The sequence below is a fragment of the Pseudoalteromonas sp. S2755 genome (genome assembly GCF_005886535.1).
GTDB lineage: Bacteria > Pseudomonadota > Gammaproteobacteria > Enterobacterales > Alteromonadaceae > Pseudoalteromonas.
This window is the reverse complement of the sequence record NZ_PNDS01000082.1, coordinates 1-57,671: the sequence shown is the minus strand read 5'-3', so window position 1 is coordinate 57,671 and position 57,671 is coordinate 1. Positions and strand designations below refer to the sequence as shown.

45 protein-coding genes and 1 tRNA gene (1 of these 46 running past the window's edge) are annotated in these 57,671 nt (G+C 44.1%); 9 read left to right on the top strand and 37 right to left on the bottom strand.

What is annotated here, in order from left to right:
• The 14 genes from CWC03_RS14490 to CWC03_RS14425 all read right to left on the bottom strand — a co-directional run.
• Nucleotides 1–447, bottom strand: partial view of a GspMb/PilO family protein gene (locus CWC03_RS14490; RefSeq protein WP_171040266.1) — the 5' portion only. It extends 120 nt beyond the left edge of the window; only the first 447 of its 567 coding nucleotides appear in the window; it begins with the start codon at nucleotides 445–447; the stop codon falls past the left edge of the window.
• Nucleotides 440–1,573 (bottom strand): hypothetical protein, encoded by a 1,134-nt coding sequence (locus tag CWC03_RS14485; protein WP_138582487.1) that lies wholly within the window; start codon nucleotides 1,571–1,573, stop codon nucleotides 440–442. Before CWC03_RS14485 ends, CWC03_RS14490 begins: the two co-directional genes overlap by 8 nt.
• A gap of 7 nt (nucleotides 1,574–1,580) precedes the next feature.
• The gene (locus CWC03_RS14480; RefSeq protein ID WP_138582486.1) at nucleotides 1,581–2,432 is read right to left on the bottom strand and encodes a type II secretion system protein GspK; all 852 of its coding nucleotides are present in this window, start codon (nucleotides 2,430–2,432) and stop codon (nucleotides 1,581–1,583) included.
• Nucleotides 2,432–3,097: a prepilin-type N-terminal cleavage/methylation domain-containing protein gene (locus CWC03_RS14475; RefSeq protein WP_138582485.1), complete on the bottom strand. Its 666-nt coding sequence runs from the start codon at nucleotides 3,095–3,097 to the stop codon at nucleotides 2,432–2,434. The genes CWC03_RS14480 and CWC03_RS14475 overlap by 1 nt, the downstream gene beginning before the upstream one ends.
• Nucleotides 3,087–3,515, bottom strand: coding sequence for a PilW family protein (locus CWC03_RS14470; protein WP_045987918.1), 429 nt, complete (start codon nucleotides 3,513–3,515; stop codon nucleotides 3,087–3,089). Before CWC03_RS14470 ends, CWC03_RS14475 begins: the two co-directional genes overlap by 11 nt.
• Nucleotides 3,502–3,882, bottom strand: a complete 381-nt coding sequence (locus tag CWC03_RS14465; RefSeq protein ID WP_275041409.1) for a type II secretion system protein — start codon at nucleotides 3,880–3,882, stop codon at nucleotides 3,502–3,504. The genes CWC03_RS14470 and CWC03_RS14465 overlap by 14 nt, the downstream gene beginning before the upstream one ends.
• Before the next feature lie 11 nt (nucleotides 3,883–3,893).
• Nucleotides 3,894–5,096 carry a type II secretion system F family protein gene (locus tag CWC03_RS14460; RefSeq protein ID WP_138582484.1) on the bottom strand — a complete coding sequence of 401 codons (1,203 nt, stop codon included), beginning with the start codon at nucleotides 5,094–5,096 and terminating at the stop codon, nucleotides 3,894–3,896.
• The gene (locus tag CWC03_RS14455; RefSeq protein ID WP_138582483.1) at nucleotides 5,096–6,745 is read right to left on the bottom strand and encodes a GspE/PulE family protein; all 1,650 of its coding nucleotides are present in this window, start codon (nucleotides 6,743–6,745) and stop codon (nucleotides 5,096–5,098) included. The genes CWC03_RS14460 and CWC03_RS14455 overlap by 1 nt, the downstream gene beginning before the upstream one ends.
• A gap of 4 nt (nucleotides 6,746–6,749) precedes the next feature.
• A complete protein-coding gene (gene gspG / locus CWC03_RS14450) occupies nucleotides 6,750–7,166 on the bottom strand; it encodes a type II secretion system major pseudopilin GspG (protein WP_138582482.1) in 417 nt (138 codons plus the stop codon).
• 11 nt (nucleotides 7,167–7,177) lie between these two features.
• Entirely contained in the window at nucleotides 7,178–8,245 is a 1,068-nt protein-coding gene (gene wecA / locus CWC03_RS14445) for a UDP-N-acetylglucosamine--undecaprenyl-phosphate N-acetylglucosaminephosphotransferase (protein WP_045987922.1), read from the bottom strand.
• 100 nt (nucleotides 8,246–8,345) lie between these two features.
• Entirely contained in the window at nucleotides 8,346–9,290 is a 945-nt protein-coding gene (locus CWC03_RS14440; RefSeq protein ID WP_138582481.1) for a Wzz/FepE/Etk N-terminal domain-containing protein, read from the bottom strand.
• Nucleotides 9,290–11,959, bottom strand: a complete 2,670-nt coding sequence (locus tag CWC03_RS14435; protein ID WP_138582480.1) for an SLBB domain-containing protein — start codon at nucleotides 11,957–11,959, stop codon at nucleotides 9,290–9,292. Before CWC03_RS14435 ends, CWC03_RS14440 begins: the two co-directional genes overlap by 1 nt.
• An 85-nt stretch (nucleotides 11,960–12,044) precedes the next feature.
• On the bottom strand, nucleotides 12,045–12,836 hold the full coding sequence (locus CWC03_RS14430) for a DUF481 domain-containing protein (protein WP_010368621.1): 792 nt from the start codon (nucleotides 12,834–12,836) through the stop codon (nucleotides 12,045–12,047).
• Between the two features lie 14 nt (nucleotides 12,837–12,850).
• On the bottom strand, nucleotides 12,851–13,669 hold the full coding sequence (locus CWC03_RS14425) for a mechanosensitive ion channel family protein (RefSeq protein ID WP_138582479.1): 819 nt from the start codon (nucleotides 13,667–13,669) through the stop codon (nucleotides 12,851–12,853).
• Between the two features lie 201 nt (nucleotides 13,670–13,870).
• Here CWC03_RS14425 and CWC03_RS14420 point away from each other — a divergent pair.
• A tRNA-His gene (locus tag CWC03_RS14420) sits at nucleotides 13,871–13,946 on the top strand.
• Between the two features lie 513 nt (nucleotides 13,947–14,459).
• Here CWC03_RS14420 and nagP read toward each other — a convergent pair.
• The 5 genes from nagP to secA all read right to left on the bottom strand — a co-directional run bounded on the left by nagP (nucleotide 14,460) and on the right by secA (nucleotide 24,419).
• Entirely contained in the window at nucleotides 14,460–15,749 is a 1,290-nt protein-coding gene (gene nagP / locus CWC03_RS14415; protein ID WP_353477787.1) for an N-acetylglucosamine MFS transporter NagP, read from the bottom strand.
• A gap of 200 nt (nucleotides 15,750–15,949) precedes the next feature.
• Nucleotides 15,950–18,541, bottom strand: coding sequence for a family 20 glycosylhydrolase (locus CWC03_RS14405; protein WP_138582478.1), 2,592 nt, complete (start codon nucleotides 18,539–18,541; stop codon nucleotides 15,950–15,952).
• Between the two features lie 328 nt (nucleotides 18,542–18,869).
• On the bottom strand, nucleotides 18,870–20,942 hold the full coding sequence (locus CWC03_RS14400; protein ID WP_138582477.1) for a M13 family metallopeptidase: 2,073 nt from the start codon (nucleotides 20,940–20,942) through the stop codon (nucleotides 18,870–18,872).
• Nucleotides 20,943–21,254: 312 nt separating this feature from the next.
• The gene (mutT, locus tag CWC03_RS14395; protein ID WP_138582502.1) at nucleotides 21,255–21,653 is read right to left on the bottom strand and encodes an 8-oxo-dGTP diphosphatase MutT; all 399 of its coding nucleotides are present in this window, start codon (nucleotides 21,651–21,653) and stop codon (nucleotides 21,255–21,257) included.
• 57 nt (nucleotides 21,654–21,710) lie between these two features.
• Nucleotides 21,711–24,419 carry a preprotein translocase subunit SecA gene (secA, locus tag CWC03_RS14390; protein ID WP_138582476.1) on the bottom strand — a complete coding sequence of 903 codons (2,709 nt, stop codon included), beginning with the start codon at nucleotides 24,417–24,419 and terminating at the stop codon, nucleotides 21,711–21,713.
• Nucleotides 24,420–24,903: 484 nt separating this feature from the next.
• Between secA and CWC03_RS14385 the strand changes: the two genes are divergently transcribed.
• On the top strand, nucleotides 24,904–25,389 hold the full coding sequence (locus CWC03_RS14385; protein ID WP_245008220.1) for a DUF721 domain-containing protein: 486 nt from the start codon (nucleotides 24,904–24,906) through the stop codon (nucleotides 25,387–25,389).
• A gap of 44 nt (nucleotides 25,390–25,433) precedes the next feature.
• Here CWC03_RS14385 and lpxC read toward each other — a convergent pair whose 3' ends face one another.
• The 16 genes from lpxC to mraZ form a co-directional block, all read right to left on the bottom strand.
• Nucleotides 25,434–26,357 (bottom strand): UDP-3-O-acyl-N-acetylglucosamine deacetylase, encoded by a 924-nt coding sequence (gene lpxC, locus CWC03_RS14380; protein ID WP_010368639.1) that lies wholly within the window; start codon nucleotides 26,355–26,357, stop codon nucleotides 25,434–25,436.
• Between the two features lie 88 nt (nucleotides 26,358–26,445).
• Entirely contained in the window at nucleotides 26,446–27,690 is a 1,245-nt protein-coding gene (gene ftsZ, locus CWC03_RS14375; RefSeq protein ID WP_138582474.1) for a cell division protein FtsZ, read from the bottom strand.
• A gap of 21 nt (nucleotides 27,691–27,711) precedes the next feature.
• Nucleotides 27,712–28,944, bottom strand: a complete 1,233-nt coding sequence (gene ftsA, locus CWC03_RS14370; RefSeq protein WP_128728776.1) for a cell division protein FtsA — start codon at nucleotides 28,942–28,944, stop codon at nucleotides 27,712–27,714.
• Nucleotides 28,941–29,726 carry a cell division protein FtsQ/DivIB gene (locus CWC03_RS14365; protein ID WP_039494198.1) on the bottom strand — a complete coding sequence of 262 codons (786 nt, stop codon included), beginning with the start codon at nucleotides 29,724–29,726 and terminating at the stop codon, nucleotides 28,941–28,943. Before CWC03_RS14365 ends, ftsA begins: the two co-directional genes overlap by 4 nt.
• Nucleotide 29,727: 1 nt before the next feature.
• Nucleotides 29,728–30,639 carry a D-alanine--D-alanine ligase gene (locus tag CWC03_RS14360; protein ID WP_138582473.1) on the bottom strand — a complete coding sequence of 304 codons (912 nt, stop codon included), beginning with the start codon at nucleotides 30,637–30,639 and terminating at the stop codon, nucleotides 29,728–29,730.
• A complete protein-coding gene (murC, locus tag CWC03_RS14355; RefSeq protein WP_138582472.1) occupies nucleotides 30,636–32,069 on the bottom strand; it encodes a UDP-N-acetylmuramate--L-alanine ligase in 1,434 nt (477 codons plus the stop codon). Before murC ends, CWC03_RS14360 begins: the two co-directional genes overlap by 4 nt.
• Before the next feature lie 8 nt (nucleotides 32,070–32,077).
• A complete protein-coding gene (gene murG / locus CWC03_RS14350; protein WP_138582471.1) occupies nucleotides 32,078–33,145 on the bottom strand; it encodes an undecaprenyldiphospho-muramoylpentapeptide beta-N-acetylglucosaminyltransferase in 1,068 nt (355 codons plus the stop codon).
• Nucleotides 33,142–34,317, bottom strand: coding sequence for a cell division protein FtsW (ftsW, locus tag CWC03_RS14345; RefSeq protein ID WP_138582470.1), 1,176 nt, complete (start codon nucleotides 34,315–34,317; stop codon nucleotides 33,142–33,144). Before ftsW ends, murG begins: the two co-directional genes overlap by 4 nt.
• Entirely contained in the window at nucleotides 34,314–35,636 is a 1,323-nt protein-coding gene (gene murD, locus CWC03_RS14340) for a UDP-N-acetylmuramoyl-L-alanine--D-glutamate ligase (RefSeq protein ID WP_138582469.1), read from the bottom strand. Before murD ends, ftsW begins: the two co-directional genes overlap by 4 nt.
• Nucleotides 35,636–36,718, bottom strand: a complete 1,083-nt coding sequence (mraY, locus tag CWC03_RS14335; RefSeq protein WP_045987933.1) for a phospho-N-acetylmuramoyl-pentapeptide-transferase — start codon at nucleotides 36,716–36,718, stop codon at nucleotides 35,636–35,638. Before mraY ends, murD begins: the two co-directional genes overlap by 1 nt.
• The gene (locus CWC03_RS14330; RefSeq protein ID WP_138582468.1) at nucleotides 36,712–38,106 is read right to left on the bottom strand and encodes a UDP-N-acetylmuramoyl-tripeptide--D-alanyl-D-alanine ligase; all 1,395 of its coding nucleotides are present in this window, start codon (nucleotides 38,104–38,106) and stop codon (nucleotides 36,712–36,714) included. Before CWC03_RS14330 ends, mraY begins: the two co-directional genes overlap by 7 nt.
• The gene (locus CWC03_RS14325) at nucleotides 38,103–39,566 is read right to left on the bottom strand and encodes a UDP-N-acetylmuramoyl-L-alanyl-D-glutamate--2,6-diaminopimelate ligase (protein WP_138582467.1); all 1,464 of its coding nucleotides are present in this window, start codon (nucleotides 39,564–39,566) and stop codon (nucleotides 38,103–38,105) included. The genes CWC03_RS14330 and CWC03_RS14325 overlap by 4 nt, the downstream gene beginning before the upstream one ends.
• The gene (locus CWC03_RS14320) at nucleotides 39,559–41,373 is read right to left on the bottom strand and encodes a peptidoglycan D,D-transpeptidase FtsI family protein (RefSeq protein ID WP_138582466.1); all 1,815 of its coding nucleotides are present in this window, start codon (nucleotides 41,371–41,373) and stop codon (nucleotides 39,559–39,561) included. Before CWC03_RS14320 ends, CWC03_RS14325 begins: the two co-directional genes overlap by 8 nt.
• The gene (ftsL, locus tag CWC03_RS14315; protein ID WP_138582465.1) at nucleotides 41,370–41,693 is read right to left on the bottom strand and encodes a cell division protein FtsL; all 324 of its coding nucleotides are present in this window, start codon (nucleotides 41,691–41,693) and stop codon (nucleotides 41,370–41,372) included. The genes CWC03_RS14320 and ftsL overlap by 4 nt, the downstream gene beginning before the upstream one ends.
• Nucleotides 41,693–42,625: a 16S rRNA (cytosine(1402)-N(4))-methyltransferase RsmH gene (gene rsmH, locus CWC03_RS14310; RefSeq protein WP_138582464.1), complete on the bottom strand. Its 933-nt coding sequence runs from the start codon at nucleotides 42,623–42,625 to the stop codon at nucleotides 41,693–41,695. Before rsmH ends, ftsL begins: the two co-directional genes overlap by 1 nt.
• A 14-nt stretch (nucleotides 42,626–42,639) precedes the next feature.
• Nucleotides 42,640–43,098: a division/cell wall cluster transcriptional repressor MraZ gene (mraZ, locus tag CWC03_RS14305; protein ID WP_138582463.1), complete on the bottom strand. Its 459-nt coding sequence runs from the start codon at nucleotides 43,096–43,098 to the stop codon at nucleotides 42,640–42,642.
• 430 nt (nucleotides 43,099–43,528) lie between these two features.
• On the opposite strand from mraZ, the gene CWC03_RS14300 reads away from it, so the two are divergent.
• Nucleotides 43,529–46,522: a bifunctional diguanylate cyclase/phosphodiesterase gene (locus CWC03_RS14300; protein ID WP_138582462.1), complete on the top strand. Its 2,994-nt coding sequence runs from the start codon at nucleotides 43,529–43,531 to the stop codon at nucleotides 46,520–46,522.
• Between the two features lie 32 nt (nucleotides 46,523–46,554).
• Here the strand turns inward: CWC03_RS14300 and CWC03_RS14295 are convergent, their stop codons facing one another.
• Both CWC03_RS14295 and CWC03_RS14290 read right to left on the bottom strand, forming a co-directional pair.
• The gene (locus tag CWC03_RS14295; RefSeq protein ID WP_138582461.1) at nucleotides 46,555–48,219 is read right to left on the bottom strand and encodes an alkaline phosphatase; all 1,665 of its coding nucleotides are present in this window, start codon (nucleotides 48,217–48,219) and stop codon (nucleotides 46,555–46,557) included.
• Between the two features lie 175 nt (nucleotides 48,220–48,394).
• Complete coding sequence (locus CWC03_RS14290) at nucleotides 48,395–49,609, bottom strand: cation:proton antiporter (RefSeq protein WP_138582460.1); 1,215 nt, start codon at nucleotides 49,607–49,609, stop codon at nucleotides 48,395–48,397.
• Nucleotides 49,610–49,852: 243 nt separating this feature from the next.
• Here CWC03_RS14290 and CWC03_RS14285 point away from each other — a divergent pair, with 243 nt between their 5' ends.
• The 6 genes from CWC03_RS14285 to CWC03_RS14260 all read left to right on the top strand — a co-directional run bounded on the left by CWC03_RS14285 (nucleotide 49,853) and on the right by CWC03_RS14260 (nucleotide 57,643).
• Nucleotides 49,853–52,648: a TonB-dependent receptor gene (locus CWC03_RS14285; RefSeq protein WP_138582459.1), complete on the top strand. Its 2,796-nt coding sequence runs from the start codon at nucleotides 49,853–49,855 to the stop codon at nucleotides 52,646–52,648.
• Between the two features lie 85 nt (nucleotides 52,649–52,733).
• A complete protein-coding gene (locus CWC03_RS14280) occupies nucleotides 52,734–54,080 on the top strand; it encodes a DUF5690 family protein (protein ID WP_249314048.1) in 1,347 nt (448 codons plus the stop codon).
• Nucleotides 54,081–54,097: 17 nt separating this feature from the next.
• Nucleotides 54,098–54,907: a phosphonoacetaldehyde hydrolase gene (gene phnX / locus CWC03_RS14275; RefSeq protein ID WP_138582458.1), complete on the top strand. Its 810-nt coding sequence runs from the start codon at nucleotides 54,098–54,100 to the stop codon at nucleotides 54,905–54,907.
• On the top strand, nucleotides 54,907–56,325 hold the full coding sequence (locus tag CWC03_RS14270; RefSeq protein ID WP_138582457.1) for an FAD-dependent oxidoreductase: 1,419 nt from the start codon (nucleotides 54,907–54,909) through the stop codon (nucleotides 56,323–56,325). Before phnX ends, CWC03_RS14270 begins: the two co-directional genes overlap by 1 nt.
• Nucleotides 56,322–56,870 carry an HD domain-containing protein gene (locus CWC03_RS14265; RefSeq protein ID WP_138582456.1) on the top strand — a complete coding sequence of 183 codons (549 nt, stop codon included), beginning with the start codon at nucleotides 56,322–56,324 and terminating at the stop codon, nucleotides 56,868–56,870. The genes CWC03_RS14270 and CWC03_RS14265 overlap by 4 nt, the downstream gene beginning before the upstream one ends.
• A gap of 80 nt (nucleotides 56,871–56,950) precedes the next feature.
• Entirely contained in the window at nucleotides 56,951–57,643 is a 693-nt protein-coding gene (locus CWC03_RS14260; RefSeq protein WP_138582455.1) for a UTRA domain-containing protein, read from the top strand.
• The last annotated feature ends 28 nt before the right edge of the window (nucleotides 57,644–57,671 follow it).

Here is a 57,671-nt window from a genome sequence, read left to right as displayed (position 1 = left end):
TGGTGATTGAGATTCGAGCATAACCAAAAAGGCAGCGAGATCGGTCAATTTTCCCGAAATATTTAGTCTAATTTGCTCCTTGTGCAGAGCCGCTGATTGATATTTTAGTGCTGGCTGCCAACCTATATTAATGGTCGACAAATTATGTTCTGTGAGCCATTGATTAACTTGCTTTTGTGTATCAATTCTAAACTTCGAGGGTTCTTGCCAATCAAATAACATTGTGGTGAAAACACGTACTACATCAGCAACTTGCTCTTTTGCGAGCTCGATTTCTTGAAGCTGTGTCATTACCTGTTCCGCTTTAAATAGGCGCTTCTCAATTTGAGCGATATTCTCAACTTGTTCCTCCTGCCATGTGAAAAGCGGGACTAATGCAAATTTTATTGTGGCTAACAGAATCATCAATGCTAGGAGCATTTTATATTGTTTTAGTTGCTCAACCATGGTCGCCACCCGAACGTTCATTTATTGGCTGATATTCAGCTTTATAGGTACTTACCGGAATTGTATAGCTAATTACAAACTCTTCTTTTCCTTGATAACTTCTAACAGGGAAGTCAAATTTAGGATCTAGAACCCAGCCAAATTCACTGAGTGACTCGAGGACGGCAATAGCATTTGAGCTCTCTCCTCGAATTACAAATCGGTCACCTTTGTATTGTAAGCTTTCGATCCTTGCTTTATCCCGAACGCTATCCAGTAAAAGCAAGTTTGGTGAAACCTTTGGTACATCCTGCATTACTGCTTGCCAATTTTCGACTCTACCCTGATTCTTTTCATACTCTGAAAATGTAGATAATGCTTGATTAATATTACTTTGATTTCCACTGAGCTCAGCTTGGAGATATTCTTTTTTGGCCACCAAGTAAGCACTGCTTAGCGCTAAGTATGATACGCAAGCAATGGCGCTTAACACTGCAGCTTTTTTGAAATAAGCTTGATAAGCCAATAAACCTTGTGGCTGAATAAAGCTAGATACAGAGCGCTTAAGAAAAGGAAAGATAGACTCGACCATTCGCGTTAATAGACTTCTCTCTGAATCTATTTCAGATACGGTATCAAAGCTTATGCCAACCGTGTTTGCAAAACGTTCAGGGGAATTCACTAACCCAAAACGAGCAACGGAATATATCACCTGATTTCTTTGCGCAAGGTAATACTCGTTATTAACCAAGGTGATGCTCGAATTAGATTCACTGATGGCAATTAACACCGATTCTGGTATCACAACTAATGAGCCTTCGGCTTTTATATCGAATAACCAACTGTTTAAAATTGACGTACTTTCATCTTGAGCGCGGATCTGCGTGGAATAGCGCTCAGCGCTGTGCTTCTGCTTACGCAGTTTTAACAAGCTATTTAATGCTTTACGATCAGTTACAGGCAGTTTATCGACTTGCTCAATATAATGGTTTCTAGCAACGATTTGGATAAGCTTTGGTGACGACGACTTGATTAAATGCCACCCATCCTTGTCATAGTTAAGATGAAAGTGCTGACTATCTTTGTAGTAACTAACCAGATTACAAATCAGCCTTTTTTGCCAACCTAGCAATGCATGTTCACTCATTGTGTTATTAACCTTCCGAAGCCACTAAATTTACTGGCTTTGACTTGTTTGGATCTAATAGGTAATAAAGCGTACGATTTACGCGTGCATCGCCCAGCTGAGTCTCGATTTTTATCTTATAATTACTGGACGGAAACAAAGTGATGTTTCGGCTTTCCTCAACCCCTGTATACGCTGAAAATAATGCTGGGGTTAACGTTTTCTCATTACGCATCTTTATAATTTGTTCTACTACTGGTACGTCATACAAACTATGTAACAAACTATCAGGAGCTGTCATCGGATTAAACACACTTTTCTTATACATTGTGGCATTTTGCTCCAAGTACTTACGCAAAGAACTCGAGATATTCAAATGTGATAGCTCAGACCAAGTTTGAATGATACCATTTTTATAATCTGATTCTGGTAAAGAGTGCCTAGATAACTTATCGACATCTTGCCAATCTTGTATTTGGCTCAATAGTAGCCGAGCATCATAGTCGCTTAGTCCCTTATGCGTCAATACTCGCAACCACCTTTGTTCCGATGGATAACTAAGATTAAGCAGCCCTCTTAAATCTTGAAGGCTGATGCTCGCGTGATCCCCATAACGAAAATCTTCACCATAAAAATTCCAGACGCCAGTTAGTGCTGGCAGATCATTTGAAAAAGGCGAAGTTGGTGACTTTGACTCTGTTAATAACGCAAAAAGAACCGTTGCTTCAGCATCATAATTATCAACCAGAGCTTGCGCTCTGTTGTCGAATGCAGCTGCTATCTCAACTTGCTGCCGTGCTGTTTTAGTCATGAACAAACCAAGTAAACTAAGCACAGCGGTGATAAGTAAAACTTGTAGTAAAGCGATTCCTTGTTGCATTAGAACTTCCCGCTTTCAATAAAGTGGCCTTTCCAACGACTGGGATCCCTATCTAGCTGGGAAAAAAGTGTAAAGTCATCAATATTCAATTTAATATACTCTGGCGTCAATCCTCGCTCTTGCGAGCGATAGTTTTCAAACCAGTTTGGCGCTGTGCCTGGCGTTCTACTTGACTTGAGCGTCAAATCCCGCCATCCAAAATAACTTAAATCAGCTCGCTGAAGGTTGCTAAGTAACACTTTACTATTGCTGAAATCCAGCGATTGCTCCATAGACGTTAATATCGTTTGTTCCAAGGAGATAGCCTGATACACCAATTGAAAGTCATTTTTGTTCTGCTGGAGCACCAAGCGAAATATTTCAGGTCCACCATTAACCAGGCCATTATTCGTCACTGCCAGTAACCTTGACTCAGAACCTACAAAAAAGAAGGTGGGCTCCCCCGTTTTATCCCTAACAACATATGGAATGACCCCTTTAAGTACCTGATCAAGCTGTGCTACTACTTTCGCTGTTCGGGCTTGCTGCTGAAAGTCCCCAAGTTCTTTATCCCATCGACTTGCAAACTGAAAATACGCAAAGGTACCTGTCGCCATTACTAAACTTAATAAAGTAATTGATATCAGTAGCTCAACTAATGTGAATCCTTTTTGCTTAACGACCACGCCAACTCACCTCTTTAAATTGGTATTGACGGACTATGCCTTGGGCTTCAACCTCAAGCGAGACTTGCCATAACTTATATTGATTGCTCGTTGTTTGTAGTTGGATCGCAATATCTGAGGTACCTGAAATAGAATCACCTTTTTCCTTAATTGCTGAGGCATCCCAACGGAATGATACCCCTCCATTAGTACCTGTACCTTCCAATCTAGTTTGATTAAAAGGAGCATGCCTTATGTCAAATCGTACAGTATCTAATACTCCCGTAATCGCAGTTGAAAATTGAACATACTTTGATGCTTTCTCTGAACTAATAAATGCACCTCGGTAAAGCATGGAGACTGTAGTGATCACCGCCAATAAAATAACAACTGAAACGAGAAGCTCAACAAGCGTAAAGCCTTTTTTATGGTGCATCATTACCCTGCAACTCAATTTGAAAAGGCTGTCCAAGGTAGTGAGTAGTAATGCTGTCGGTTGAGATCATACCGAAGCGATTAAGCGTAATTTCTTGCTTAGGGAACTGTATGTACTTTAGTTGCTTGCTTTCGACTGCTGTTTCGCCTTGAAAAACAATACCGTTATCCTTTTCTAGTACCACCAAATAATCTCTTTGCTCTAGAAATGCTTTATTGGCTCTATTTCGCAACCAGTTTTTTACCTCAACTAACTCCATCTTTGCATCTGAGCGGTTAATTGCTTTTAAAGATAAAGGTGCTACCAAAGACATGATCAAGCCCATAATGGTAAGCACAATTAACAACTCAATCATTGTGAACCCACGCATAGTATTCATGCTTAAAAGCCAACATCATTGAGTGAGATCATACTGAGCATCATCACAACCACCACACCACCAACAAAAACCCCCATAAAAAGGATCATCAGAGGTTCTAGAAGTGAAGTGATTCTATCGGTCCAAGTTTCAAAATCTTGCCTTGAGCGACTCGCAATTTCATCAAATACAGTTTCCAACTTTCCAGATTCCTCACCAACTTCTAGTAGGGAAATATAAAAAGACGGATAGAGAGAAGACTGCTGCAGTGAAGGAGTTAATTGATTTCCGCGTTTGACCTTTTTTCGAGCGACTTCCAATTCAGCATGAAGCTGCTGATTCCGGATATTACCAGTTGCGAGTGCTAACGCTTTATCGATTGGTACCCCAGCCTTTAGCATTAAGCTTAAACCGGTATTAAAACGGATCCGTTCAACCGTTTTTACCGCAGTACCACAAATGGGAAGTTGTAATACAATTCGATGCCACCAAGCAATTATACGTTCATTCTTACTGGCAAAATAAACTCCCGCAAAAGCAGTAACGAGTCCTAGAAATAGTAATGATTGATTTTGGTTAAACCATGCACTAGTCCCGAGCATTGCTTGTGTGTACCAAGGTAGTTGCTCAATATTCGCGAACATATCAGCCATTTTGGGAATGATCACATTAAAGATAAATAAAATACTGAGTACACAGACAAAAAAGATGACGACAGGATAAGTAATAGCGCTAACAATTTTTTTTCTAAGGTCACGCTTAAACTTTAAATCCTGAGACAGCCCTGCGAACGTACCGGCGAGATCTCCAGATGCTTCACCGAGTTCAATCAAATTGCAATAGAGACCATCGAAAACTTTAGGATGTGCTCTGCAGGCTTGAGAGAGACTACTGCCTTTTTTTAGGCTTTGACTAAGTTCAGACAACAGCTTAGCTAATACAGGCTTAGCCTTCGTTTTTCGAATAATATCTAGGCCTCGGTCGATCCTGATGCCTGTTGCCAGTAGTAAGCTCAGCTCAGACGTTACAAACTCCAAATCTGCTAAACTGACGCGTTCTTCAAAAAAGCGGTTTCCCTGACGTGATGATTGCTGCTCTTTCAACTCATAGGGGAGTAAACCTTCTTTTTCTAGCTGTAACTGAGCTGAGGCAAGGCTATCCGCTTCAATAAGGCCATCACACTTTCCTCCCATAGAGTCAAAAGCCTTGTAGCTAAACGAAGCCATTAGCCAGCAACCCTCACAACTTCATCAATGGTAGTTTGACCGAGGATCGCTTTATAAAGACCATCCTCTAGTAAAGTGCGCCGGTTTCTACTCGCGTTATGCACCTTTGCTTTTTGAATGAAATCAGCATCTTTTGGAGTACTCTTAATAGTATCATCACATGCTAAGTATTCAGTAATAGCTAAACGCCCTTTGTAACCTGTATGTGCACATTTCTCACAACCAGTACCACGCTGTAGATTAATTTTATCTAAGGAAAATTTGGTCGCAATATTGCCCAGATCATATTGTTTAATTAACTCAACACTGTCCGGATCGCTTGTCGCGCAGTGTTCACAAACCTTGCGCGCTAAACGTTGAGCAACCACAGAGATTAGTGCCGCATTGAGCAAAAACTCTTCAACGCCTAAATCTAGAAGACGAGTATACGCACTCGCCGCATCATTCGTGTGCACCGTTGAAAACACTAAATGCCCAGTCAATGCGGATTGTAATGCAATTTGTGCTGTCTCTTTATCCCGGATCTCACCTAGCATAATCACATCTGGGTCTTGACGAACAATTGAGCGAAGACCAGCAGCAAAATCAAAACCTATTTCGCTATTTACCTGAACTTGGTTGATACCCTCAAGCTGATACTCGACAGGATCTTCGAGTGTTATAATTTTAACGTCATCATTATTTAGTGCGTTCAGGAAAGTATAAAGTGTTGTCGTTTTACCCGAGCCCGTTGGTCCAGTTAACAAAACAACCCCCGCAGTCTTTTTTATATCTTCTCGGATACTTTGTTCTATGTCTTGAGATAACCCCAATACAGACATTTCATATCTGACACTTTCTTTCCTAAGAAAACGCATTACGATAGACTCACCATCATTAAGTGGTAAAGCCGAAACCCGAATATCGATGTCTTGGTTAGCAATCTTCATTTCAATCTTGCCATCTTGCGGACGCCGACGCTCAGCGATATCCATACCTGATAAAATTTTCAGCCTAGTAACAATGGGTAACTGTTTGCTAGCGGGAATAACCTCTGCTTCGTGCAATACCCCATCAACACGAAACCTTGCTCGATAGCGCCCCTCATATGGCTCAAGGTGCATATCAGAAGCTCCTTGTCGAAGCGCTCGGCTTATTAAGGAGTTTAGCAAGTTAACTGTTGGCGCTTCCGTTGCCAACTCTTTGAGCTTTTCTTCTTCTGCGCTGAAAATATCTGATTCAACTTCTTCAGATGTATCAAGTTTTGATTTAAGTAAGTTAATATCTGATGCAGAAGCTAAGATGATATTAGGGTTAATCTTATGCTTAAATAGCCATTGGTTCATGAAAGGATCTAGAGGCTCTTGTACAGCAAAGCTCCAATTGCTTTCGTCAATGCTTAGCGGCACCCAATTATGCTCAAGACAAACTTCTACAGCTGAGGAAATTTTCATTTCTTCAGCATCGAAATCACTAAGCTGCTCAGGAGTAATCATTGGAAGATTTAAATACAGCGCATATAGGTCGAGTAACTGATCCTCTGGTAAACTACCCATATTAACCAATATTTGTTCAAGCCTACCGCCATATTTTTGTTGGTAGCTTAACGCTTTTTCAATATCACTAAAATTTACGTCAAAGCGTTCAGTTAGAAGTTGATTAAGTTCCATAAAATTACTGATGAACAATATCTGCGTTAGTTTCTTCACCACCTTCTTGGCCATCAGCACCCAGTGACTTCAATAAGTAAGGCGAGCCATTATCTCCAGGAACTTTATAAACATATGGGTTACCCCAAGGGTCCATAGGGACGTCTTTTGGTAGATACGGACCATCCCACCTTGCCACATCACTGCTTCTCAATTCCTGCAATGATTTCGGATAGCTACCAACATCTAGTCGATAAGTATCAATTGCAGTTTCAAATGATGACATTTGAGCAGCTGCTATTTTACGCTCTGATGAACTCAACCTTTTGAAAAAGTCAGGCGCGACTAGTGACATTAACAGGCCTAAAATTACGATCACAATTAACAACTCCATCATAGTGAAGCCGTTATGTTTATTCTTTGTCTTCATATTGTTTGTCATTGAACTACTCTTTAATTCTGTTTCTTGATAAAGACATGCTTTCTTAAAAACCGTGCAACCTTCCACGCATGCTGAATACAAGCAGAATAGGCAACAAAAATACCGATAAATAAGACTAACATAAACCAATGGGGAATACCTATCAACTCTCCAACTATCCCTATCGACGCAAGAAACACAGCCAACATTGATATCGTAATTAAGGCTTTTCGAGAGCTAAAACCTATACGCATGAAAACATGATGTAAGTGATCTCTGTCTGCTTTGAATGGAGAATGACCTTTTTTAACACGCCTAATGATAATTGCCATCATATCCATCAGTGGAATAGCAATTATCCAAAGTGCAGTAACTGGACTGAAAGCGTTATCTACTTCTGATTGGGTAGCTATCATTAACAACCAAATAACGCTCAGCCCAATGAACATAGAGCCCGCATCACCCATAAATATTTTCTTATTTCGGTGACCCAATACACCTAGGTTAAAAGCGAGATAAGGAACTATGGTTGCAATAATGATTAACGGTAAAACCGACAACTGCCCACCATTAACCCCCATTAATATTAAAATGGCCGCAAACGTTGTAATACTCATGGCACCAGCTAGGCCGTCTATACCATCAATCATGTTAAAGGCATTTATAGCAGCAATAACAGCAATGACTGTAAAAGGAATCCCCAACAACCCCAGGTCAATAGACCCAAATCCAAACAAATTACCCAAGTTATGAATATAAGCGTCGGAGCCCCACATCATAATGAGTGCGACTAAAGCCTGAACACCTAAACGGATCTTGACTCCTAATTGGCGGTAATCGTCAATTACTCCAAGAAGGACAATAGCAGCAGCACAAATTAAGTAAACTATCAGCTTTTTCTCAAGTGGCAAAAATACAATGATTGAAGCCAACACTGCCACAAAAATCGATACACCACCGATAAGCGGAATAGCACCCACATGCTTTTTTCGGCTGCAGGGCACGTCAACTAAGCCAAAACGCTCAGCGACAGGCTTAATCATAAAAATTGAACAGTACGATGCTAAAAATGCAAAGAAAATGACCATAAAGATCCACATGCTTCCATCATTATCTAATTAACGCGCCATTGTAATAGAAATTAAATTTAAACTAAATTGCCAATAACACTAAATAACAACTCTCTATCCTACCCAAAAATTACTTTCTGAGCACAAAATGTCTAAATAATAACAGAACAAACGCAAGTACACTGCCTAGGAAAGTAATACCAAGACAAATCAATGCACGCTTTGGTCCAGCTTTTTGGATCGGCAGAATGGCAGGATCAATTGTCTTAAACACATATTGCGACTGTGTTTGCGCCAGCATCTTGGTCTGCTCTTGTTGCTCGATCAGCTGGTAAAATATCTTCTGCATATCTGCAACCGATGTTTCCGCTAATGCCTTTTTCAAATACTCTATTTTTACATTGGACTCTGCTACTGCCTCAGCTTTCATGTAATCGTTAATTTCCACAACGATGTTTTCCACCATTTCCTTCGCTAAGTAGGGGGAATAATGAGTCATTGCAATAGTAATTAGTCCCTTCTCCTTTTCTTCTATCACAGCTAAATTCTGTGCTCTGATATGTTCAAATACTTCTTGGATGCCTGGCTCAGGCTTAAAAGGTGCTGAAACATCTCTGAGCCAAATACCAGCTTCTTTATCATAAACTTTACCATTGTATATCAACTGATTACTGCCCAGTTCCCACCCTTCAGTAGCCATCAGTTTTGGCTTTAATTCATATTTTTCAACAAAGTTATTTAAAAATGAGCGGCTTTGCATTACTTGAAGCGCAAGTGCTGATTTATCGCCCTTTCCTCCACCTAAGTTCACTCCTGCCATTGCAGCTAAGCCGCCAAACTCAGATTTCAAATTTGAGAGCATGCCGCCTTGAGTATCTTCAACAGGTGAAAGTAATACCGTCGCTTTATAAGTATTCGGTAGAGAAAGTGCAAAAAACACACTGGATACAGCAAATACAGCAGTGACTAATATGATTAGCCACTTTCCCCTCCAAAGCACTGACAAAATTTCAGTCAAATCAACTTCATTTTTTTTAATGATATCAGCTTCATTCATCTGTTTATTGTTATCCATTATTTGTTAAGCGTTGCAATTGATGCTGCAGCTAGACCAAGCTGATAAATAATCTGTGTCGCTGTACTCCACAGTGTCAAGCTATCAATATGTTGAGCGTCCAGAGGTACAACTATCGTGTCGCCCGGCGCTAGTTGGCCTCCATGGCTGCTGACTGCAAACCATGATCCTGAACTAGGTAATTCAACTGAACCATTAGCTTTTATGATATAAATACGCTCGTCATCCGCTTTTTGCTTTAATCCGCCGCTAGCTTTAATGTAGTCATCAACAGACTTAGATGAATCAAATAAGTGTGTTGCAGCCAGATTAACCTCTCCAATGACACTAACAGAGTCCTGCATTGCTGGGATATATAACGCATCACCATCTTCTAACTGCAAAGATTGGGTCGAACGTTTATCAAGGTCAATAACCAAACGTCCTAACGCCTCAACCTTCGATAAATCCTTTAATATTTGATCCATATCTTCATATGGCATAGAAGTATTTGCAGTCGCGCTTTTTTGGAAAGTATTAGTAATAATATCGCGTCTTAACTCTTGAGTTAGGCGTTGAATTTGCGAAGTTTCTTTGCGCTTGATAGATTCACGTGTAAAAATTGCCGCCTCTTTATGTGCAAATTGATTAAAGCCACCAACTCTTTCTAGTAGGCTATCAAGTGTCTCACCACGTTTAATGGTGTACGTCCCAGGGAATTTAACCTCACCAACAACCTTAACCTCTAGTCTTTCTTGCCAATTAGGTCTTGGGAAAATGTTAACAGTATCTTTGCTCGTCAGTATTTGAGTTGGATTAGCCAACTCGTCCAAACCGTTAAGTTGGATATGTTCAACCTGTTTACCATCATTATAAACAACACGAGTTAGCTCAACCTGCTCGAGATAAGCCGATTCAAGAAACCCACCGCCAGCTTGCACCGCTTTTTGGAAGTCTGCATTTTCAGATAATGGATAAACACCAGGAAACTTAACTTGACCGTTTACAGCAAACAATTTTGCAGGCTCGCTAGGCGTTGCCTGCCTCTGCAGCTTAGCGACAATTGGCGCAAGTAGCTTTTGGCGACTAAATACCGCATAGTCTTCTTCTTCTACTTCCTCAGGCTCTTGAAAAAGTGCATCAATACTTGTGATTAATTTAACTTCTTCTTCAAGCTCAAATAGTTCATCTTCTTTCAAACCAATATATTTTAAGAACTCATCGCGCTCAAATTGCTCCCATAACTTCACGTTTTCGCGTAGTTTCAGTTGCTCTTTGTTATATGCGAGGTCTTCTAATAACTGCTCTTCTTCTTCTTTAAGCTGGTAGCGGCTAAATACGACGATTGTATCGTTAGACGCGAGCTCTATATCCCCCGCTTTACCGTTAAAAATATCTTGTAAAGAAAACTGATGGATAGCGATGTCGCCTTCAAAGTTAACTTCACGAATAATCAATGAGTAGCCAAAATCTGCAATGGATAGCAAATCTTCTCGTGGCGCACTGAAGATATCTTTGAGTGTCTTACCCTGATGCCATTCATAATGACCTGGGCTGGTTACCGCACCAACAACAGTCACGGTATCTTGGAAACGAGTTGAAGCAGCGTTGACCGAAATCTCATCACCGTTTTGTGGTTTGTAGCTTGTGTTTTCAGTAAAGTTGTAGTTTAGGGTGATGCGCCTTCCATCACCGTTGTAGCGTGAGACAACTACTTTCGATTTATTTGCATTGGCTTTGAAGCCTCCTGACATAGCCATCACACTCTCAAGCGAGTCTGATTCTTTAAGCTCAAAAATAGCTTGACGGTTAACTTCACCTTTTACTTTTATTTTCTTAGCTGCTGGCGGAATAAAAACAACATCGCCAGGCTTTAAAACTACATCATCAGAGCTATCACCAAATAGCAATAAGTCATAGAGATCGAAGGTAGTAACTAGCTTACCAGCCCTTTTGACTTGGATTTTTCTCAGCGAACCATTATCACTCACTCCACCTGAAACAAACAGAGCATGTGTGACCGTGGCGAGAGGAGACACGGTATAGCTACCAGGCTTATAGGCTTCACCCACTACCATTATACGCATTGGGTTAAGTTCACCCATCGAGACGAAAGCTTGAACACCGATCATTTCCTCAGAGATTTTTTTCGAGATCAGAGCTTTCAATTCCTTAAATGATAAGCCAATTACATGAATTGGGCTTAGGTTAGGAATGGCGAGACGTCCTTCGCGATCGATTTGTACTTCGTGCTCTTCATTGGTTTTACCATACAGGTTGATTTTTACTGTATCTCCAATCCCAAGCAAGTAAGTATCAGGAATAGCAGCCAACTCAGAGGGAATAAAAGTCGTAGGCTCACCAGCAAATAGCTCATAACCAAAAGGCTTAAGTTCTTCTAACTTTGGTTTGAATTTATCCTCTTCTTCTTCCTCCTCCAGTAACCCCTTTTTGTCACGTGGTAGAATCGAAGGCTCCTTCTCTTCGTTCTTTTTGTCACCTTTATTATTATCCAGGGTGCTTAGATCGATACCATAGCGCTTTGCAAGGGCTTCTTGCTGAGCTTTGGGGAGTTTTTTAAACTGTTCAATTTGCTGTTTGCTTGGTGTCATCGCAACAGATTGGTGCGATATAAGAATAAAAACTGAGAGAAATAATATTCTGAAGAACTTCACTGAAATCTCTTCCATTATAGATTTTTGTTAAACTTTGAGCATTCTACCGAAGTTTGGAAGAATTAAAAGGGCACTGAGGTACCCTTTGGAAAGATACTTGTTAGAAACTGTAAACCAAAGTAAGTGACGTTTCTGTGTCTGTATTTTCTTTATCGTCTGCTACGTCAGAGTTGTGGATAATGTTGTACGCCACTTTCATCTGTAGAGAACCGTTGATTTTGGTCAGCAACGCCGTTTCAGACGTTGTCTTGGTGTTGGTATCACCATATTCAATCGCGATAAGCTGTGTAAAGCGTGCGTTTTCTGAGATCTGCCATTGATAATCTAGTTTACCCACACCGATAAACTCGCTTTCAGACGTACCAGCAAGTAGCTCACCGTCATCGTCAAGTTCAGTGCTATCGTCTTGGTGCTCAAAGCGCTTTACACCGGGACCGATTTCAGCGTTAAGATACATGTCGTCGTTTTCGAATAAACGTTGACCGTAACCCACTGAAATAACCGCTTCACTACGGTAGGCACCAAAGTAATCTGAAACATAGGAACCAAACACGAACAAATGGCTGTTATCTTCATTTAGCTTATAGTTACCTTGAACTGATGCTGAGTATTTTTCGTTAGTGCGAGATGTAACATCTACGCCTGCATCGTTTTCACGCGTGTCTTCTTTGTAGAAGCCGTCTAACTTGTACTCGTTATTCCAGTTAGTTAGGTTGTGCTTAGCTTTGATCCCACCTTTTAGGGTTGTTGTTTCTGTATTACCACTGGTGATAATCGCACCCACTTCACTGGTTACATCCCAAACTTTCTTTGGCTTCTTAGCTTTGCTTTCTGCCGCTGCATTAGCGCTTGCTGCAACAAGAATACAACAGGTTAAAACCTTTAATTTCATTTCTAACTAACCTTTTACTGATCTTTGTGTAGGTGAACATCCATTTGCGGGAATGGAATGGTGATATCGGCTTCGTCTAGCGCAATTTTAATATTTTCCACAAGTGTGAAATACGTTGGCCAGTACTCTTCTGTTTTAACCCAAGGGCGAACGACAAAGTTAACACTTGAATCCGCAAGCTCTAGTACCGCAACATTGTACGCAGGTTCTTTAAGAATTCTTGGTTCATTATCTAGTACAGACTTTAATACTGCTTTTGCTTCTCTAAGATCTGCGTCATAGCCAACACCAATAACAAGATCAATACGACGTGTTTTTTCACGCGAGTAGTTAACGATTGCACCAGACATAATAGAAGAGTTTGGCATTACAATCACCTTGTTATCAGGAGTACGTAGCTCAGTAGAGAAGATTTCTATCTTTTGTACGCTACCCGCTTTACCGCCTGCTTCAATATAGTCACCTGACTTGAATGGACGCAGCATGATGATCAATACGCCAGAGGCAAAATTAGACAGTGAACCTTGTAGTGCAAGACCAACTGCCAAACCTGCCGCACCTAGAATAGCGATGAATGAGGTGGTTTCGATACCAACTTGAGACAATGCCATAAGCAATGTCGCAGCAAACACAATCGCATAAGCAATATTGGCAACAAATGAGCCAACTGCTTTATCTACTTTGCGCTTACCAAACGCTTTTTCGGTAAGATTAGCACTGAGCTTGGCAAGTTTTAGGCCAACGAAGAAAATTATTAGTGCTATAACGCCTTGCAGCACATAGTGTAAGATTAAATCTGAGTTCTCATTAACCCACTTCCAAACAGCTTCCATACTCATCCCCCTTTTTATATTAAGCAGTTATTTATCATTAGATCGGCTGGATCATACATAGGATATATGAATATTTGCTGTATGCGGAAATAATCTCCGAAAAAAAACTTTTATTAAGTTTTTTCTATATTTCCCTTTGCATTTGATAAAAACTTATGTATTATGCGCGCCACACCACACGAGGTGTTCAAGTCTTTAGTGGCGGCTGTAGCTCAGTTGGTAGAGCCCTGGATTGTGATTCCGGTTGTCGTGGGTTCAAGTCCCATCAGTCGCCCCATTCTTTCTATATATTTACTCTCATTTTATCTTTTTACGTATACATCACTCCTACAAAATAAACACCAAACATCAGCGTAGCAGCGATTTTATATCGCGACTTAGGAATGACACTCTCGTTACATAAAGTAGCTCCTACACGACCAACACCAAACAATAAGCACCAGACATCAGCGTAGCAGCGATTTTATATCACGACTTAAGAATAAAACCCTCGCTACATAAAGTAGCTCCTACACGACCAACACCAAACAATAAGCACCAGACATCAGCGTAGCAGCGATTTTATATCGCGACTTAGGAATGAAACACTCGCTACATAAAACAGCTCCTACACAACAAACAACAATCATCAGATTCAGTGTAACAACGATTTAACATCGCTAAACAGCTTCCTGCATCAAGCAGGTTCTAAAGGAACGGAGTGATTTAGGCATAAAAAATGCCACCTTATTCAGGTGGCATCACACACGGGATTATTTCTACATACATAGAAATGCTTTACATTTTCTTGCTACGCTTTCTTTTTGATCTTATGACCTTTCACAGCGTAGAAGATTATAAATAGATAGCAAGGTAACATTACAAGGTGTGCAATTTGCTGTGATTCCACCGTACCTGAGGTACCCTTTGCTAAACCTAAGAACACTGGGCCAAATGCACCACCGGCAATACCCATAACCAATAAACCAGAGCCTACACTGGTTAGCTTGCCAAGTCCAGATAATGCGAGCGGCCAAATAGCAGGCCACATAATGGCATTCGCTAAACCTAAAATAGCGACCATCAATAGAATATCAGGCAACGCTGATAATCCAAATAGATTTGAAATGACAAACGAGTCTGGGCTACCAAATGAAATTGCGAGCGTGAGAAGCACACCAAGTACGGCTGATGCTGTTAACGCCCTCTCCTGCGATATTACTCTCGGGATCAATATGATGCCCAAAATATAGCCCGTAACCATACAAGCCATAGTATAAGATGTCATCACACTATATTTTTCAACCCCCAGTGCTAGCGCAAATGAACCAATCGTATCACCAGCAATCACTTCAACCGCAACATACAAAAACAGTGCGATCACGCCAAGCTTTAGATTAGGGTGAGATAGCGCTTCTCTCACTGAGCCGTGTTCTTCCTCATCATCTTTTTCTATTTCAGGTAGTGGAGCAAACTTAATACCTAGGGCAAAAATACCAATAAATGCAGCCAAGCCTAAATATGGCCCGATAAGACCGTTTGCCATTGCATCGATATCAGCTTGAGTCAGCTCTTTACCTGCCATATCAGTAAAGTTACTCAGCACCAACGCAGTAAATACAAGCGGCGCAACAATACCAGCACCTTTATTCAGTATACCCATAATACTGACGCGTACAGCTGCTGACTCTTCAGGCCCAATGCGCACCACATAAGGGTTTACAGCTGTCTGTAATAATGTTTGCCCAATACCCATAGTAAATTGAGCAAACAAAAACAATGCAAACATTTGTGTTTTAGCCGCTGGAATATATAGCAACGCCGCACACATCATCATCGCAATCGCGATGGCCATACCATTTTTATACCCCACCTTGCGGATAACTAGAGCTGAAGGAACTGCGGTAAATGTCACAGCAATATAAAAAGAGAAAAGAATAAATGAAGATTGGAGAGGCGTTAGTTTTAATACTTGCTCCAAATATGGCATTAGCGACCCATTAAGCCAAGTCACAAAGCCAAGAATAAAAAACATGGCGGCGACAATTGCCATAGGGATCGCGTTACTTCGTTTTGTTGTATTCGACACGGTAGCTTCCATAAACATTACTCATCGTTTATTGTTTGTATGGCTTTTTGCCTTGTTATTTTTTGCTTTGCTCACTGCTTTCTTTACAAAAATGACAGCGCTGACATTTAACTTTACGTTAAAATCTATTTCATTACCAGTTAGAATTTGAGCAAAATTATCACCAAAAAAGGGCCATTGCCCTTTTTTTGCGATAAACTGAATACGAGGGTTTATTTCAACCCTGTGACACGGCTCGTATTTTTTTCTCCGGCTCGCGTTCTCAACAATACCTTACTTTCATCTGAGACACTCATCTGATCAGTATAAGGCTGCCAAGATTCACCATTGTCTAAGCTCACTTCTATTGCCAGATAAGGAAACGCACTATTCGCTTCAAGTTTCCCCAACACCACCTTAGCACCTGGAACCGGAAGGTTTGGCTTAATGCCATCATTCTGTAACTTTGCAATCTCTTTTAAAGACAGGGCTGCTGCGAAGGTTGAGAAGTCTTTGTTTAGCTCTTTTTGGTGAATACGACGCCCTTCCCAATCTGCTTTATGCCAAGCGCGCTCTGCAAGCGAAAGCAACCGAGGGAAAATCAATCGTAACACTTGGTCTTCCGAGCGAATGGTCTCACTCCATATTTGTCCTTGCATACCAAGGATATTTTGCGGCTTCTTAAGCGCAGGTAACTCTCGACCAACTAAGGCTTCTAGGTTCACGATAGGCTCACGGTTTCGCGTGAAGTCCGCATTCGCATAAATATTATCTGGCATATACGAAAATGCTTTTTTCGTATCTGTATAACGCGTTGCCCAATAATAGCCGCGCTCTTCAGGGTGCGCTTCGTAAGGGTGATCAAAGTACAAATGAGTACCGTGAGACAAAATAACTTGGTAATTGTTGTTTGCAAAACGATGGGCTCTGTCTGCAACTCCCCACTCCCAAATGTTATCCCAAGTATTTACCAAAAACTGCGGATTTGGGAATTCATCACGTTTAAAGGTCGTCGTGGTGTTATACATTAAACCATCTTCCCAAGCGGCTGGAGTGATCCCACGCTTGGCAAGCAATTTTGCCACTTTTTGAGTAAAGTATGGTTTTAAATCATTGGGTCCAGCGACCCCGTTGTCGGCTACCGCAAATAACTCATTACATGCAGGTGACTCAGTCCATGAGCCCTTTCCAACCTCATCACCACCAAAGTGGACAGTCGTTAGCATAGTGCCAGCATCGCGATACATTTCCTGCAGCTCATATACCACCTTTTCCATAAAGGCATAGCTTGAGTCCAAGCAAACATTAATAGAGTTGTCAGTATAGAGTTGCACGGTTAGATACTTTGAAGTGTCATTAATATCGCTCAGAAGGTAGGCTTTGGCCTCTTGCGCTTTACCCGCTTCCATCAATTTGTGATAACGCGCTTCCATCGATTTGATCGCAGCACGAGCATGGCCAGGGCTTTCTATTTCTGGAATGATCTCGATATGACGCGCGGTGGCAAACTTAAGTAACTCGACAAAGTCCTCGCGAGAAAGATAACCATTTCCACTTCCCGTTTTGAAAGGTCCTGTACCCAACTGAGTGAGTAAGCACTCACGCTCCTCTAAATCAAAACATCGGAATGCACCAACTTCTGTTAACTCAGGGAGCCCTGGGATCTCTAGGCGCCAACCTTCATCATCTGAAAAGTGCCAGTGGAACTTATTTAACTTATAGCGCGCCATTTGTTCGATTAGTTTAAACAACGCATCTTTACCATGATAGTTACGGGCATTGTCGTAATGCATCCCACGCCAACTAAAGCGCGGAGAGTCTTTGATCTCTACGTGAGACAAGGTAATTTCATTTTTACTATCAGCTGGAAATAGCGCAAGCAAGCTTTGAATACCGTAAAACACACCTGCGTTATCAATACCCGTAATTTCAATCACATCATCATCAATATCTAATGTATATGACCCGGCTTGGTTGTAGTCATAATCGCGCCCTAGGCTTTTCGCAACTTTAAGGCGGATCGTTGGGATATTCCCTTCAGGCACATGATTTGCTTCAGCTTTTAAATCCAACCCATATTCTGATAAGTCTTCCTGAAAAACAGCGACTTCTGACTTTAAGCGTCCCGCAAAGCGGATCTGCCAATTGTTGTTAAGGGTAATTTCGCCACGGTTAAAGTCGATATGCTCAGGCTTTGGAATGATTCGTCTTAGCGCATCTTCTTTTGAGACCGAAATATTACTTTGATTACGTTCAAAACGCAGCGCTGCGTTGGCTATCTGCGTGTAATCGGTAGGTGTATTGTATCTTTTCAGCTGGTTCTCACGCTCAAATGGCGCAACGAACTGCGTCATGTCTTCGGTATCAGTATTTGCAAAAATGACTGGGTTATTTTTACCTGAGACAATAAAAGCACGCGGCATAAAATCGCTGTATGCAGCAACCCAAGCTGAAGCATCAAAAGTCAGCTTGAGCTTTTCACCGGCTTTTAAGCCAGCAAACGAATTAGTAGGAGTTATACGATGAAGGTCTCCATTAATATGTTCAAAGCGCAGACCTTCAGCTGTTTTCGTTGAAATGTGACGTACTGAGTGCAAGTAGATTTGCCAATCGCTTTGCCCTTTTGGTAGGTCAACTTTTGAATTATTTGTCAGTATAATAGCGCCGCTAAAACCCTCTGCACCGTTGCTGAAGTTATTTTCTACTGCAAATTCAAAATGCGTGTCACTTGCAAACTGCGCTAACTGCTGCTGCGTGAAAGATGCTTGTGTATAGAACGAGCACCCAGCAATTATCGCCCCAAGCAAAGTCGTTTTTATTCTCATCTTTTGCTCCCAGTCTTCATGTTCAATTCAAAATGAACATCATTTAATCACTCATTGTTCCTAAACATCATATAAAAGTTAAAATGACAGCGCTATCATTATTTTTTCATATCCCTGTGTTAGACAAAATGAAACTACTCTGATTTAGCTGTAAATACCATCAAATAGCGATGAACTTAACCTTGGAAATAGCGAGTGCTTGCAGAAAGTGCTGGATTGAGTTTGATATCTTGTGAAAGCTTCAGAGGATCGTAATTGAGAGTCGTAAAAAAAGCGGCGGATTTACTGCATGAATGCAATAACGCCGCCACTGAATCAAAATGTGAAATTACCAGATTTTCACTCTGTCTTCTGGCTTGAGATACATCTTATCGCCCTCTTTCACATCAAATGCTTTATAAAATTCAGGCATATTTGGTAGCACACCGATCACTCGATAATGACTTGGTGAATGCGGATCTGTCATCAGACGATTACGCAGCTCTTCATCGCGATATTTGCGACGCCAAATTTGTGACCAACCCATAAAGAAGCGCTGCTCTCCAGTGTAACCATCTATAATCGGCGCTTTCTGATCGCCTAGTGAAATTTGGTACGCTTTATAAGCGACGGTTAAGCCACCTAAATCACCAATATTTTCACCCAGAGTCAGTTCACCATTCACGCTGGCATCTTCAAATGGTTTAAAACCATTAAATTGCTCAACCAACTTTTGGCTACGTGATTCAAATTGCGCTAAATCAGACTCACTCCACCAATTACGTAGGTTACCATCTCCGTCATACTTGGCACCTTGATCGTCAAAGCCATGGCCCAACTCGTGACCGATAACCGCACCGATTGCTCCGTAGTTTACTGCATCATCCGCTTCTAGGTTAAAGAATGGTGGTTGTAAAATCGCAGCGGGGAATACAATCTCGTTATTCACCGGGTTATAGTACGCGTTCACCGTTTGCGGTGTCATAAACCACTCACCACGGTCCACAGGTTTGCCTAATTTATCGATCATCTCCTGATTCGCAAATTGGCTATAACGCACATAGTTACCCACTAGATCATCAGGACTTATCTCAAGTGCTGAATAATCTTTCCATTTGTCAGGGTAGCCTATTTTAGGCGTGAACTTATTGAGCTTTTCTTTGGCGGCTACTTTCGTTTCAGCGCTCATCCACTCTAAGCCATCAATTGCTTGATCAAACCCTTTAATGAGGTTGGCAACCAGTTCTTCCATGCGCGCCTTTGCTTCTGGTGGGAAATACGACTTCACATAGATTTTGCCTAACATCTCCCCAAGAACAGAGTTACTTGCATCTACCGCTTTTTTCCACGTCGGTGCTTGCTCTTCTACACCCTTCAATGTTTTGCCAAAGAAGCCAAATTTAAGATCAACAATATCTTTACTTAATAACTCTGCATAGTCATTGGTAAAGTGGAAAGTTAAATAGTCTTGCCAAGCTTCTAGCTTTGAATCAGCAATGATTTTTGATAGCGATTCAAAGAAACTCGGTTGGCTTACAATAAGTGAATCCGTTTTAATACCAAGTGCGGTTAAAAACGCAGACGTATCAAAGTCAGGCATTAACGCATTAAACTCTTCTTGGCTGAGCTTGTTATAAGTTTTAGTCGCATCGCGGCTTTCAACACGTGTCCACTGTGCCTCAGCAATCTGCTTTTCTAACTCAATAATATTAAACGCAGCTTGACCTGGATTTTTATGGCCAGCCTTAGCTAACAATTGTTCGATATAGCGCTGATACTGTTCGCGAATTTTACTAAACTTTTCGTCCTCTTTCAGGTAGTAGTCGCGATCAGGTAGACCAAGCCCTGATTGGAACATATAAAGCGCGTTTTCACTGGAGTTTTTAGCATCATTATTAACGTACCAACCAAACGGTGTACTTGCCCCCGTTAAACGCATTTTAGCAAAGATAGTTGGTAGCTCTGATTTAGTCTTCAGCGCTTGAACGTCATCCAAGTACGGCTTAATGGGGTTTAAGCCTAGCTCGTTTCTCGCTCCTTCATCCATATAGCTTTGATAAAACGCACCTAATTTCTGCTCATCGCTGCCTGCTTTTGCAGACGCGTTATTTGCAGCATCTTCTAGCACTTTACGCAGTGCTTTTTGTGACTCATCATAGAGCTGCGAGAAAGAACCATAATTTGACTTATCTGCAGGGATTTTTGTTTTTTCTAACCAGTGACCATTCACGTGAAAATAGAAGTCATCTTGTGGACGCACTGATTTATCAATATTTTCGAGTTCAATACCAGAATTCAACACTGCCTTTTGTGCCTCAGCTTGGTCAATCGGCTTTTGTTGTTGTGTTTGCGGTTGCTCACTACAACCAATCAATCCCAATGCAAGTGCAACACTTGCAGCGGTCAGTGATAGTTTCTTCATTTTTATTCCCCTGATAGAGTTTCGCTTGTAAATGTCAAATTCCATTCATCTAGATAAAATAATACTCAAATTACTTATCCAAACCTCTGGTTAAATAATCCGCCAGACCAATTGCATATAGATAAATGTAATTTAGACATAACCTTTGTGGCTTGGAAAGAAACCCTTCAATTGTGTTTCCTATCAAACCTCAGAGTAACGAGAGTCTTTGGCTGACGTTTATTTACACGTAAGCGGTTATTCACTAGTCTACCGATGCCCATAGTAAATGACTATGGCTTTGAGTACTGAATTTAGTAACAAAGTTTGTCACTAATTTTTGCGTGCTTGTAATAATTCCACGATCGCTTTGTTGGCCTCAGGAAACGCAAGTTCATGTAGCTGCTCAACTGCAACCCATTTAGAAGGCTGCCCTTCTGCGCCATGTGCTTCACCGGAAAAATCCTCCACATGGTGAATGTATAAGCATACGGCTTTGTCAGCATAGTCGTGCTCAATGCGCATTAACTCAGATGAGTTATAAATCTCAATACCAACCTCTTCTTGCAGCTCACGTTTCAATGCCGAAAAGACATCTTCACCCGCTTCCATTTTTCCACCGGGGAACTCCCAAAGCCCACCTTGGTGTTGATCTTCACCTCTTAAACATACAAAGATTTGCTGCGCCTTTTCAATAACACCAACAGCGACTTCAACACGTTTTTTTTGCATCATTTACTCCATAAAAAAAGCGACTTAGCGTCGCTTTTTATACCAATTTGGATTTGATTATTTTAATTTGCCACAACACTGCTTAAACTTCTTACCTGATTGGCAAGGACAAGGTTCATTGCGACCAACCTTCGGTTCAGTGCGCTCAGCAACAACCGCACCTTCAGGCGTTTCACCGCCCACGCGCTCAACTTCTTCGTGTTGATATTCACGCGGTGCTTGCTCACTCTTGCGATGCTGTTCTTCAACTTTCTCAACATCTTCCTCAGCACGAACCTGAACCTTACTTAGTACGCCAACCACGTCAATTTTCAAGTTCTCAAGCATTTGTGAGAATAACTCAAATGACTCACGCTTATATTCTTGCTTCGGATTCTTCTGTGCATAACCTCGCAGATGAATACCTTGACGAAGATGGTCCATTGCCGCTAAGTGATCTTTCCAATGCTGATCTAGGCTTTGTAACATAACCGCTTTTTCGAAGTGACGTAGCACATCCGAGCCTACCATCTCTTCTTTTTGCTTGTACGCCTTATCCACCTCTTCTACGATACGATCGCGAAGCACTTCTTCATATAGTTTGCTGTCTTCTTCAAGCCATTTTGCAATCGGAAGCTCAACATGGAAGTCATTTTTCAACCGCTCTTCAAGTGCTGGAATGTCCCACATTTCAGCAAGACTTTGCGGTGGAATATACTGATCAATAGTTGCATTCAACACATCTTCACGAATTGCCGTGATCGTCTCTGAGATATCGCCTTCTTCAAGTAGTTCGTTACGTTGTTCGTAAACCACTTTACGTTGATCGTTCGCAACGTCATCGTATTCAAGTAATTGTTTACGAATATCAAAGTTACGCGCTTCTACTTTTCGCTGTGCGTTTTCAATGGCACGGTTAACCCAAGGGTGTTCAATGGCTTCACCACGTTGCATACCGAGTTTGCGCATCATGTTAGTCATACGCTCACCAGCAAAGATACGCATCAATGCGTCATCCATCGACAAGTAGAAACGGCTTGAGCCTGCATCACCTTGACGACCTGCACGACCACGCAACTGGTTATCAATACGACGAGATTCGTGACGTTCAGTACCAATAATGTGTAAACCACCAGAAGCCAGTACTGCATCGTGACGCGCTTTCCAAGCTTCTTTGATTTCTGCTACTTGCTCTTCTGATGGATTTTCTAACTTTTCAACATCCGACTGCCAGCTGCCCCCCAGTACGATATCCGTACCACGACCTGCCATATTCGTGGCAATCGTTACCTTACCCGGTAGACCCGCGTCCGCGATAATATCCGCTTCTTGTGCGTGGAATTTAGCATTCAGTACGTTATGCTCAATTTTTTCTTTGCGAAGGAAGTGAGAAAGATACTCAGAACTTTCGATAGATACCGTACCCACCAACACAGGCTGACCACGTTCTTGACAAGAACGAATATCCTCAAGAATGGCTTCAAACTTCTCTTCTTGCGTCAAATATACAAGATCCGCACGATCATCACGCACCATAGGTTTATTAGTTGGGATAACTACCGTATCTAGACCATAAATTGATTGGAACTCGAATGCTTCAGTATCCGCCGTACCTGTCATACCAGCAAGTTTGTTGTATAGACGGAAGTAATTCTGGAATGTGATGGAAGCCAAGGTTTGGTTTTCGTTTTGAATACGAACCCCTTCTTTCGCTTCAACGGCTTGGTGAAGGCCTTCAGACCAACGACGCCCTTCCATCGTACGGCCCGTGTGCTCATCAACAATAATAACTTCGTTATCTTTTACGACGTAATCAACGTCTTTTTGATACAGCTTGTGAGCACGAAGTGCTGCGTAAACATGGCTAAGCAGTGAAATATTACCAGCTGAGTAAAGAGAGTCACCCTCTTCAATCAACCCACGTTCAGTCAGTAATTCTTCAACTTTAACTTGGCCACGCTCGGTAAGATGAACTTGTTTACCTTTTTCATCGATGGTGAAATCGCCATCGCCTTCCACGCCTTCCTCGTCCTCTTTTTCTTGTTGCACAAGATCAGGAACAATTTTATTGATTTCGGCATATAGCTCAGAGCTATCTTCAGCAGGACCAGATATGATAAGCGGTGTACGCGCTTCGTCGATTAGGATTGAATCCACTTCATCCACAACCGCATAGTTAAGTGGACGTTGAACACGTTCTTCAACACTAAACGCCATGTTATCGCGTAGGTAGTCAAAGCCGAACTCGTTGTTAGTACCATAAGTGATATCCGCAGCATAGGCTTGCTTTTTCTGCTGTGGCATCATACCTGGCACGTTACAACCTACAGTAAGGCCTAGGAATTCAAATAGTGGACGGTTTGTCTCAGCATCACGCTTAGCTAGGTAGTCGTTGACGGTAATAACGTGAACACCCTTGCCTGAAACTGCATTTAAATACGCAGGCAATGTTGCTGTTAGTGTTTTACCTTCGCCCGTTCTCATTTCTGAAATGCGGCCTTGGTGTAATACCATACCACCAATCATTTGCACATCGAAATGACGCATTCCAAATACGCGCTTAGATGCTTCACGCACCGTAGCGAACGCCTCTGGTAATAAATCATCTAGATTCGAACCTTGCTCAATACGCTGTTTGAATTCAGCGGTTTTTGCCTTTAGTTCTTCATCGCTTAATTTGTCGTATTGTTCTTCTAACGCATTGATTAAAGCGACTGTTTTTCTTAGGTTTTTGATGGTGCGATCATTACGACTACCAAAAATTTTGGTAAAAATATTTGCTAACATGTTTAAACCGTTTCACTCTGTGTATTGGCTGACCCATCTCTCTAAGCCGATGTTGTTAAGGTTGGGTCGCGCTTGTCCTGTTGGCGACAAAAGCCTTCCTAAATTACGGTTTTCACTTTGCCAATTTAGGAGTGAGCATTTTGTATCTTGCCGAGTTAAAATTATGCCCTATCATACCAGACTCTTTGTTTCTGCAAACCTTATTGGGTAAATAATACCAAGTTCAATTGCAAGAAATCTTTACTGTTGGAGCGTAAGCGTACCGTTGCAAGTGATAAAGTTTAGTTAGCACCTAACTCGACTCATTTATTCGAGTACTGAGCTAAGCACTTTCGACAACAAATGTTGGTACTTTTGGATTTCTCAAAATTTTGTCTCTGATATACTTAGGAGACTGAGAAACCACCAGTACGGAGTAATTTGACTCCGTATTATCCCGATATGGCGGTTATTTTTTATTTTTCAACCTATGGGAAGTAAGTCATTGGCTAAAAATCGCTACAATCCAAAACCGCTTGATGAAGTGATGGGGGGGTGGTCAGATAAGCTCAATCAATATGGCCAAAAAAGTGCCCAAGCGGCACAATTACAGAGCTGTTTGGAAGACACGCTAGGCCCTATTTTGAGTAAAAAATGCCGTGTCGCTCACTACAAAGAAGGGACACTGACGATAGAAGCGGCTTCAGCAACGCTTGCTACTCGGCTAAACTTTTTGAAAATGGATATTCTCAGTGCATTTAGAAAAGTTGGGTTACATGACTGTGCATTGGTTAAAATTACCACCAATCCAGAAGCCCAACAGCGCCTTGCCAACAAGGTGGAGTCCCAATCTTCAACCTATCAAGCCAATCGAAGTATGAGTCAAGCCACTGGCGAGCATTTGCTAGCGCTAGCACAATCCGCTCCACCATCGCTTAAGGCGAAACTGGAAAGACTCGCTAAACACGCAAACACAACGCAAAAAAAATGACGCCTTAGCGTCATTTTTTATCAAACTGTATTAGCCTAACAGGCTTATGCCGTTGCGGTATTGATACCCGCTTCCATTCCTGGCGCTGGCATACTGACTGGCTCTTCGAATGTTGCCCACTCCCATGCTGACTCAGTTGCCATGATTTCACGAAGCAACATATTGTTTAGGCCGTGGCCTGATTTATAGCATGAGATCTTACCTAAAATGTTGTGACCTGCCATAAACATATCACCCACACAGTCTAGGATCTTGTGCTTAACAAACTCATCCGCATAGCGCAGACCATCAGGATTTAATACCTTAAACTGGTCTAAAACAACCGCATTGTCCATGCTGCCACCTAAGGCTAGGTTGTTTGCATGCATGTATTCGATATCACGCATAAAACCGAAAGTACGAGCACGACTGATCTCTTCAGTAAAGCTTTGGGCGGTAATGTCTAATCCAATACGTTGACGGCTAGCGTTAATCGCAGGGTGATTGAAGTCGATTTCAAAGTCGATGTGGAAACCATCGTAAGGCTCAATTTCAGCCCACTTGTCGCCATCTTCAACACGCACTTTTTCTTTGATGCGAATAAAGCGCTTGGCAGCGTTTTGCTCTTCAATACCGCCTTTTTGAATTAAGTAGATGAATGGCAATGCACTGCCATCCATAATAGGCACTTCGGCGCTGTCTAACTCTACGATGAGATTATCAATCCCAAGCGCAGCAACCGCAGCAATCAAATGCTCGGTAGTAGACAAGCGAACGCCGTCTTTATTTGTTAAACACGTACACAGTTGCGTGTCGCCCACAGCTTCTGGTGTTGTTTCAAAATCAACAACAGGGTCTAGATCAACGCGGCGAAATACAACACCTGTATTCACACCAGCTGGTCGGAGAGTGATCGTGACCTTTTCACCTTTGTGTAAACCTACACCTGTGGCTTTAACGACTTGTGCAATCGTACGTTGTTTAATCATATATTCGCCCACTTAAATTCTAGATAGGCGGCGGAGTATAACATAGTTCCACCAAACTGCCAATCTTTGTTTATTTTTTATACCAACTTTAGTCTGACTGCTTACGTAAAAAAGCCGGAATATCGAAGTAGTCACCTTTTTCTTTACTGTCGCTGCCTTTTGCGTTTGCTGAACTAGAAGCTTGTTGTGGCTTCTGTTCTTGCACTTGTGGTGCTGGCGCTTCAGTTGGTTGCTCTGGTTCTGCCGCTGACGTTTGTGGCTGTGTAAAGCTTGGCACATACATGCTCGTTTGTGAGCTAGTTTGTGTGCCACCTACTGCATCTGAGCCTGAGGCTTGTCTAAAGCTATTGTCTACAATACCAAATTGCGGACGACGGTCACCACCTAAGCCTGTAGCAACCACGGTCACTCTAAGCTCTTCGCTCATTTCAGGGTCAATAACAGCGCCCACTACCACAGTCGCGTTCTCAGACGCTAACGCTTTAACATGGTTACCAACGACCTCAAACTCTTCGATAGTAATGTCCATGCCAGCGGTAATATTCACCAAAATGCCTTTCGCGCCAGTTAGATCAACATCTTCTAAAAGCGGGCTAGAAATCGCGGCTTCCGCAGCTTCTTGTGCACGATCAGGACCTGTTGCCGAAGCCGTCCCCATCATTGCAGTCCCCATTGCTGACATCACGGTTCTCACATCCGCAAAGTCAACGTTGATTAGACCTGAACGTGTGATCAACTCTGCAATACCTTGTACCGCGCCATAAAGCACGTCATTTGCTTTAGCGAAGGCATCTAGCAGTGTAGTCCCTTTACCAAGAACTTTAAGCAATTTGTTGTTTGGAATTGTAATAAGTGAGTCTACAATTTCTGACAACTCGGCAATACCTTGCTCAGCTGCAGCCATACGCTTTTTACCCTCGAGATCGAAAGGACGCGTTACTACAGCCACAGTCAAAATACCTAGTTCTTTTGCTGCGCGTGCAACAACAGGTGCGGCACCGGTACCTGTACCGCCGCCCATACCGGCCGCGATAAATACCATGTCTGCGCCTTCAAGGCTGCTCTTGATGGTTTCTAGATCTTCTTCTGCTGCGCTGCGGCCCACTTCTGGGTTTGCGCCAGCTCCAAGACCTGAGGTAATTTGGGTCCCCAGCTGTACAGTAATATCCGCAGACGAACGACGTAACGCTTGTGCGTCAGTATTCGCTACGATAAAACGTACGCCTTCAATTTCTTGGTTTACCATGTGTTCTACGGCGTTACCACCGCCGCCACCGACACCGATGACTTTAATGACAGCTTCTTCGCTGTGCTGTTCCATAATATCAAACATCTTCACTCTCCGACTTGAGTATTAAAACTCGCCTTGGAACCATTTTGTAACACGGTTCCACCAACTCCCCTCTGCATCTACTTTCGATTTCTGTGCATTCATCGATTGTAGTGAACGGCCGTATTGTAACAAACCTACCGCCGTTGCATATGCAGGGTCATCCACATAATCTGTTAATCCCTTAATGCCAATTGGTTTACCTATTCTCACTGGCATTTGGAATATATCTTCTGCGACTTCTTGTGCACCTTGCATCTTGGCGCTACCGCCGGTGATAACAAGACCAGCCGCAATTTGATCTTCAAAACCTGAGCGACGTAATTCTTCTTGTGCAAGCTCAAACAGTTCTCTAAATCTTGGCTCTACCACCTCAGACAAAGTATGGCGAGACATTACCCGAGCAGGGCGTCCACCAACGCTTGGTACTTCGATGGTTTCTTCGCTTGATGCCATTTGGCTCGACGCGAAGGCATATTGTACTTTCAGAGACTCGGCATGCGAAATAGGTGTTCTAAATATTTTTGCTATATCGCCAGTGACCTGATTACCTGCGACTGGGATCACGGCAGTATGGCGCAGCGCACCATTTACATAAATCGCAATATCCATGGTGCCACCACCGATATCTAATACCGCAACACCAAGCTCTTTTTCATCATCAGTCAACACCGAGTAACATGATGCCAAGGCATTAAATGTTAATTGATCTACCTGTAAACCACAGCGTTCAACACACTTTTCAATATTCTTTGCCATGTCATTCGAACACGTAATGATATGTGCTTTCGCTTCCATCCTTACGCCACTCATACCCAAAGGGTTTTTAATCCCCTCTTGCATGTCGATGCTATATTCTTGCGGCAATGAGTGCAGCATTTTGCGTTCGGCGGACATAGGCACAGAGCGCGCGATATGAATAACATTGGCAATATCATCGTCTGTGACTTCAGCGTTGTTTATTGCCACCACACCACTTTCATTTTGACACTGAATATGTTTGCCTGAAATCCCCAAATAAACCGAGCTTATTCTGCAATCAGCCATTAGCTCTGCTTCATCTACAGCGCGTTTAATAGACTCAGAAACGAGGTCTAAATCGTTTACCCCGCCCTTATCCATGCCGTGAGACTCTTGGCGTCCGACACCGACAATACTAAGTTGATTGTCCACAGTGATCTCCCCAACTGTGGCGACGACCTTTGATGTGCCAACATCTAATCCAATCACTAAGTTTCTTTCTGCCGACTTTGTCATGCTTCACTCTTGTTATTTTGTTGTTCTTGCTGCTCAGTAGGTTCTTTCCAACTCACTGCCAGTCCCGTGTCATAGCGTAAATCAATGACATCGATTACTTTACCTTCAGGGCGCTCCATACGTGGATACACGTCAATAAAACGTTGTACTCGTTTGGCTTTGTCTTCACGCCCTAAATTTAAGCGGATCCCATTGTCCAGCCATAGCTGCCAAGCAAATCGTTCTGAAAGCGCTAAACTTTCCAACGTAAACTGATTTACCGCCAACAAGGCTTTAAACTGCTTAAATGTTTGCCATGCTTCTTCAGCACTCCCTTCAGGGCCGTATAATTCAGGCAGCCCTTGCGGCAATTTGTTACTGCTCGCTTGGAATACTTCGCCATCATCATTGAGCAATGAATCGCTATTCCAATGCGCAACCGGCTTATGTTCCACTACATAGACTTGCAGCGTATCCGGCCATTGTTTTCTGACTGACACTGTCGCAATCCAAGGTAAAGACTTTACTGCCTTGTGGACTGCTTTTACATCAAGCTCAAAAAAACTATTTAAATCTGCGGTTTTAATTGCCGCCACAATGTCATCTTCATTGGTATAATGCGGTTTACCGAGCACTTTGAGTGTTTTTATTTGCGCATCATGATGTGCAACTAACCAATCACTTACCCAGTATGTTCCTCTTACCAATGTAAAAATCACCACAAAGAAGAAGCCAAGTCCCCAGAAAAGGGGCCAGTTCACTCTTGAACTGATCAGCTTCAACCCTGCCAAAAATGCTCGCATATTAAAGCGTTTGCTCCAAAATGCGAACAACTAATTGTTCAAAACTTACACCCGTTGCTTTTGCTGCCATCGGTACCAACGACTTTTCGGTCATACCAGGTACGGTATTTACCTCGAGTAGATAGAAATGGCCCTGTTCATCTTGCATGGCGTCAACGCGTCCCCAACCAGTGGCACCAACCAATTCAAAAGCGTGCTTTGCCATCACTTGTAATTGCTCAGTATGTGCAGCGCTAATATCTGCCGGACAATAATACTCTGTACTGTTAACTTGGTACTTCGCTTCATAATCGTAAAAACCACGAGGCGTGCGCATTTCAATAACAGGCAATGCCTCTTTACCGAGCATAGACACGGTAAACTCCCGCCCAGTGATCCATTGCTCAACGAGAACTTGATCGTCAAACTTAAAGGCATTATTTAATGCCGCAGTCAGGGTCTCTTCGTTGTCTGCCTGAGCCATACCTATGCTTGAGCCTTCGTGACTTGGTTTTACCATGACTTTGCCAAACTCAGCGATTAGCGCCTTAGCATCAAACCCCGTCTCTTTGCTCACGACAGCGTAAGGTGCCGTACTTAACTTGGCAGACTGAAATAGATGCTTACAGCGGACTTTATCCATTGCAAGCGCACTACCAAGTACACCGCTTCCTGTGTATGGTATCCCCATAAACTCAAGCGCACCTTGAATAGTACCATCCTCACCGCCACGACCATGCAGTGCGATGAATACACGATCCACACCTAGGTCTTTAAGCTGCCATAAATTACGTTCTGCGGGATCAAAAGCAATCGCATCAACACCTTGGTTAACGAAAGCATTTAACACTGCATTACCAGACTTTAGCGACACCTCTCGCTCTGCTGAACTACCGCCAAGTAATACGGCTACTTTACCAAACTGACTACTCATAATTCACTCTGTTTTAACTGCGCTATCGATAGCCCGGTTGCGGCTAACTGCTTCACGATTTGACCTATATTGCCAGCTCCTTGCGTCAACACTAAGTCGCCATCAGCCATGGTGCTTGCCAACACTTTAGCCAATTCACCATGGTCACTGATATGAATAGGCTCAACGCCACGTTGACGGAGACTACGACACAAACTCTTACTATCCGCACCAACGATGGGCGCTTCACCGGCACTATATACATCTAACAGCAGTAGTTTATCAACATCGCAAAGCACTTTTACGAAATCTTCATATAAATCGCGTGTTCGGCTATAGCGATGTGGCTGATAAATCATAACCAAACGCTTATCAGGCCAACCAGACTTAGCGGCTTTTATCGTCATCGCAACCTCAGACGGGTGGTGACCATAATCATCAACCAGCATCACCTCACCCACTTCATTATTGAATGAGCCGTAATGCTGGAATCGACGTCCTACGCCTTCAAAATTGGCTAATGCCTGATAAATCGCTTCGTTTTCAATATTGTGATCTTTTGCAACTGCAATAGATGCCAGTGCATTCAATGCGTTGTGCTTACCTGGCATATTTAGCTTCACTTCAAGTAACTCACCGTCTTTGGTTCTGACTTTAAATTGTGATTCACTTTGTGTTTGCTTGAAGTCCAGTAACTGATAATCCGCATCGTTAGCCTCACCATACGTGATGGTCGGCCTTGCAAAGCGTGGCAATAATTCTCTTACGACTGGCGAATCGACACACACCACTGCCAGACCATAAAATGGTAAGTTATGGATAAACTCGATATAGGTGTCTTTCATTTTTTCGAAGTCACCCTCGTAAGTATCCATGTGGTCTTCTTCGATATTCGTGACCACCGACACCATCGGCTGCAAATGCAAAAACGATGCATCACTCTCGTCCGCTTCTGCGATAAGGTATTCACTGCTGCCCACTTTGGCATTACTGCCAGCACTATTGAGCAAGCCACCGATAATAAAGGTTGGATCCAGCTCAGCCCGCGCAAAAATACTCGCTATCAAGCTCGTCGTTGTGGTCTTACCATGTGTTCCTGCTACCGCAATCCCGTGACGAAAGCGCATCAACTCAGCGAGCATTTCGGCGCGGCGAACGATTGGCGTACGGTTTGCCTTCGCCGCTTGGATCTCTGGGTTTTGGTCGTTGATTGCACTCGATACCACAACCACATCAGCCATTTTTACATTTTCAGCTTGGTGGCCGATAAAGATCTCGGCGCCCATATTTGTTAATCGCTCTGTCATCGTACTTTTGGCGATATCTGAGCCTGTAATTCGGTAACCTTCAAAGGCCAGCACTTCTGCAATCCCACCCATACCAGCACCACCAATCCCGATAAAGTGGATGGTGTTGATACGTCGCATTGCTCTTCTGCTTGAAGCTTCCATTTAATATCCTAGTTCGATAATTCTGTACAAATTTGGGCAACTTTCGCTGTTGCCTCCGACTTACCGCATTGTCTCGCTTTTGCTGCCATCGTCGCAATTTTTTGCGGCTCAATAACAAGTGGCTGCAGTGTAGTTGCTAGCGTTTCTGGCGTCATTGCAGTTTGCTGCAATATATAAGCGGCCCCAGCCGACACTAAAAATTGCGCGTTAGCGGTCTGGTGATCGTCAACGGCATGTGGAAAAGGCACAAAAATCGCCGTTTTCCCAGCTGCAGCTATCTCACTCACGGTAAGCGCACCGGCACGGCAAATAACCAGATCAGCCCAAGCGTATGCGGCATCCATATCATGAATGAACTCGCTGACCTCAGCATTAATACCTGCACTTTCATATCGTTGTTGTGTATCGTCTTGGTTATGTTTACCGCTTTGATGACGAATATTTAATGCGATACTGGCTACTTGTTGCTGAAGTAACTTGAGTCCTTCTGGTACTGTTTCATTCAGTGCTTTTGCTCCCAGTGAACCACCGACAATTAATAGATTTAACGGTACTGAAACGGGTTTATCGCTAATCTCAGCAACACTTGCACGTACCGGATTCCCCACAACCTGAGCGAGCTTTTCACTGAATGCGCCGGGAAAACCAGCCAATACGCGACTTGCAATTTTCGCCAGCAACTTATTGCTCATACCCGCAACTGCATTTTGCTCATGGATCACCAAAGGGATCCCAAGCAATTTCGCAGCAACACCTACAGGACCTGTTACATAACCGCCCATGGCTAATACCACATCAGGTTTACGCTGTTGTAAAATACGCTTTGCTGCAAGTACCGCTTTTAAAACCATAAATGGTGCGGTTAGTAATTGTTTGACCCCGTTACCTCGGACGCCTTTCATGGCAATAAAATCAATTTCAAAACCGTAACGTGGCACCACATCGGCTTCCATTCTGTCTGCTGTGCCAACCCAGCTCACTTGCCAAGCCTGCGCTTGTAAAAATTGTGCCACTGCAATACCTGGAAAAATATGTCCACCTGTACCGCCCGCGACCACTAGAAGACGCTTTGTCATCGTCTACCTCCACGGGATGTTGCTTGCCTTGTCGACATTTTTGTCTCAAAGTCTATGCGCTGTAAAATGCCTGCCGCAATTGTCATCACCCAAAGACTCGACCCACCGTAGGAAACAAACGGCAGCGTTAAGCCCTTAGTAGGTAAAATGCCGGCGCTCGCACCAATATTAACGACTGCCTGAAAGGCAAACCAAATACCAATACCCAAGGCAAAATATCCTTCGTATTCTTTGCCTGCTTTAAGGGCCTTTTGCCCGATAAAAAGCGCTCGAGTAACCAATACGCCGAGTACAATAATTATGCTAAATACGCCAATAAAGCCCAGTTCTTCGGCAATTACTGCAAAAATAAAGTCATTATGTGCTTCCGGCAAATACTGTAGCTTTTGTATGCTATTACCTAGACCTTGACCAAACCAGCCACCTTGGCCGTATGCCATTAGGGATTGTACCAATTGATAACCGGCACCAAACGGATCTTCCCAAGGATTTAAAAAGCCCACGACACGCTTCATACGATATGGCTCAATGATGATAAGCAGTACTACCAAAGAGACACCTGTTAGCATTAAGGTAAAAAACTGCCAAAGTCTTGCACCAGCTAAAAACAACAGGCCAACGGTCGTCACAAACATGACCACCACAGTGCCTAAATCCGGCTGCATCAAAATTAAGAACGCATACACCGCAAACACAATCATCGGCTTGGCGAAGCCTTTGATATTTTCTTGTACTTCCTCGCGTTTACGTACCAAGTAGCCGGCAATATAGCTGAAGAAAAATAGCTTAGATGCCTCCGCTACTTGCAAACCAAAAGGGCCAAGCGGGATCCAGCGTCTTGCGCCATTTACTTCACGGCCAATAATGAGTACCGCCACCAACAATACCAAACCAAAAAGCAGCAAATATGGATTACTGCGTTTCCACCAAGTCATTGGCACACTCGTCGCAAACCAAAAGAGAATAAACGAGCCCACTAAAAAGATAACGTGGCGAATAGTAAAATGAAAAGAATTATCAAATAGTCGCTCAGCAACCGGCATAGAAGCACTTGTCACCATCACAAATCCCACTCCAATAAGCATGAGCATGCAGTACATCAAAGGTACGTCAAATAAACTCTCGGACTGGCGAGGCGTTAGCGCCTCTTTGATATCAGCGACGTTAATCAAGCAAGTTCCCCCACTAAACGGACGAACTCATCCCCACGCGCCATATAGTTTGGATACATGTCTATGCTGGCACAGGCGGGTGCTAGTAGCACAATATCACCATTGGTCGCTATCGTTTTTGCCGCCAACACCGCTTCTTCCAGATTGTTGACTTGATGGCTATTGCGCAGTAGAGGCATAAACTGTGCGCCGTCTTGCCCAAAACAAAATAGCGCTTTGCAATGTGCAGTGAGTGGCGCCTTGAGTGGTGAGAGATCTGCCCCTTTCGCATCACCACCCACGATCAAAATAATATTTTTTCGGCCTGAAGCCAAAGAATCAATAGCGGCGACCGTCGAGCCAACATTCGTTGCCTTTGAATCGTTGAAGTAACGAACTCCTGCAACATCGGCAACCAACTGACAACGATGAGGTAACCCCGTAAAACTCGCAAATGCACTGGCAAATGCCTGCATAGGCAACTGCATCGGCGCTAATAACGCCAACACAGCCAAGGCGTTAAATTGATTATGTCGCCCTACCATCGCCAGTGTTTTTACCGATAGCAGTGGTGTTTGTTTGTATGCAAAATGCGGCTCACCGTCAAAGGTCATCAAGTGATAATCCCCCTCAGTGAGGGATACACTGCTGCCTTGCCCATGCTGCGCAAAGGTATAATGATCTTCAGCATTAAAGACAACATGCTCAACATGCTGGTAAATACGCTGCTTCGCTTCAATATAAGCTTGGAAATCAGGATAGCGATCCATGTGATCTTCAGTAATATTGAGGATCATTGCCGACAAACAAGCCAAGCTATGAGTGGTTTCAAGCTGAAAACTAGACAGCTCTAGCACATAAACATCATGCGGCTGCTCTAACAACGACAGTACCGATGTACCGATATTACCACCAAGCCCAACTTTCAATCCAGCGGCTTTCAATACTTCTGTCGCAAGCGTAACGACGGTGGACTTGCCATTAGAGCCCGTGACGGCAATCACCGGACGGGTATTGAGGCGTGCAAATAGCTCGATATCGCCTATGACTTCAACGCCTTCAGCAATGGCAGCAGCAACGCTTTGTTCAAATAACGGGATCCCTGGGCTGATAATAATTAGATCCGTTTGCGCCAAAGCGGCATCAGCAAGGTTGCCAAATACCGCTTCACATTCAGGTGCGTTGTGACTTAGCCAATCCGAGCCTGGAGGCACTGGACGACTATCAACCACTTTTGGATTAATACCGTGCGACAGCAGAAAACGCACGATCCCCTGTCCTGTGACTCCAAGTCCCAGAACCGTGACATGCTTTTTCTGTAATTGCTCAATATACGTCATTATCTAATCTTCAACGTTGCAAGACCGGCCAAAACCAAGATAATCGAGATAATCCAAAAACGGACTATCACGCGCGGCTCAGGCCATCCTTTTAATTCGTAATGATGGTGAATAGGGGCCATTCTAAAGATCCGCTGACCTCTGAGTTTGTAAGAACCTACCTGTAAAATGACGGATAATGCCTCCATCACAAATACACCACCCATAATAATCAGCACCAATTCTTGGCGTACTAAAATAGCGATGATCCCGAGTGCGCCACCCAACGCCAATGAACCAACATCGCCCATAAAAACTTGTGCCGGATAGGTGTTAAACCATAAGAAACCAAGACCTGCGCCGACAATCGCCGTACATACCACAACCAGTTCACTTGTGAGTGGTAAATGAGGAATATGAAGGTAGCTTGAGAAATTCGCGTTACCAGTAACGTAAGCAATAATAGCGAGTGCGGAGGCAACCAAAATGGTCGGAACAATGGCAAGACCATCCAAACCATCAGTAAGATTAACGGCGTTTGACGTACCCACAATCACGAAGTAGCTCATGACCAAATAGAACAAGCCAAGTTGTGGTAATACATCTTTTAAAAATGGCACGACTAATGTGGTTTCCGCAGCGTTGGTGGACGTAAAGTACAAAAATGCCGCCGTAGAGATCGCAATAACCGACTGCCAGAAGTATTTCCACCGCGCAATTAGGCCTTTACTGTCTTTTCTGATCACTTTACGGTAATCATCCACGAACCCAACAATACCTAAGCTGCCAATGACAAATAACGTCACCCAAACATATTTGTTGCTAAGGTCGCCCCACAGTAGCGTACTGGTAAAGATCGCAGCCAGAATTAACAGTCCACCCATAGTTGGGGTACCCGACTTGGATAAGTGCGATTCAGGGCCATCATCACGTACGGTCTGACCAATTTGCATACGCTGTAATGCAGCGATAAGTTTAGGGCCAAAATACAACGAAATCATTAAGGCTGTTAAAATGCCTAAAATCGCCCTTAGGGTAAGGTAAGAAAAGACGTTAAACCCAGAATAATACTGAGTAAGATACTCGGCTAGCCAAACTAACATGATACTTCTCCTGTCTCGCTATCCGACTGGCCAGCGTTTACTAATTCTTCAACGAGCAGTTCCATCCGCGCACTACGTGATCCTTTAACGATAACGGTGCATTGCCCTGATTGCTCGGCCAATACAACCCGTAACGCCTTCATTAAATTCTCGCGAGTCGAGAAATGACGATTTGGCTTTTCAAATACATTGCTAGCGCTGCTACTCAGCACCCCCAATGAAAACAATTCATCTATGCCTTGCTGCTTAGCATATTCGCCGACTTCACGGTGATATTCGCGGGCATCTTCACCAAGTTCTGCCATATCACCCAGCGCTAATACTTTATAGCCAGACATAGACGCTAGTAAATCAATCGCCGCGTTGACAGATTTTACGTTTGCATTGTAGGTGTCATCGACAACACGCAGCGTGTCCGACACCTGGATCATGTTGACGCGGCCTTTTACTTCAGCCATTTGTCCAAGACCCGTAGCCACCTCACTTAAGCTTGCGCCAAGCTCGGTTGTCAATGCAGCCGCAATCAACGCATTGCCAACGTTGTGCTGGCCACTAAGCGGTAAACTAATGGTGGTACGCTCTTCTCCCTGGCATAGCGTGAAGGTAGGGCGAGCTAACTCATCCAGCTCAATCGCTTCTACCCAAATATCAAGCTGAGCATTTAAGCTATAACGTTTTACTTTGGAAACAGCTAAGTTTTCCTGCCACATCTGGGCATAATCACTATCTGCATTGATGACTGCGACACCGTCAGCTTTTAGCCCTGAGAAAATCTCGCCCTTCGCTTTTCCTACCCCATCAATTGAACCAAACCCTTCGATGTGGGCTGGTGCGACATTACACACTGTCGCCACGTCTGGGCTCACTAATGCAGTGGTATAAGCTATTTCACCCAAGTGGTTAGCGCCGAGTTCTATCACCGCGTATTCATCATCTTCACTTAAGCGCAATAACGTCAACGGCACCCCGATGTCGTTATTAAAATTACCTTTTGTTGCAAGGACTTTGCCTTTTTGCGCCAAAATCGCTGCGCACATTTCTTTCACTGTGGTTTTACCAACACTGCCGGTAATCGCAATGGTTTTAGGGGCAACGGTCTCAATCACTGCTCGGCCAATTTGGCCTAAAGCGATACGCGTGTCTGCAACCACAAACTGCGGCAAATCAATATCTTCATCAAACTCAGAAACAATAGCTGCGATAGCACCTTGCGCTTTGGCCACATCCAAGAAGCGGTGGCCGTCAAAGTTAGGCCCTTTCAGTGCTAAAAACACCTCGCCAGACTGTATTGTTCTGGTATCAGTATTAATATTGGCGACTGCCAAATTTTCCCCGTCATAAGGGGTTTTTAAGACTGCTGCAAGCCAAGAAAAATCCATCTTGATCATGCCTTCTCCCCTCGTAAAATCGCTGCAACGCATTGCCTATCACAAAAATCAATGCGCTCAGTACCTATAATTTGATAATCCTCATGGCCTTTCCCCGCGATTAGCACCACGCTGTTTACATCTGCTAGGTCTATCGCGTGTTGAATGGCTAGCCCTCTATCAGGCTGGCAGACAGCATACTCAGGGTGGATGAGTCCTGCCTTAACGTCATCAATGATTAAATTGGGATCTTCACTTCGTGGATTATCGCTGGTGATCACCAGCTTATCTGCATATTTCTCAGCAGCTCGTGCCATTTCAGGACGTTTACCTTTATCTCTGTCACCACCGCAACCAAACACACAGATAAGATTGCCTGGTACATGTGCTCGCAAGGCTTGTAATGCAAGTGCCAAAGCGTCTGGGGTATGGGCATAATCAACAATACACGTAGGCTTTTCAGGGGCACTAAATGGCTGCATGCGTCCTGCCACAGGCGCAAGTTGGCTGCATGCTTCGCTTAACGCTTCAAAACTTGCGCCTTGCAATAGTAAGGTCGCTACCGCGGCAGCCAAATTATAAAGATTAAACTCACCATACAGTGGCACGCTGACTTCACATTCACCCCAGCTGGTTTTTAACGTTGCCGTTAAGCCATTTGGGTGTGCCGACACAGCATCAAAGAATACATATTGTTGGTAGCTATGCGTTTCATCCCAGCGACCGTAGGCAACCAAAGTGCCGTCATTAAATTCAGCTGCCCAGTTTGCACCCACTTCATCGTCAATATTGATGACTTTATAGTTTGGCGCACAGCGAGTGAATAACAGTTTCTTGGCTTCTGCATAGCTTTGCATATCACCATGATAATCTAAGTGATCGCGCGTTAAATTGGTGAAAACAGCCACATCAAAGTCACATTCGTCAACCCGACCTTGCACTAAACCATGGGAAGAGACTTCCATCGCGACTTGATCATACTGTTGCTGTAAAAGCGCTAAAATACGTTGTAAATCTACGTTTGACGGCGTGGTGTTTGCCAGCGGAATAAGACTGTCTGGTTGGCCATAACCAAGCGTACCTATCACAGCCCCAGCACTACCAGTTAGGCTAGCTAAATTGGCAATCATCGCTGTCGTGGTAGATTTACCATTGGTGCCAGTAACGCCTGCGAGTTTGAGCTTTTTACTCGGGTATGCATAAAACTGCGCTGCAATTGCCGCCAACTTATGGGCAAGATTATCGATAAAAATTGCTTGCTCTGGTGCAACATTAAGCTCGCTTCCCGTTTCTGCAAGCACACATTTAGCGCCTTGCGCAACGGCACTGGAGGCATATTTAGCACCATCTTGGGCATGACCTTGCAGTGCAACAAAACAATCACCCGGCTCAATCGCTCGACTGTCTATGCGCAGATGCTCAACCTCAACAGGGGCAATATTGACACCATAATCACGGAGTACCTGAGCCAGATCACGCATCGTTATCTGCTCCAGAAATATAAGCAACGCGCTCTTTATCAGGCGCTACGTTTAAAATTCTCAGTGCATTAGACATAATTTCAGCAAACGCAGGTCCTGCGGTTTGACCACCATAGTAAACATCTCCCGCAGGTTCATTGACCATCACTACAACTGCAAGCCTTGGGTCGCTTACTGGTGCAACACCTGCAAAGTAACCAACATACTCATCACCATAGCCACCCGCCACGGCTTTTTCTGAAGTGCCTGTTTTACCAGCGGCACGATACCCATCAACTTTTACGTTGTGGGCTGTACCACCACGTTCAAATACTGACTCCATCATCTCTACTACGGCGTGTGTATCTTGCTCGCTAAAAATGCGCTTACCTTCAGGAATTTCATCCTGCTTCACTATTGTAAGTGGTCGCAAGATACCACCGGCTCCAAACATAGCGTAAAGTCTTGCCATTTGAGCCGTGCTTACTGATACTGCGTAACCATAAGAGAGTGTTGCGATTTCAAAGTTAGACCAACGGCGGTTTGGATAAAATAGACCTGCGCTTTCACCAATCATGTTTGAGCCCGTTGGCTCACCAAAACCCACTTCTTGGTATAAATTGATAAAATACTCTTTTGGCAGCATTTGCGAGATCTTCGCAACCCCCATGTTACTGGAAATTTTAAGAATTTCTCTTAAGCTCAGCTCACCATTGTTGCGAGTGTCTTTCACTAAACCGCCGCTTAAGTTCATCCAGCCCGGATAAGTATCTATCGTGTCTGTTGCCTTAACTACACCATAATTTAAACCAGCCAATACCGCTAAAGGCTTTAAGGTTGAACCAGGTTCAAAAAGGTCAGTCATAGCACGATTACGACGTTTATAAGGTGCTGCGGTACTTAGATCGTTAGGATTAAAGCTTGGGCTATTCACCAATGCCAAAATTTCGCCAGTGTGTACATCAACAACTATTGCCGAACCAGAGGTAGCTTTATAGCTCAATACCGCCGATTTTAACGCGCGGTAGGCAATGGCTTGGATCCGTAAATCAATACTCAGGTAAACATCTTCTGGCTCAACACGCTGCTCTTCTGAAAGCACTTGTACTTCACGACCTTGCGCATCTTTACGAATGGTGCGTTTACCAGCCGTACCAGTTAATGCAGAGTCGAACATACGCTCGACGCCTTCGATACCTTTACCATCGATATCCGTTACACCAATCATGTGCGCTGTTACTTCGCCGCTTGGGTAAAAACGTTTGGACTCGTCCAGCAAGTGCACACCCGGCAGGCGCATTTGACGAATATAGTTGGCAACAACCGCCGTCACTTGGCGCTTCAAATAGACAAAACGACGGCTTGGGTCTCCCCGAAGCCGTTCATCGACATTTTCTGGTTTAAGTCTGAGCACATCTGCAAGCTCTTTCCACCTGAGCTCATCATCGTACCAAGCTTGTTTCCGTATTTTCAGCTCAGCGTCGTTTTGCTCTAACGCCTTATAATCTTCACCTTCTTTACGGGCTTTACGTAACACTTTTTTGGCAAGTGCCTTATCAATGGCAAGGGGATCTGCATAAACGCTCACAACCGGCACACTCACTGCCAGCTCTTTGCCATTGCGGTCGAAGATCATGCCCCGTTGTACATTGAGTTTTTCAACTCGAACGGTACGCTTTTCGTTTTCTGCAATTGCCTTATCGGGCTCAATTACTTGCAAAAATGCAGCGCGTGCGACAAGTGTCATAAAAACGGTGAGCATCACGCCGCAAACTAGAGCAAAGCGCCAGGTGATAATAGATTGAGTTTTTTGCTTTTGTTTATTCATGGCAGCACAATCACCTGTTCATCTTTACTGGTTGGGCGTTTCATCTCTAACTGCATCTTCGCTATCTCTTCAATCCTTGCATGCTGGGAGTAAAACTCTTCTTCTACAACGAGGTAGCGCCACTGCAGGTCTAACTCATCGCGCTGTTGTAATAGCTCATCTTGCTGTATCAATTGCTGGCGAGTTAAATGGGTAATTTGCACTACAGCGAGTGCAGAAATCAAAATCGTAAGTAGCAAGAATGCCGTCAACTTGTTCGCAATGATGTAATAACCTATTTCTACAAATAGATTCGGTTGACGTTGCTTACTTGCACTCATTAGAGCTTCTCCGCCACTCTTAATACTGAGCTTCGCGAGCGTGGATTTTGTGCAATCTCTGCATCGCTAGGCTTAATGGCTTTACCCACTGCCTTTAAGGTGAGATTTTGTTTAAGTTGTTCATCCGTTAAAGGCAGACCTCTGGGTATCGCCTCTCCCTTACTCTGCTTCTTGATAAACTGCTTTACAATGCGATCTTCTAGAGAATGAAACGAGATCACCACTAACCGACCACCTGGTTTTAACACCTCAAGTGACGCTTGCAATGCTGTCTGAATTTCTTCTAACTCACTGTTAATGTAAATACGAATAGCCTGGAAAGTACGAGTTGCGGGATGCTTGTGTTTGTCTTTGACAGGCACTGCTTCATCAATTAATTGCGCTAATTGCGCGGTGGTTGTAATCGCGGTGTGCTCACGCACTTCAATAACTTTACGAGCAATGCGAGTAGCAAACTTCTCTTCGCCGTATTTTTTGATCACAAACACCATTTCTTCAAGTTCAGCTTCAGCTAGCCACTGTGCGGCGCTTCGACCTGAGTCTGGATCCATTCGCATATCCAGTGGCCCGTCTTTCATAAAACTAAAGCCACGATCTGCATTATCAAGCTGAGGTGAAGACACACCGATGTCTAACAAAATACCATCAACTTGACCTAAAATACCGGCTTGTTCTGCCACGGATTTGATTTGCGAAAAACGGCTTCGCGCTATAGAGAAACGTGTATCGTCGGCAAATTTTTCAGCCGCCTTAATCGCTTGAGGATCCTGATCTATGGCTTGTAAACGCCCAGTCGACAATCTTTTGAGGATTTCACCTGAGTGCCCACCGCGACCAAACGTCCCGTCGATATATATACCTTCAGGGTTAATTGCTAAGGCATCTAGGGTTTCGGTCATTAATACCGAAATATGCTTAAACTCTTCGCTCATTAATTTGTTTACCCCTACAAGGAAAAATCATCCAATTCAGGGCTTTCCTCAAAGTTTCCTGAGTGTTCAATTTCGGTATCAGCCTGCATTTGCTGATACCAGCGTTCTTCGTCCCAAATTTCAAATTTATTGAGTAGCCCAACTAGCATGATTTTTTTGCCCAACTGCGCATGGGAGCGCAACGAAGGCGCCAGTAAAATCCGGCCATTTTTGTCTAGTTGGTATTCTGTAGCATGACCTAACAACATCCGTTGCCAACGTCTCACTCTGGGATTGGTATTCGAGATACGACTTAGTTTGGTCTCAATTTCTAGCCATTCGGAGAGTGGATAGAGCCACAAGCACGGTTCGTTGATCGCAATAGTACAAATAACCGTTCCCTGATCTTCGGACAGCAGCGGTTGACGGTACTTAGTTGGTACCGCAAAACGCCCTTTGTCATCCAAAGCTAGCGAACTTGCACCTCGAAACATGCGTGATCCTATTTATAAGTTGGCTGATCCAGTTTGATCCACTAAAACCCACTTTTTACCACAGAAGAACAGTCTAGGGCTTGACAAGCACTTTTGTCAAGCTCAGTCGGTACCTTTAACGCCTTTGAAAGCCAGAAAAATCGCGGGATTTGTGGAAGATCATGAATTTTGTGGAAAAAAGTGGAGAGAGGAAAAAATGCCATTTTTTTTGGCCGGATAATCACGTCATACTTTCAAATTAGAAATTAAAAATTCCATGTCTTAACCTCTGCTTAAGGATATTTTTTGCAAGTGAATTATTTATGCAAATTTGCTTGGTTGTCCCCACTCTATTCGGTATCATTCGCGCTCTCTGATCAGCTCCATAGGTGGGATTATTCTGAAATCTTCAATACAGTTTCGATTTTATCGCTTACTAGTCCTACTTTGCTTGCCATGTCTGATCATTATTTTATTTCTTTTATACGAGCAACGTCAGCTAGCATTAACACAACAGTCACAACAGGCGCTGCATTACGCCAAGCAAGTTGCGGCGATCCAGCAGGTAGAGCTCGCCGATACAGAGCAAGTCTTACAGCAATTGTCGACCCGTATTGATCATCTCACGGTAGAACATGGTCAATGCCCTGCGCTGCTATATCACGCGATGCTTCTTAGCCCTAACCTTGCTAACCTAGGCATAGTCGACGCACAAGGAAACGTGCTGTGTACTACGCATCAGCCGGATCAACGCAAAATCAACATTGCTGATCGCAGCTATTTTAAAGCCGCAATGCGCACTGCCCAGTTTAGTATTGGTGAATATCAAATCGATCGCAGTATGCAGCGTGCAACAGTTAACTTCGCGTTGCCAATTTACAACGATCAACAACAATTTTTGTTCATGCTAGTTGCAGTGAAAAGCTTAACCCATTGGAGCCAAACCTTAGCAAAGTTGCCTCTCCCGGTTGGCACTCGAGTAATGATTGCCGATGCCAAAAAGCAAATTATTGCACAATACCCGACATCAAAAGCGCAACTCGGTCTTGCTGTCAGCAGCTCATGGCCAAGTGATTTAAACAAGCAAGCGACGCTGCATACCACCCCTGAAGGCAATCGCTTGGTGTATGTAAAGCAATCACTCAATAACGGCAATCGAGCGTTACAAATCTACTTTAGCTTCGATTTTGAGTCCCAGTTGAGCAACATAGATAAGCGTTTTACGCTATTTTTAGGGATCTTCTTTGTGCTTGTGTGCATTTTGTTTTGGCAAACCCATTGGCAATTAAAACAACAACTTTTAAAACCGCTTGGTGCACTCAAGCATGCTATTGCAAAACTTGAGTCAGGTAAGCAAGATCCCCGTTTTGACGCCACCAAAGTTCCGAGTGAATTTGAGCATATCGCCGAGCGTTTTGCCCATATGGCGCAAACACGCCTAGCCGCTGAAGACAGCGCCAATCATAGACTTGCCGTTGTAAAAGCCTTGATTAACGCACTCCCTGATAGCTATGTGCGCTTAGATCAACAAGCTCAAATTTTATCTCGCTATGGTGATTACACCAATAAAGCACAAACGCTTAGAGAGTTGCTTCCAGAACATATCTATAAACGGATCCGAGCAGAACTTGCACTGCTAAATGATAAAACCTATGTGCAACTCGAGTTTTCTCCAACCAGCAACCAAGTGGTTGAATGTCGCCTGTGCGCCATAGAATCCCATCCTCAGGCGTTGCTGATTTTCCGTGATATTAGTCAACGTAAGCATCAAGAAGAAGCGCTGAACCTTGCGGCATTAGTCTACAACAATAGTAGTGAGTGCATGATCATCACGGACGCCAATGGCTTTATCTTGGACGTTAACCTCGCCTTTACTCGAGTTACAGGTTACCAACGCTCCGAAGTCCTAGGTAAGTCCACCGCTATGTTGGGATCGGGTCAACATGACCGTAGCTTTTACGAACTTATGTGGCAGCAGCTTAACGAGCATGGTCGCTGGCAGGGAGAAATTGTCAATCGAAAGAAAAATGGAGAGCTTTATAACGAATGGCTAACCATAGATAGTGTTTACGATAATAATCGTGAAATCTATCGACGTGTCGCAATTTTCACCGATATTACCGAAGTTAAGCGCAAAGATGCGCTGATCTGGAAGCAAGCACATTTTGACGAATTAACCGACCTCCACAATCGTGTGGGACTTAAAAAGCACTTGAAAAAACAAGTTTCTGGTGGCCAACATCAAACGGCCGTACTGTTACTCGATCTCGACAACTTTAAAGATATTAACGACACATTGGGCCATTATTACGGCGACTTACTTCTCAAGTTGGTAGCACAACGCTTGAAAGCGCTCTCGCCAAACGCTTTTTTATCTCGTATCGGTGGAGACGAATTTGTCTTTGTGTTGGAAGATGACGAACATAAAACAGCGTGTAAAACACTGGCCTCCCAGATCCAGTCAGCATTCAAACAGCCTTTTGAGATCCAAGATGAACAATGCCATATCACCACAAGTATGGGCATTGCAATGTCACCAATGGATGGTAACGGAGCGGAGACCCTGCTGAAGGCCGCCGATCAAGCTATGTATCGAGCAAAACAGCAGGGTCGTAACGGTTATGTGATTTTTGACGATACCTTACGAAAAGTCGCAGAATCTAGAATGCAAATGCTCAAAGGCATTCGTACTGCACTTCATAAAAATCAATTTGAAATGCATTACCAACCCATAGTGTCACTTGCAGATAATCGCGTTGCTAAAGCAGAGGCCTTGATCCGCTGGCGACACCCTGAGCAAGGCATGGTCAGCCCGGCTGAGTTTATTCCCTTAGCCGAAGAAACCCAGCTTATTCACCATATTGGTGATTTAGCATTTTCACAGTCCATAGACACCTTGACGCAACTACAGCACTTAGGTCACAAAACACAAATTAGCATTAATGTCTCGCCAGTCCAATTTGCCGCTAAAAATTGCACCTTGGCAGGTTGGAGTGACAAACTCATGACGCTTGCAATTCCTGCGGAGCAAGTGGTACTAGAAGTTACTGAGGGCATGATGATGCACAATGATAGCCGTACAAAGCAACGTGTTGAACGATTAAAGCAGCAAGGTTTTCAATTTGCATTAGATGATTTTGGCACGGGTTACTCGTCACTTGCTTATCTAAAACAATTAGATTGTCACTTTGTGAAAATTGATAAGCGCTTCGTCGATGGTATCGCAACCAATGCAGACGATTTAACTCTGTGTGAAACCATTGTTCTGATGGCGCACCGTTTAGGCTTAAAAGTCATTGCAGAGGGCGTTGAGACCGCGACTCAGCATCAGCTATTAAAACAAGCTGGATGTGATTTTGGTCAGGGTTATTACTATTCAAAACCACTGCCACAAAATGAGTTTCTGACCTTAATGACAGAAAAAAGCCACATTGCTGTGGCTTAGATCTGAAGTTACTTAAAATCTAGGAGCTTGGTTTATTCAGTTAAACCAAGCGCAGTCATCATTTTGTTTGCAACGTCCACATGGTGCTGCATGGTTGAGAACTGCTTAGTTACCCCTTGTGGGCCATAAGCATAAACAGGCACAGGGGCTGCGGTATGTGTACCTGTGCCCCAAACAACATTTTGCTCTGAGGCAAGCGCTCGTGCAATTTTACCTGTGTAGTCTTCTTTCGCGTATACATAGAAATCACTAAAGTCTTCAAACGCAGGGATCATATCAGCGCTATTTTCATCGTATACACTCTGACCGACTTTTGCAGCATTATCTAGCGTCACCGTGTAAGCCGTCATATCTTCAATGGTCGCTTTCCAAGTTGGGCCCGATACATTTTCATAGACTTCATCAGGCGCAGCTTCTGCAAGGATATCGAAGAAGGTGCCTGTTTGCGCGTAAAGCTTGTCTAGTTGCGCAAGCGGGCCAAAGTTAAATTTAGGATGATATTCTTTAGCAACCCCATTTACATACATGCCATCGCCAGACAAGGTCTGTGCTTCAGGACGCTCATGCTTAGAGTAACTAAAGCCAAAACTACCCGTTTCATGGTCTGCAGTCACAACGACTAGCGTATCGTTACGGTCTTTTACCCATTCATGCACAGCTTCAACGGCTTCATCAAATTTAAGCAGCTCATTTAGCATCCAACCTGCATCGTTTGCATGACCCGCCCAGTCAATTTGACCACCTTCAATCATCAAGAAAAAGCCATCTTCATCTTTAGACAAGATATCAAGCGCTTTCACCGTCATTTCTTTTAATGAAGGCTGAGTACAGCTGTTGCTTTGTTGACAAGCTTTGTAAGCAATTGCGTCATTCATGCCTGAATTTGCAAATAGGCCAAGTACTTTCTCACCTTCAAAACTATTTAGCTGTGCTTTATCAAAAGCAAGGCCATAACCGTGTTGCTCTTTTGCTTCAACAACTAGGTTAGTTTCATCTCCACGCTTTGATTTTTTGTATACGTTGCTTGGCATGCCAAGCGCGTCAAGCTGAGCTTTAACCTCTGTATTATCAGGTGTACTCTTTGGTACAAACACACGCGCACCACCAGATAACATCACATCGACATTACCTGAACGAACTAGTTGCTCCGCAATTTCTGCCTCATATGAGCGATGTGGCATATGTGCAGCGAAAGCCGCAGGTGTTGCATGAGTAATACGCGTATCTGAAACAAGACCCGTTGCTTTACCTGCGGCTTTGGCTTTTTCTAAGATAGTGGCGACTTTATTACCGTCGGCATCAAGACCTATCATTTCAGAGCCTGCCGCAATACCTGTTGCTAACTGTGTTGCCGAACAAGCAGAATCAGTCACAAGACTACCCGTTGCACCATGTGGCGCATTAAGCGATAAGCCTAAATGACCACCCGCAGCAAGTTTAGAAAGCGCTGTTTGATTGCCTTTGTTTTTATAAGTTGAGTTTGGCGCGCGCTGAGCATACTCTTCAAGTAAGCCAACTTGCTGTGGTCCCATACCGTCACCGATCATAAGGATCACATTTTTTACTTGTGTCACTTCTTGCACTGGTACTTCTTTAATGACTTCAACTTCTTTGATCACCTCAACGGTTTTTGTATCGTCATCGCACGCGGTAAGTAGAATTGCAGAGATAGCAACTGTAAGTAACTTTTTATTCATTGTACTGTTCCTGAAACGTAATATTTGTCTGTAAGGCGGGCACAGTCTAGGCGCGTTACATGACTTTTTTATTTCAGCGAAGTGAAAAAAATTATTTTATTTCACAATAAGTTACATTATAACAGTACAATTTAAGTACGAAACTACCCTGTACAACTATCATGATTTAGAGTCATCACTCTCTACCTGAAGTACTGGTAAATAATTTAGAAATGGGTCGACTGGATAATCCAAATACAAAAATGCTGAGCAGCACCGTTGCCATTGCCACTTGAGTAATTTGCAAACCATTTGGCAACTCTTCGCTGAGTAGCATTAAGGTGAGCACCACCGAAGCTAACCCCTTGGGGCCAAACCAAGCTAACGTAAAGCGCTCTTTGGTTGTCAGTTCACCACCTAACAAGCAGAGGAATACCGGGATCAATCTAAACATGGCGGTTGCTAACACTGCGTACACCCAAACCTGCCATTGGGTAACATTTAGCAGCACTACACTTGCCGACAAACCAAATACTATCCAGATCATAAAAGCCGCAAATTCGGCGAGGTGTTCGCCTTCTTCGATAAGCTGATCTTTAAACTCATCACGGTAATATTTATCAAACAGCAAACCGCTGACAAATGCAGCGATAAAGCCGCTGCCATGCAGAGCTTGGGTTACCGAGAAAACTAAAAAAGCGATGCCAACAAAGAGAAAAGGGCTGGTTTTAGACGCAAAGTAATGATGTTGATAGGCGCGTTTAAGTAACCAAATGATCACCCCAGTCAGTAACCCCGCGACAACGAGTGCAATCCCCACTTCACGTATAAAAATCCAAGCAAATGATTCAGTCGTCGCTTGCATTCGCTCAGCTAATACTCCCAGTAAAAACAGAAATACCGGAATACACAGGCCATCATTCAAGCCACTTTCCACATTAATTGCCTCACGTAATCTGGTGGGCACAGACTTATCCTGAATGAAGGTTTTGCATAAAGTGGCATCGGTTGGAGTGATGATCACCGCAATTAAAAAGCAAGCCAACCAAGATAACTGAAATAGCTCATGGGCCACCCAAGCGCCGAATACCATAGTTAATGGCAGCCCGAGTAATAATTTAACCGGTAACTGAAAGCTGTGAGATAACACCCGTAATCGCGTTTTTGCAGCATCGGAAAATAAATAAATCGCAAGCGTCAGCTCAATAATCGGCAACCAAGTCTGTAGGCCATTAATATCTACCGCTAAAGCTTGTTGCCCTCCTTCAATATTACCAAGCACAAAGCCTATCGCCCCGCCCGTTAGCACAAACCACATAGGTGCGGTGAGCTCCGCCCTATCTAGTTGTCGAGCTGTAATGCTATAGATAAAAAGAGAAAGTCCAATCGCCGCAATCAAAGCATAAATCACGTTGCCATTCCTTTACTGAAAACTTGCTGCTGATAACGCGAGTATGACAAATCTTATTCAGTTAAGCCAAACATCTAACAACATCCTCCTATCTCCTATAAAGCGAATTAAACAACAAAGAGCAGTAGGCGCTAATTAATTTTTCACCTTTGTGTCATCGGAATGTAAAAAACCGTCATTACTCTATCTGCAACAAACTGGACTAGACCAGAAAATTTAACCCAAACTTTTGAGAAAAGAGCAATGAAAAAACTAACCCAAATCGCTGCTGCCGTGTTACTCGCCACCAGTCCCAGCTTATATGCTGCGACAGGTAAACTCGTTGGTGTTGTAAAAGACCCACAAAGTAATCTGTCTGGCGCTGTTATCTCAGTAAAAGGCCAAGATGTATCCACTGTGTCTGATTATCGTGGTCGCTTTGAACTGCCAAAACTAGATGCCGGTCGCTACACCTTAGTCGTGAAATATATGGGTTATCAAGAAACTGAACTTCAGGTTGAGGTGATTGATGGTAAAGTTACTACGTTGTCTCCAATCTTATTAAACCAACAACAAACGATGGAAGAAGTGGTCACGGTTGGGCAAATCTTCCGTGGCGAAATGGCCGCAGCAAATAACCAAAAAAATGCCAGTAATATCAAAAGTATCATTTCTGCCGATGGCATTGGTAAGTTACCAGATAGAAATGCCGCTGAAGCCGTGCAACGTATTCCTGGTGTGTCGATAGAGCGTGACCAAGGTGAAGGCCGTTTTGTTGCAGTGCGCGGTTTACCGTCACAATGGAGCTCGGCCAGCATCAACGGTAACCGTCTTCCAACCGCAGAAGAAGAAACCACCAGCCGCGCTACTGCGTTCGACTTTTTTCCAAGCGAATTGATTGAATTTGTGGAAGTGTCTAAGGCTATCACCCCTGACATGGAAAGCGATGCGATTGGCGGTAATGTTAATTTCGTGACCAAAAAAGGCGCTGATGATTTTATCCTCAAAACCAACTTTGCTGTGGGCCAAAACGAACTGGCCGATGGTACAAATTATTCTGCCAATGTGGTGTATGGCGACCGTCTACTCGACGACAAGCTAGGTTTTATCATTAACGCCACAGCGTGGCAGCGTGATTGGGCAACCGATAACTATGAGCCACGCCGGGGTAACGATGGCTTAGGCATTTACCGTTTAGAGCTGCGTGATTATACAGGAACCCGTGAAACTTATGGCTTAAATGGCTCGCTGGAATATCAACTTGAAAGCGGCACGCTCAGCGCCAGCGCGCTATATGGCACACTGATTGATGATGAAACTCACTATAAGCACAGGCTGCGTTTTGATAAAGACCGTGCTGAGCTACAGCATATTCGCAACGAACTCATCACCGAAATGCAAGGCTTTGAAATTGCAGGTGAACATGACTTTGGCTTTGATAAAACGCTCTCTTGGCAACTAGCGACCTACGAAAATGAGTTCCGCTATGGCGACAAACCCAACAGTGAAGACAACAGCTACTTTGTCGCCCGTTTTGATCAAAAAAATGTGGGATATGTTGGACTTGAAGACCGCGATACCGGTAAAAATTATGCCTACAACCAAGTAGACGGCGGCAGCGATCCTTGGAACGCCATAAGTAATCACTTCCCCTCGGGCTTTACACTCGATCCAAGCAAAATGGGCTTGTCTTGGGTTGAGCTATACAAAGTCTACGTCAACGAAAAAGACAGACTGGTAGCCAATGCCGACTTTGACTGGCAATACAATAACCAGCTAGCCGTTAAATTTGGGGCAAAATACCGCGATAAAGTCCGTAAAGCTGACTTTGCCGATGAATTTTACGCGTGGGACAGCGAACAATATGGCGCAGCGCCAACGCTTGCAGACTTTGCCTTAAGCGATCAACCCGGTCGCAGCGATTACTTAAGCGAAGCCAAGTTTGATTATCGCACGCAGCTATCACAAGTGGCTTCCACCGATGCTCTTGCTCAGTTTTGGACGCAAAATCGCAATAAGTTCAAGCTAGATGCGGGTGAATCAGCACTCATCAGCAATGGTGGAGCACTGGGCAGAAACTTTGATGTTGAAGAAACCCACACCTCGCTCTACGGTATGGCAACTTACCAAGCCAGCGACAACTGGGAAGTATTAGGTGGCTTGCGAGTTACGCGAACCGATACCGAAGTGTCTGGTTACACTTATTTAGCCGACGAAGACAAAGTTGTTGATACCACCAACAGCAATGATTATTGGTCCATTTTACCCGCACTACATGTTACTTATCGTGCCAATGACGATACCAATTATCGCCTCGCACTAACTCGCACCTTTGCCCGTCCTGATTTTGGTTCGTTAACACCAGGCGCAACTTACCTTGAGCAAGACAATCAGCTTAACTCAGGCAATCCAGCGCTCGACCCTACGTACTCAAATAACCTCGACTTGATGGTGGAACATTATTTTGACCGCGTTGGCTTGGTCTCTGCGGGGGTATTCTACAAAGATATCCAAGACCCAATCTTCCAAGCCACCAGCGTTGGCAATTACAACAACAAGCAAGGCGTGACCATCATCCGTCCTGAAAACGGCGATAGCGCTTGGCTTGCGGGCATTGAGCTGGCATTTAACCGCGACCTTGGTTTTATTTCTGACAGTTTGAGCAACTTTGGGGTAATGACCAATGCGACCTTTATGGATTCTGAAATGCAGATCCCAGAGCGCACAGAAAAAGTGGCCATTCCACGTCAGGCCAATGAGCTTTACAACTTTACGCTGTATTACGACGACACCCGTTTTGCAGCTCGAATAGCGCTTAATCATAAAGGTGCTTATATCGAAGAGCACGGCGGCGATAGCCAATCGGATAGCTACTATGGCGCCAATACCAGCGTCGACTTTACAACGTCATACCAACTTAACGAACAAACGTTAGTTTACCTAGAGCTAAGTAATCTCACCAATGAAGCATTGCAGTACTACCAAGGTGAGCAAGGTCGTCCATTACAGGTGGAATACTATGGTATCCGCGGCATGGTCGGCATTAACTACCAATTTTAATACCAATTCACTTGATTAAGCCGATTGGTATACACCGGTTGACGGGCAATTCACAAAGGATTGCCCTCGAATTACCGAGGATCCTATGATGTTGCAGATCACCCTATTTAACGCCCGCCCGCGCTGGCTAAAAGACGCCCAAGGTATCGGCTTTGTACTATTTGCCGCGACCAGTGCGTTTATGACTTACTTTTGTATGTACGCCTTTCGTAAGCCATTTTCGGTCAATACCTATGAAGCCTTTGATGACCCTAGCTGGGTTGTTAGCTTTAAAATTGCCCTGATCCTTTCGCAAGTGTTTGGCTACCTATGCGCGAAATTTATCGGTGTTAAAGTAATTGCTGAAATGCAGCATCATTATCGCGGCCGTGCGATTTTGGCCATGATTTTAGCCGCCGAGCTCGCACTGGTGCTATTTGCCATTACTCCTACGGGCTGGAATCTGGTTTGGCTGTTTGCCAATGGCCTCTCCCTTGGCATGATCTGGGGTTTGGTTTTTAGCTTTTTAGAAGGTCGTAAAACCACCGAAATCTTAGGTGCGGTACTCAGCGTGACTTTTATTCTAGCCTCTGGATTAGTCAGAACTGTGGGCAAATGGCTGGTGAGTGAACTCAATGTGCCTGAACTATGGATGCCAGCGGCAACTGGAGCGATTTTTCTGCCGCTGCTTGTACTTAGCGTTGCTTGTCTCAATAGCATTCCTGAACCGACACAAGAAGATGAACAATTACGACAAAAGCGCGCACCAATGGATGGCAAAGCACGGCTGGCGTTTTTTAAACAGTATTGGTTTGGAATAACCGTGCTGGTGCTTAGCTTTTTACTCTTTACCGGCTTTCGTGACTTTAGAGATAACTTCTCAGCCGAGATCTGGCAGGCCTTAGGGTATGGGCAAGAACCCGCGATTTTTGCTTATGCCGGGATCCGCATCGCCTTTATCGTACTCATTGCGCTTGCCGCATTGGTGTTAATTAAAAATAACCGTATCGCATTTTTTGCCAACCATGGCTTTGTCTTACTCGGGGCTTTACTGCTGGCCGGCAGTACGTATTTATACCAAGCCCAAAGTCTCGATCCTAAAACGTGGATGGTACTGCTGGGAGCTGGTCTTTATATCAGTTATATCCCCTATAACTGCTTTTTGTTTGACCGCATGATCTCAGCAGTTGGCTCGACTGCGAACGCCGGGTTTTTGATTTATCTGGCGGATTCGGCGGGCTACATCGGCTCAGTGGGCATTTTGCTCTATAAAACTTTTGCCACACCTGAGCTCAGTTGGCTGCACTTTTTTACCATGGCTTGCTATTGGGTGGCGTTTATCGCAAGCGCCCTCGTAGTGAGTTCAATTATTTATTTTGCCGTGAAATTAAAGCGACCACGTAAGGCGTCAACGCAACTACGCGCCACGGCACTTTCATCACATATTTCCTAGCTAGGAGTCTTAGCAACATGAAACACATTGAAGCATTAATTTTGGATTGGGCTGGTACTGTGGTCGACTATGGTTCGATTGCCCCCACCAGCATTTTTGTTGAAGCATTTAAGCAAGCATATCAATTTGATATTTCCTTGGCTGAAGCGCGCGGCCCGATGGGAATGGGCAAATGGGATCACATTAATACCTTGCTACAAATGGACAGCGTCCGCACCCGCTGGATAACGCAATTTGGTCAGCCACCGAGTACGGCAGATGTTGACCATATTTATCAAACCTTTATGCCACTTCAACAAGCAAAAGTCGCCGACCGAGCTGCCCCCATTCCGGGCGTGCTTGCGGTGATCAAACGTTTGCAACAACAAGGCGTTAAGATTGGTAGCTGTTCTGGGTATCCCAAGCCCGTGATGGACGTACTAGTGCCTGCCGCTGCCGACTATGGTTATCAGCCAGATTGTGTGGTTGCCAGTGATGAATGTGCAGCTGGCTCTCGCCCAGGCCCTTGGATGGCGTTAGAAAACGTACAACGACTTGGCATTAATCGCGTGTCTGGGTGCGTAAAAGTCGATGACTCCGCGCCGGGAATAAGCGAGGGATTAAATGCCGGCATGTGGACCGTTGGAGTTGCTTTAACGGGTAATGCGGTGGGGCTTAGCGAAGAAGAATGGACTGCGCTCGGTCACGAAGAGCAAAGTACACGTTCCCTTAGTGCTTATCAGCAACTTGGCGAGGCCGGTGCGCACTATGTGATTGATTCACTAGCCGACATCGAAATGGTCTTGGTGGATATTTCTGCTCGTATCGCCCGTGGAGAGCGCCCGTAATGCGTTTTCAGCCTTTTTGGTTTGATGAAGCAATCACTCAAGCCGATATTGAAGCCGCAGCCAGCGCGCCGCCTCATGGCGCGTTGGATACCCAAGTTTGTATCATAGGTGGCGGCTTTACTGGCCTTTGGACAGCCATAACGCTGAAAAAGCAAAAACCTGAGTTGAATATCGCCATTATTGAAAAGGATCTCTGCGGGCAAGGCGCTTCGGGCCGTAATGGCGGAGCTATGCTGACATGGTCGACTAAATTTGCCAGCTTAATTAAAGCGTTTGGTTTAGAACAAGCCTGCTTTTTAGTGCGTCAGTCTGAGCAGGCCGTTCATGACATTAAAGCCTTTACCAATAAACACGGGATTGAATGTGACTGCCGCGTTGATGGTACTTACTATACGGCTTCAAATCTCAGCCAACGTGATGCCTTTGGTCCCATTACCACCCTACTCAAGCAACACCAGCTTAATGCGTGGCAAACACTAACTAAAGCGCAGTTACAAGCAACCGGCTCTAATGCCAACCTTGCTGGAATTTACTCCCCCCATGCCGGTAGTGTTCAACCCGCCAAGCTTGTGCGTGGACTGATGAAGGTGGCAAAAAAACTTGGGGTCAAAGTATTTGAACACACCCGCTACCTAAAGCACCAAGGCCAAGACACACTCACCATTACCACAGACAAAGGCGAGATCAGAGCCAATCAGCTGGTATTTGCCGTTAACGCTTGGCTGCCAAGCTTATTGCCGCAGTTTTCTCGCAGTGTGGTGTTGGTGTCGAGCGATATGGCGATCACTACACCAGCGCCTGAAAAGCTTGCGGCGATGAGACTGAACCACGGCGCTCCGGTGATTGATGCACGCATTTTTGTGAATTACTACCGCACCACCTCAAGCGGTCGATTAATGCTTGGCAAAGGCGGGAATTATTTTAGTTTCAATAACCAAGTGAGAGATACCTTTCACCGTGCTAGCCGTTATCAAACGATTCTTGAACGCTCATTTAGCCATTTCTTTGCACATCACCAACTCGAGATAGACAGAACTTGGACCGGCCCCTCAGACCGAAGTGTCTCTGGCATGCCTTTCTTTGGTCATTTAAATGGTCAAGCTAATGTGTTTTATGGCAGCGGTTACTCAGGCAACGGCGTGGTGCAATCCTATTTAGGTGGACAAATCTTAGCAAGCCTTCTGCTTAATCAACATAACGACTGGCGTCACTGCGCCTTGGTCAACCAAACGCTTAAACAGTTTCCCGTCGAGCCATTTCGCACCGCGGGGGCCTTAATGGTGAGAAATGCCATTCGCCGTAAAGAAAGCGCTGAGGATAACAACACGCCACCGCATAAACTCGATGTTTGGCTAAGCAAGCTTAGTGGCAGCGCAGCAAAATTAGATCCGAACGTAAAGCAGGAGTATATAAAGTGAATGACATTGCACAAATAAAACAGCTATTCGAGCAATATGGTCACGCGACCTATGACGAGGCATGTAGCCAAATTTACCATGCCGAGCAATGCGCCACCCTCGCGAAAGAAAGTGGTTATGATCAAGCGACTCAAATCGCTGCATTTTTACATGATATTGGCCATTTTGTTGCTCAATCTCAGAATAACCCAGACTTTACGCCACAAGGATATAGCAATCATGGCGATTTAGGGGCAGATCATTTAACTCAGCTTGGCTTTGACCGAGCAGTGACAATGCTAGTACGCAAACACGTAGATGCGAAACGCTATCTGGTCAGTATTGATGAGGAGTATTACCAAACGCTCTCTCCTGCCAGCCAACTAACGCTAACAAGACAAGGCGGAAAAATGAACCCCGAAGAACTTGCGGCATTCTCCAAGCTACCTGAATTGGACGCCATTATCGCGCTGCGTCGTTTTGATGATTTAGGGAAAGATCCGAGTTTAGCCGTTTTGCCGAGTAGCTATTGGTTTAGCCAGATAGAAGCCTATTTGGCGAGATAGGCCAATCTGAGTTTACAAGTCTATTTATCCTGTCATAAAACGATAGTAAGCTTGTCACAAACGGTTTTATCGACTCAATTATGCTGCTTTATCAACGTATTCGAAACCATATCCAAGCGCTGCTAGCCGCTGGCAGCATGACGCCCGGAGCCAAGTTGCCTTCAGAGCGTGCGCTGCAAGAAACATTTAGCTCAACACGGATCACCGTCCGTGAAGCCCTAGCGCGACTAGAAGCCGAAGGACTTATCTTTAGCCAAAAGCGTCGCGGCTGGTTTGTCACCCCTGAAAAACTCAAATGGCATCCAGCTAAAAAAGTGAACTTTAACCACCTTGCCATTGAACAAGGCTTTACACCAACAACCCAAGTAGTGGCAATTAATGCCCCTTCCACAGAGCCTGAGTTTAGCCACTCTCATTTTAACGGCCAGCCTGTATATGAACTAACTCGAGTACGTGCGTTAGATGGTCGCGCAATGATGATGGAACAGATCTATTGTGCAGCCGAACGTTTTGCCGACTTGCACAGCCAACCGCTGGATGGCTCTATCACGGAAGTGATGTCGACTCACTACCAAGTTGACGTCAGCTTTGAACAGTGTGTAATAAGCGTCACCGTACTACCCGATGACGTTGCCGACAAATTAGAAAAGAACAGCGGCGCACCTTGCTTAAAGGTACTGCGCGCCCGCTATGACGCCGAGCAAGCATTGGTGGATTACAATATTGAATATTGGCTCCATGACGCCATAGAAATGATTGTTGAAGGCGTGTAACTCCCGTACCCGTAGGTCGTGCTTTAGC

Coding starts and splice junctions, on each gene's coding strand:
- CWC03_RS14485 (WP_138582487.1), bottom strand. CDS start 1,573: ATGAGTGAACATGCATTGCTAGGTTGGCAAAAAAGGCTGATTTGTAAT.
- CWC03_RS14480 (WP_138582486.1), bottom strand. CDS start 2,432: ATGCAACAAGGAATCGCTTTACTACAAGTTTTACTTATCACCGCTGTG.
- CWC03_RS14470 (WP_045987918.1), bottom strand. CDS start 3,515: ATGATGCACCATAAAAAAGGCTTTACGCTTGTTGAGCTTCTCGTTTCA.
- CWC03_RS14465 (WP_275041409.1), bottom strand. CDS start 3,882: ATGCGTGGGTTCACAATGATTGAGTTGTTAATTGTGCTTACCATTATG.
- CWC03_RS14460 (WP_138582484.1), bottom strand. CDS start 5,096: ATGGCTTCGTTTAGCTACAAGGCTTTTGACTCTATGGGAGGAAAGTGT.
- CWC03_RS14455 (WP_138582483.1), bottom strand. CDS start 6,745: ATGGAACTTAATCAACTTCTAACTGAACGCTTTGACGTAAATTTTAGT.
- gspG (WP_138582482.1), bottom strand. CDS start 7,166: ATGACAAACAATATGAAGACAAAGAATAAACATAACGGCTTCACTATG.
- wecA (WP_045987922.1), bottom strand. CDS start 8,245: ATGTGGATCTTTATGGTCATTTTCTTTGCATTTTTAGCATCGTACTGT.
- CWC03_RS14440 (WP_138582481.1), bottom strand. CDS start 9,290: ATGGATAACAATAAACAGATGAATGAAGCTGATATCATTAAAAAAAAT.
- CWC03_RS14435 (WP_138582480.1), bottom strand. CDS start 11,959: ATGGAAGAGATTTCAGTGAAGTTCTTCAGAATATTATTTCTCTCAGTT.
- CWC03_RS14430 (WP_010368621.1), bottom strand. CDS start 12,836: ATGAAATTAAAGGTTTTAACCTGTTGTATTCTTGTTGCAGCAAGCGCT.
- CWC03_RS14425 (WP_138582479.1), bottom strand. CDS start 13,669: ATGGAAGCTGTTTGGAAGTGGGTTAATGAGAACTCAGATTTAATCTTA.
- nagP (WP_353477787.1), bottom strand. CDS start 15,749: ATGGAAGCTACCGTGTCGAATACAACAAAACGAAGTAACGCGATCCCT.
- CWC03_RS14405 (WP_138582478.1), bottom strand. CDS start 18,541: ATGAGAATAAAAACGACTTTGCTTGGGGCGATAATTGCTGGGTGCTCG.
- CWC03_RS14400 (WP_138582477.1), bottom strand. CDS start 20,942: ATGAAGAAACTATCACTGACCGCTGCAAGTGTTGCACTTGCATTGGGA.
- mutT (WP_138582502.1), bottom strand. CDS start 21,653: ATGCAAAAAAAACGTGTTGAAGTCGCTGTTGGTGTTATTGAAAAGGCG.
- secA (WP_138582476.1), bottom strand. CDS start 24,419: ATGTTAGCAAATATTTTTACCAAAATTTTTGGTAGTCGTAATGATCGC.
- lpxC (WP_010368639.1), bottom strand. CDS start 26,357: ATGATTAAACAACGTACGATTGCACAAGTCGTTAAAGCCACAGGTGTA.
- ftsZ (WP_138582474.1), bottom strand. CDS start 27,690: ATGTTTGATATTATGGAACAGCACAGCGAAGAAGCTGTCATTAAAGTC.
- ftsA (WP_128728776.1), bottom strand. CDS start 28,944: ATGACAAAGTCGGCAGAAAGAAACTTAGTGATTGGATTAGATGTTGGC.
- CWC03_RS14365 (WP_039494198.1), bottom strand. CDS start 29,726: ATGCGAGCATTTTTGGCAGGGTTGAAGCTGATCAGTTCAAGAGTGAAC.
- CWC03_RS14360 (WP_138582473.1), bottom strand. CDS start 30,639: ATGAGTAGTCAGTTTGGTAAAGTAGCCGTATTACTTGGCGGTAGTTCA.
- murC (WP_138582472.1), bottom strand. CDS start 32,069: ATGGAAGCTTCAAGCAGAAGAGCAATGCGACGTATCAACACCATCCAC.
- murG (WP_138582471.1), bottom strand. CDS start 33,145: ATGACAAAGCGTCTTCTAGTGGTCGCGGGCGGTACAGGTGGACATATT.
- murD (WP_138582469.1), bottom strand. CDS start 35,636: ATGACGTATATTGAGCAATTACAGAAAAAGCATGTCACGGTTCTGGGA.
- mraY (WP_045987933.1), bottom strand. CDS start 36,718: ATGTTAGTTTGGCTAGCCGAGTATCTTACTCAGTATTATTCTGGGTTT.
- CWC03_RS14330 (WP_138582468.1), bottom strand. CDS start 38,106: ATGATCAAGATGGATTTTTCTTGGCTTGCAGCAGTCTTAAAAACCCCT.
- CWC03_RS14325 (WP_138582467.1), bottom strand. CDS start 39,566: ATGCGTGATCTGGCTCAGGTACTCCGTGATTATGGTGTCAATATTGCC.
- CWC03_RS14320 (WP_138582466.1), bottom strand. CDS start 41,373: ATGAATAAACAAAAGCAAAAAACTCAATCTATTATCACCTGGCGCTTT.
- ftsL (WP_138582465.1), bottom strand. CDS start 41,693: ATGAGTGCAAGTAAGCAACGTCAACCGAATCTATTTGTAGAAATAGGT.
- rsmH (WP_138582464.1), bottom strand. CDS start 42,625: ATGAGCGAAGAGTTTAAGCATATTTCGGTATTAATGACCGAAACCCTA.
- mraZ (WP_138582463.1), bottom strand. CDS start 43,098: ATGTTTCGAGGTGCAAGTTCGCTAGCTTTGGATGACAAAGGGCGTTTT.
- CWC03_RS14295 (WP_138582461.1), bottom strand. CDS start 48,219: ATGAATAAAAAGTTACTTACAGTTGCTATCTCTGCAATTCTACTTACC.
- CWC03_RS14285 (WP_138582459.1), top strand. CDS start 49,853: ATGAAAAAACTAACCCAAATCGCTGCTGCCGTGTTACTCGCCACCAGT.
- CWC03_RS14280 (WP_249314048.1), top strand. CDS start 52,734: ATGATGTTGCAGATCACCCTATTTAACGCCCGCCCGCGCTGGCTAAAA.
- phnX (WP_138582458.1), top strand. CDS start 54,098: ATGAAACACATTGAAGCATTAATTTTGGATTGGGCTGGTACTGTGGTC.
- CWC03_RS14270 (WP_138582457.1), top strand. CDS start 54,907: ATGCGTTTTCAGCCTTTTTGGTTTGATGAAGCAATCACTCAAGCCGAT.
- CWC03_RS14260 (WP_138582455.1), top strand. CDS start 56,951: ATGCTGCTTTATCAACGTATTCGAAACCATATCCAAGCGCTGCTAGCC.